Source organism: Wujia sp. (genome assembly GCF_056872695.1).
Map to the genome: position 1 here is coordinate 1 of NZ_DBMFCD010000008.1, position 57,671 is coordinate 57,671.

Annotated in this window: 51 protein-coding genes and 1 other RNA gene (1 of these 52 running past the window's edge); 9 read left to right on the forward strand and 43 right to left on the reverse strand. The window is 43.8% G+C overall.

Annotation, left to right across the window (positions count from 1 at the left end; translation table 11 throughout):
• Positions 1-330 precede the first annotated feature (330 nt).
• From radA to purM, 7 genes are all read right to left on the reverse strand, one after another.
• The gene (gene radA, locus ACZQK9_RS08560) at positions 331-1,689 is read right to left on the reverse strand and encodes a DNA repair protein RadA (protein ID WP_483270325.1); all 1,359 of its coding nucleotides are present in this window, start codon (positions 1,687-1,689) and stop codon (positions 331-333) included.
• 79 nt (positions 1,690-1,768) lie between these two features.
• The gene (locus tag ACZQK9_RS08565; protein WP_178016988.1) at positions 1,769-2,182 is read right to left on the reverse strand and encodes an endosialidase; all 414 of its coding nucleotides are present in this window, start codon (positions 2,180-2,182) and stop codon (positions 1,769-1,771) included.
• 131 nt (positions 2,183-2,313) lie between these two features.
• Positions 2,314-4,749, reverse strand: coding sequence for an ATP-dependent Clp protease ATP-binding subunit (locus tag ACZQK9_RS08570; RefSeq protein ID WP_483270326.1), 2,436 nt, complete (start codon positions 4,747-4,749; stop codon positions 2,314-2,316).
• Positions 4,746-5,147 (reverse strand): GntR family transcriptional regulator, encoded by a 402-nt coding sequence (locus ACZQK9_RS08575; protein ID WP_177970472.1) that lies wholly within the window; start codon positions 5,145-5,147, stop codon positions 4,746-4,748. Before ACZQK9_RS08575 ends, ACZQK9_RS08570 begins: the two co-directional genes overlap by 4 nt.
• An 18-nt stretch (positions 5,148-5,165) precedes the next feature.
• Positions 5,166-6,437, reverse strand: coding sequence for a phosphoribosylamine--glycine ligase (purD, locus tag ACZQK9_RS08580; protein ID WP_178016990.1), 1,272 nt, complete (start codon positions 6,435-6,437; stop codon positions 5,166-5,168).
• 27 nt (positions 6,438-6,464) lie between these two features.
• Entirely contained in the window at positions 6,465-7,058 is a 594-nt protein-coding gene (purN, locus tag ACZQK9_RS08585) for a phosphoribosylglycinamide formyltransferase (protein WP_483270327.1), read from the reverse strand.
• A complete protein-coding gene (gene purM, locus ACZQK9_RS08590; protein WP_178016992.1) occupies positions 7,052-8,077 on the reverse strand; it encodes a phosphoribosylformylglycinamidine cyclo-ligase in 1,026 nt (341 codons plus the stop codon). Before purM ends, purN begins: the two co-directional genes overlap by 7 nt.
• 226 nt (positions 8,078-8,303) lie before the next feature.
• Here purM and ACZQK9_RS08595 point away from each other — a divergent pair, with 226 nt between their 5' ends.
• Positions 8,304-10,619: a diguanylate cyclase gene (locus ACZQK9_RS08595; RefSeq protein ID WP_216507550.1), complete on the forward strand. Its 2,316-nt coding sequence runs from the start codon at positions 8,304-8,306 to the stop codon at positions 10,617-10,619.
• Here the strand turns inward: ACZQK9_RS08595 and metF are convergent.
• The 6 genes from metF to ACZQK9_RS08625 form a co-directional block, all read right to left on the reverse strand.
• A complete protein-coding gene (metF, locus tag ACZQK9_RS08600) occupies positions 10,616-11,470 on the reverse strand; it encodes a methylenetetrahydrofolate reductase [NAD(P)H] (protein ID WP_178016994.1) in 855 nt (284 codons plus the stop codon). The genes ACZQK9_RS08595 and metF overlap by 4 nt on opposite strands.
• An 18-nt stretch (positions 11,471-11,488) precedes the next feature.
• Positions 11,489-11,920 (reverse strand): acyl-CoA thioesterase, encoded by a 432-nt coding sequence (locus ACZQK9_RS08605; RefSeq protein ID WP_178016995.1) that lies wholly within the window; start codon positions 11,918-11,920, stop codon positions 11,489-11,491.
• A complete protein-coding gene (locus tag ACZQK9_RS08610) occupies positions 11,917-12,612 on the reverse strand; it encodes a hypothetical protein (protein WP_178016996.1) in 696 nt (231 codons plus the stop codon). The genes ACZQK9_RS08605 and ACZQK9_RS08610 overlap by 4 nt, the downstream gene beginning before the upstream one ends.
• A gap of 88 nt (positions 12,613-12,700) precedes the next feature.
• Complete coding sequence (locus tag ACZQK9_RS08615) at positions 12,701-13,537, reverse strand: sensor histidine kinase (protein ID WP_178016997.1); 837 nt, start codon at positions 13,535-13,537, stop codon at positions 12,701-12,703.
• Complete coding sequence (locus ACZQK9_RS08620) at positions 13,524-14,264, reverse strand: LytR/AlgR family response regulator transcription factor (protein WP_178016998.1); 741 nt, start codon at positions 14,262-14,264, stop codon at positions 13,524-13,526. The genes ACZQK9_RS08615 and ACZQK9_RS08620 overlap by 14 nt, the downstream gene beginning before the upstream one ends.
• Positions 14,265-14,290: 26 nt before the next feature.
• Entirely contained in the window at positions 14,291-14,836 is a 546-nt protein-coding gene (locus tag ACZQK9_RS08625; RefSeq protein ID WP_178016999.1) for a nitroreductase family protein, read from the reverse strand.
• Positions 14,837-14,906: 70 nt separating this feature from the next.
• On the opposite strand from ACZQK9_RS08625, the gene rnpB reads away from it, so the two are divergent.
• Positions 14,907-15,254: RNase P RNA component class A (rnpB, locus tag ACZQK9_RS08630), an RNA gene on the forward strand.
• Positions 15,255-15,271: 17 nt separating this feature from the next.
• On the opposite strand, the gene ACZQK9_RS08635 is transcribed toward rnpB, so the two are convergent.
• The 11 genes from ACZQK9_RS08635 to ACZQK9_RS08685 all read right to left on the reverse strand — a co-directional run bounded on the left by ACZQK9_RS08635 (position 15,272) and on the right by ACZQK9_RS08685 (position 28,955).
• Positions 15,272-16,957, reverse strand: a complete 1,686-nt coding sequence (locus ACZQK9_RS08635) for a uridine kinase family protein (protein ID WP_253292211.1) — start codon at positions 16,955-16,957, stop codon at positions 15,272-15,274.
• Positions 16,958-16,983: 26 nt separating this feature from the next.
• Positions 16,984-17,757 (reverse strand): Nif3-like dinuclear metal center hexameric protein, encoded by a 774-nt coding sequence (locus tag ACZQK9_RS08640; protein WP_178017001.1) that lies wholly within the window; start codon positions 17,755-17,757, stop codon positions 16,984-16,986.
• Positions 17,758-17,769: 12 nt separating this feature from the next.
• Complete coding sequence (locus ACZQK9_RS08645; protein WP_178017002.1) at positions 17,770-18,528, reverse strand: tRNA (adenine(22)-N(1))-methyltransferase; 759 nt, start codon at positions 18,526-18,528, stop codon at positions 17,770-17,772.
• 4 nt (positions 18,529-18,532) lie between these two features.
• Positions 18,533-19,723 carry an RNA polymerase sigma factor RpoD gene (rpoD, locus tag ACZQK9_RS08650; RefSeq protein WP_483270328.1) on the reverse strand — a complete coding sequence of 397 codons (1,191 nt, stop codon included), beginning with the start codon at positions 19,721-19,723 and terminating at the stop codon, positions 18,533-18,535.
• Positions 19,724-19,756: 33 nt separating this feature from the next.
• Positions 19,757-21,571, reverse strand: a complete 1,815-nt coding sequence (gene dnaG, locus ACZQK9_RS08655) for a DNA primase (RefSeq protein ID WP_178017004.1) — start codon at positions 21,569-21,571, stop codon at positions 19,757-19,759.
• A gap of 30 nt (positions 21,572-21,601) precedes the next feature.
• Complete coding sequence (locus ACZQK9_RS08660; protein WP_483270329.1) at positions 21,602-22,609, reverse strand: deoxyguanosinetriphosphate triphosphohydrolase; 1,008 nt, start codon at positions 22,607-22,609, stop codon at positions 21,602-21,604.
• Positions 22,610-22,758: 149 nt separating this feature from the next.
• Positions 22,759-23,886: a peptidylprolyl isomerase gene (locus ACZQK9_RS08665; protein ID WP_483270330.1), complete on the reverse strand. Its 1,128-nt coding sequence runs from the start codon at positions 23,884-23,886 to the stop codon at positions 22,759-22,761.
• 152 nt (positions 23,887-24,038) lie between these two features.
• Positions 24,039-24,920: a carbohydrate ABC transporter permease gene (locus ACZQK9_RS08670; RefSeq protein WP_483270331.1), complete on the reverse strand. Its 882-nt coding sequence runs from the start codon at positions 24,918-24,920 to the stop codon at positions 24,039-24,041.
• A 15-nt stretch (positions 24,921-24,935) separates the two neighbouring features.
• Positions 24,936-25,919, reverse strand: coding sequence for a carbohydrate ABC transporter permease (locus ACZQK9_RS08675; RefSeq protein WP_483270332.1), 984 nt, complete (start codon positions 25,917-25,919; stop codon positions 24,936-24,938).
• Between the two features lie 189 nt (positions 25,920-26,108).
• Positions 26,109-27,509 carry a hypothetical protein gene (locus ACZQK9_RS08680; protein ID WP_483270333.1) on the reverse strand — a complete coding sequence of 467 codons (1,401 nt, stop codon included), beginning with the start codon at positions 27,507-27,509 and terminating at the stop codon, positions 26,109-26,111.
• Positions 27,510-27,845: 336 nt separating this feature from the next.
• Positions 27,846-28,955, reverse strand: a complete 1,110-nt coding sequence (locus ACZQK9_RS08685) for an alpha/beta fold hydrolase (protein WP_483270334.1) — start codon at positions 28,953-28,955, stop codon at positions 27,846-27,848.
• 201 nt (positions 28,956-29,156) lie between these two features.
• Between ACZQK9_RS08685 and ACZQK9_RS08690 the strand changes: the two genes are divergently transcribed.
• Complete coding sequence (locus ACZQK9_RS08690; protein WP_178017010.1) at positions 29,157-30,062, forward strand: hypothetical protein; 906 nt, start codon at positions 29,157-29,159, stop codon at positions 30,060-30,062.
• Positions 30,063-30,239: 177 nt separating this feature from the next.
• On the opposite strand, the gene ACZQK9_RS08695 is transcribed toward ACZQK9_RS08690, so the two are convergent.
• The 5 genes from ACZQK9_RS08695 to ACZQK9_RS08715 form a co-directional block, all read right to left on the reverse strand.
• A complete protein-coding gene (locus tag ACZQK9_RS08695) occupies positions 30,240-31,871 on the reverse strand; it encodes an ABC-F family ATP-binding cassette domain-containing protein (protein WP_177982868.1) in 1,632 nt (543 codons plus the stop codon).
• A gap of 215 nt (positions 31,872-32,086) precedes the next feature.
• On the reverse strand, positions 32,087-32,272 hold the full coding sequence (locus ACZQK9_RS08700; protein WP_178017011.1) for a hypothetical protein: 186 nt from the start codon (positions 32,270-32,272) through the stop codon (positions 32,087-32,089).
• Between the two features lie 68 nt (positions 32,273-32,340).
• On the reverse strand, positions 32,341-32,919 hold the full coding sequence (locus tag ACZQK9_RS08705; RefSeq protein WP_483270335.1) for a zinc dependent phospholipase C family protein: 579 nt from the start codon (positions 32,917-32,919) through the stop codon (positions 32,341-32,343).
• A gap of 23 nt (positions 32,920-32,942) precedes the next feature.
• Entirely contained in the window at positions 32,943-33,881 is a 939-nt protein-coding gene (locus tag ACZQK9_RS08710; RefSeq protein WP_483270336.1) for a glycosyltransferase family 2 protein, read from the reverse strand.
• Between the two features lie 117 nt (positions 33,882-33,998).
• Positions 33,999-35,312, reverse strand: a complete 1,314-nt coding sequence (locus tag ACZQK9_RS08715; protein ID WP_483270337.1) for an O-acetylhomoserine aminocarboxypropyltransferase/cysteine synthase family protein — start codon at positions 35,310-35,312, stop codon at positions 33,999-34,001.
• Positions 35,313-35,535: 223 nt separating this feature from the next.
• Between ACZQK9_RS08715 and ACZQK9_RS08720 the strand changes: the two genes are divergently transcribed.
• Positions 35,536-36,834, forward strand: a complete 1,299-nt coding sequence (locus tag ACZQK9_RS08720) for an HlyC/CorC family transporter (RefSeq protein ID WP_483270338.1) — start codon at positions 35,536-35,538, stop codon at positions 36,832-36,834.
• A gap of 2 nt (positions 36,835-36,836) precedes the next feature.
• On the opposite strand, the gene ACZQK9_RS08725 is transcribed toward ACZQK9_RS08720, so the two are convergent.
• The 4 genes from ACZQK9_RS08725 to ACZQK9_RS08740 form a co-directional block, all read right to left on the reverse strand.
• Positions 36,837-37,481, reverse strand: coding sequence for a DUF1836 domain-containing protein (locus ACZQK9_RS08725; protein ID WP_178017016.1), 645 nt, complete (start codon positions 37,479-37,481; stop codon positions 36,837-36,839).
• A 74-nt stretch (positions 37,482-37,555) separates the two neighbouring features.
• Entirely contained in the window at positions 37,556-39,838 is a 2,283-nt protein-coding gene (locus tag ACZQK9_RS08730) for a hydratase (RefSeq protein ID WP_178017017.1), read from the reverse strand.
• Positions 39,839-39,864: 26 nt separating this feature from the next.
• Positions 39,865-41,340 carry a hypothetical protein gene (locus ACZQK9_RS08735; RefSeq protein ID WP_483270339.1) on the reverse strand — a complete coding sequence of 492 codons (1,476 nt, stop codon included), beginning with the start codon at positions 41,338-41,340 and terminating at the stop codon, positions 39,865-39,867.
• 11 nt (positions 41,341-41,351) lie between these two features.
• Positions 41,352-42,086 (reverse strand): hypothetical protein, encoded by a 735-nt coding sequence (locus ACZQK9_RS08740; RefSeq protein WP_483270340.1) that lies wholly within the window; start codon positions 42,084-42,086, stop codon positions 41,352-41,354.
• Positions 42,087-42,268: 182 nt separating this feature from the next.
• Between ACZQK9_RS08740 and ACZQK9_RS08745 the strand changes: the two genes are divergently transcribed.
• Genes ACZQK9_RS08745 through ACZQK9_RS08760 form a run of 4 tightly spaced genes read left to right on the forward strand, consistent with a single transcriptional unit; the run spans position 42,269 to position 45,280 of the window.
• Positions 42,269-42,841: a 2-oxoacid:acceptor oxidoreductase subunit gamma family protein gene (locus ACZQK9_RS08745; RefSeq protein WP_178017020.1), complete on the forward strand. Its 573-nt coding sequence runs from the start codon at positions 42,269-42,271 to the stop codon at positions 42,839-42,841.
• Positions 42,842-43,150 (forward strand): 4Fe-4S binding protein, encoded by a 309-nt coding sequence (locus tag ACZQK9_RS08750; protein ID WP_178017021.1) that lies wholly within the window; start codon positions 42,842-42,844, stop codon positions 43,148-43,150.
• Position 43,151: 1 nt separating this feature from the next.
• Positions 43,152-44,333, forward strand: coding sequence for a pyruvate ferredoxin oxidoreductase (porA, locus tag ACZQK9_RS08755; RefSeq protein ID WP_178017022.1), 1,182 nt, complete (start codon positions 43,152-43,154; stop codon positions 44,331-44,333).
• A gap of 14 nt (positions 44,334-44,347) precedes the next feature.
• Positions 44,348-45,280, forward strand: coding sequence for a thiamine pyrophosphate-dependent enzyme (locus tag ACZQK9_RS08760; RefSeq protein ID WP_021985674.1), 933 nt, complete (start codon positions 44,348-44,350; stop codon positions 45,278-45,280).
• A gap of 63 nt (positions 45,281-45,343) precedes the next feature.
• On the opposite strand, the gene holA is transcribed toward ACZQK9_RS08760, so the two are convergent.
• From holA to ACZQK9_RS08780, 4 genes are all read right to left on the reverse strand, one after another.
• The gene (gene holA, locus ACZQK9_RS08765) at positions 45,344-46,372 is read right to left on the reverse strand and encodes a DNA polymerase III subunit delta (protein WP_178017023.1); all 1,029 of its coding nucleotides are present in this window, start codon (positions 46,370-46,372) and stop codon (positions 45,344-45,346) included.
• A gap of 105 nt (positions 46,373-46,477) precedes the next feature.
• On the reverse strand, positions 46,478-48,904 hold the full coding sequence (locus ACZQK9_RS08770) for a DNA internalization-related competence protein ComEC/Rec2 (protein WP_483270341.1): 2,427 nt from the start codon (positions 48,902-48,904) through the stop codon (positions 46,478-46,480).
• An 18-nt stretch (positions 48,905-48,922) separates the two neighbouring features.
• Complete coding sequence (locus tag ACZQK9_RS08775; protein ID WP_483270342.1) at positions 48,923-49,804, reverse strand: GerMN domain-containing protein; 882 nt, start codon at positions 49,802-49,804, stop codon at positions 48,923-48,925.
• Positions 49,801-51,333 (reverse strand): sensor histidine kinase, encoded by a 1,533-nt coding sequence (locus ACZQK9_RS08780; protein ID WP_483270343.1) that lies wholly within the window; start codon positions 51,331-51,333, stop codon positions 49,801-49,803. Before ACZQK9_RS08780 ends, ACZQK9_RS08775 begins: the two co-directional genes overlap by 4 nt.
• A 130-nt stretch (positions 51,334-51,463) precedes the next feature.
• Between ACZQK9_RS08780 and add the strand changes: the two genes are divergently transcribed.
• A complete protein-coding gene (gene add / locus ACZQK9_RS08785; RefSeq protein WP_483270344.1) occupies positions 51,464-52,435 on the forward strand; it encodes an adenosine deaminase in 972 nt (323 codons plus the stop codon).
• A gap of 24 nt (positions 52,436-52,459) precedes the next feature.
• Here add and ACZQK9_RS08790 read toward each other — a convergent pair whose 3' ends face one another.
• From ACZQK9_RS08790 to argC, 6 genes are all read right to left on the reverse strand, one after another.
• A complete protein-coding gene (locus ACZQK9_RS08790) occupies positions 52,460-53,146 on the reverse strand; it encodes a response regulator transcription factor (RefSeq protein ID WP_178016916.1) in 687 nt (228 codons plus the stop codon).
• Positions 53,147-53,156: 10 nt separating this feature from the next.
• Positions 53,157-53,831, reverse strand: a complete 675-nt coding sequence (locus tag ACZQK9_RS08795) for a ComEA family DNA-binding protein (protein WP_483270345.1) — start codon at positions 53,829-53,831, stop codon at positions 53,157-53,159.
• A 115-nt stretch (positions 53,832-53,946) separates the two neighbouring features.
• Positions 53,947-54,387, reverse strand: a complete 441-nt coding sequence (locus tag ACZQK9_RS08800; RefSeq protein ID WP_483270346.1) for a DMT family transporter — start codon at positions 54,385-54,387, stop codon at positions 53,947-53,949.
• Positions 54,388-54,460: 73 nt separating this feature from the next.
• A complete protein-coding gene (argB, locus tag ACZQK9_RS08805; protein WP_253292208.1) occupies positions 54,461-55,351 on the reverse strand; it encodes an acetylglutamate kinase in 891 nt (296 codons plus the stop codon).
• A gap of 117 nt (positions 55,352-55,468) precedes the next feature.
• Positions 55,469-56,692: a bifunctional ornithine acetyltransferase/N-acetylglutamate synthase gene (argJ, locus tag ACZQK9_RS08810; protein ID WP_483270347.1), complete on the reverse strand. Its 1,224-nt coding sequence runs from the start codon at positions 56,690-56,692 to the stop codon at positions 55,469-55,471.
• A 242-nt stretch (positions 56,693-56,934) separates the two neighbouring features.
• Positions 56,935-57,671, reverse strand: the 3' portion of a protein-coding gene (gene argC / locus ACZQK9_RS08815; RefSeq protein ID WP_483270348.1) for an N-acetyl-gamma-glutamyl-phosphate reductase. It continues 307 nt past the right edge of the window; only the last 737 of its 1,044 coding nucleotides appear in the window; its start codon lies off the right edge, out of view — the gene reads right to left on this strand; the stop codon is at positions 56,935-56,937.

Below are 57,671 nucleotides of genomic sequence, written 5' to 3' on the forward strand. Positions count from 1 at the left end.
GTTTCCATTCTGATGAATGAAATAGGATTTGTATAAATCCTTGAAAATATCTTAAAGAAATTTTCAGGGTTAACATGTTATTAATTTGTCAAAGGTTCGTTGTTGCTGTCCTCAGCGACAGCTTCCTTATAATATCACTTTGTTTTGTCTTTGTCAAGAAGTTTTTTCAACTTTTTGATTTTCAAAACGTGATATCGAATGGTGTTTTTTGCCGTCGCATCAGCGACAGCTTGCTTATAATATCACTTCATTTTTAGAAAGTCAACAGCTAATTTGAAATTTTTTCAATTTTTTTCAAGTGGCTTCCAGGTGTCCTTTTCAAAGCATATATCACAGCAGCGAAAGTGCCTCCACCAGAGTCGATACACACAGGATTTTTACATTCAGCTTATCCATTGCCTTATCATAATTCGACTTTGGGATAATACACGTTGCAAATCCCATCTTGTCGGCTTCCTTCACTCGTTGCAGGACATTTGTAACACCACGGATCTCTCCTGCAAGTCCTATTTCCCCGATAATCATAGTATCACTCGGCACTACTTTATTATTCATGCTGGACGCAATCGCAAACGCAACACCTAGATCTACCGCTGTATCATTTACCTTCATGCCTCCGGCAATATTCACATACGCATCATACCCCCACAAGTTCATGCCTACACGTTTTTCCATGACCGCTAAAATCAGGTTTACACGGTTATAATCAATTCCTACCGACGTCCGCCGCGGCATATTAAAATTCGTCTGACAGACAAGTGCCTGCAATTCCACTAAGATCGGACGTGTTCCTTCTAAAGAAGATACGACAACCGATCCGGATACATTCTGGGGGCGTCCATTCAAAAGCGCCTGTGATGGATTGTCAACCTCTTCCAATCCTTTTTCCGTCATGGTAAATACGCCAATCTCGTTTGTGGAGCCAAATCGGTTTTTCACGCCACGCAGAATACGGAACCCATGATTCCTGTCCCCCTCAAAATACAGAACGGAATCTACCATGTGTTCCAGTGTGCGCGGTCCCGCCACATTTCCCTCTTTTGTTACATGTCCAACAATAAAGATGGCTATCCCATACTGCTTTGCCACCTGCATCAACCGTGCCGTCACTTCCCGTACCTGCGTTACCGTACCAGGTGCAGTACCAACTTCTTCTACTACCATCGTCTGTATAGAGTCAATAATCACCACGCTCGCATTACTTTTAGTAATTACACGTTCAATATTATCCATATCATTGTCACACAGAAGAAGCATGTCCTTCTCAAATACGCCGATTCTTTCCGCACGCATCTTGATCTGTGACAAAGATTCCTCTCCTGATACATAGAGCACATTTACATTCTGATGCACCAGATTCCGGCACATCTGTAAAAGGATAGTTGATTTTCCGATTCCGGGATCACCACCGACAAGTACCAGAGAGCCTTTGACAATACCACCACCGAGCACGCGGTCTAATTCCCGCATTCCGGTCTGCACGCGGCTTTTCTCCGCCGTTGTCACTTGCAAAATTCCCATAGGGCTGACCGCATCCTTCGGTTGCTTCACCGCTCCTTTGGCACCAACCTTCACCTTTTCTTCCACAAACGTATTCCATGCACGGCATCCAGGACACTGTCCCTGCCATTTTACGGATTCATATCCACATTCTTTACAAAAAAATATCTGTTTTTCCTTCGCTGCCATTGATTTCTCCTTATACAACAAAAGAGCTGCCATACCAGACATATCATGTCCGGTGCGACAGCTCTGTCATTTCGTTAAATTAGATTTTCTCTACAAGAATATCTACCAGTTTAGATGGTTCCAGCTCTACACTCAGATTCAGCTTGCCACCAAGGTTTGTCTTCATCTTTCCAACATATACCTTGTCAATATGAATCTTGTATTCTTTCTCAGCCTCTAACTCCAGCGTAATCTGAGAATCCTCTTCACCTTCTACCACAAAATTCACTGCCTTATCTGTCGCGCGGAAATCATGTACAACTGTACCAGGTACGGATTCGTATACAAACATCCCATTTCTTTCCAGCTTTGTAATCTCACGGAAAGTCTTGATCTTATAGCTATCGCCCTGATACTGGAAGCCGTCTTTCTTTGTTTTTGTTGCTAACGCAAAGTTACCAAAGCTTAAAGCTCCTGTCTCTTCTTCGCGGATCAGTTCATCAATCACTGCCATATTCTGTTCCTCCGTATTGTATTTTATAATTTCGTATCTCGAATCTTTTCGTTCTTGCTTAATTCTTTTTCATTATACAACAATTTTACATAAATTTCTACAAATTCTTACGTGAAATTTGTACATAATTATTATTTTTTTGTGAACACAACCTTCCCATCTGACACGGACATGCCCACCTTGTCGGATGCTTGAAGCTTTCCGGACAGAATCTCCTCCGCAAGAGCATCCTCGATATAATTCTGGATTGCACGTTTCAAGGGTCTGGCACCATATTTCTTGTCATAGCCTTTTTCAAAAATGAAGTTCTTCACTGTATCACCATAGGTAAGTGTAATATCCATCTGTTTTGCCAGGCGGTTCTTCAGTTCCTTCAGCATGAGCGCAGCAATGCCCTTGACATCCTCTTTCGAGAGCGCACGGAATACAATAATGTCATCAATACGGTTTAGGAATTCCGGTTTAAACATCCGTTTTACCTCTTCCATAACATTATTCTTCATATCTTTATGTTCTGATTCCGCATTCTCCACATTTGAAAATCCCAGTTTCTTCGGATCAACAATCCGCTGTGCTCCAGCGTTGCTTGTCATAATGATGATTGTATTTTTGAAATCCACCGTTCTACCCTGGGAATCCGTGATACGTCCATCATCAAGTACCTGTAGCAGCACATTAAATACGTCCGGATGTGCCTTCTCAATCTCGTCAAACAGGATTACTGAATATGGATTTTTGCGCACCTGTTCCGAAAGTTGTCCTCCCTCCTCAAAGCCGACATACCCCGGAGGCGAACCAATCATCTTCGATACACTGTGTTTCTCCATATATTCAGACATATCTACACGGATAATGGAATTTTCATTGCCAAACATTGCTTCCGCAAGTGCCTTGGAAAGCTCAGTCTTACCAACACCAGTTGGTCCAAGGAATAAAAATGATCCAATCGGACGCTTTGGGTCCTTCAAGCCGACTCTGCCGCGGCGGATTGCCTTTGCCACGGTTTCGACCGCCTCATTCTGTCCCACCACACGCTTATGCAGAATCTCTTCCAGCTTCAGCAACCGCTGCGACTCCGTCTGAGTAATCTTACTGACCGGAATTTTTGTCCATACAGAAACAACATCCGCGACATCCTCTTCTGTCACAAGCATCTGCTCCTGCTCCTTTTCGCGCATGTTATGTTTCGTCTTTTCAATTTTTTTATCTGTCTTATCCAGATCCTTCTTCAATGCCTGTGCTGCTTCGATATCACCCTCTGCAAGCGCAGCCTCCAGTGCTTCTTCCAGATTATGGCGCGCTTCCTCTGCCTTCTTTGCCGTCTTATTTCCTGCAAAGATACCAAGCTTCTTTCTCGAAGCTGCCTCATCGATCAAATCGATGGCTTTATCCGGCAGGAATCGGTCATTGATATAGCGGATTGCATAATCTGTTGCCACTTCCAACGCATCATCCGAGATGGTTACGCCATGATGTTCCTCGTACTTGCTCCGCAGGCCCTGTAAGATGGCAATCGTCTCCTCGCGCGTCGGTTCTTCCACATATACCGGCTGAAACCGTCGTTCTAACGCCGCATCTTTCTCGATATACTTCCGATATTCCGTCCGTGTTGTCGCACCAATCATCTGCACTTCGCCACGGGACAATGCCGGCTTCAGAATATTGGATGCATCCATAGCACCCTCTGCACCACCTGCGCCGATCAGGGTATGCAGCTCATCTACAAACAGAATCACATTACCTGCCGCGCGCACCTCGGCAATCACACGTTTGATACGTTCCTCGAACTCTCCACGATATTTTGAACCGGCCACCATACCTGACAGATCCAGACTCAAAATACGCTTGTCTGCCAGAATCTCCGGCACCGTACCAGATGCGATCATCTGTGCCAGTCCCTCCACGACTGCGGTCTTGCCAACACCCGGTTCTCCAACCAGACATGGATTGTTCTTCATACGGCGACACAGAATCTGCATCACACGTTCCACTTCTGCATTTCTGCCAACAACTGGATCTAACCGGTCTTCGCGCGCAGCCTCTGTCAGATCACGGCTGTATTGCTCCAGCGTCGGATATGAAGATTTCTTCTTGTTCTTTGGGTTGCTCAATGCACCAAGCTCCCGTTTTGCCTGTGCCATATCCATGCCAAGTGCCACTAATGTGTCCACAAAGGTTTTCTTTAAATTGACAGCCATCGAATTCAAAAGCTTGATTGCAAGTGTATCTTCCGATTTTAAAATTGCAAGCAAAATATGCTCCGTACCGATCTTCTCGTTACGCAGCCTGTCTGCTTCCTTTTCTGCCTGCTCCAACAGTGTATTCAGCTTGTCCGAATACACAAGTACATTTATCTTCTTCGTTCCACTGTTTTGTTCCAGATATTTCAAAACAAAGGATTCGTCTGCCCCATTTTCTGCGAGAATCTTCCACGCAGTCACCCACGGACAGCTCAGCATACCATAGAGCAGATGCTCCGTACCGATATAGCCAAACTTCATGCGATGGGCAGTCTCCTCCATGACAGCAAGCACTTCCTGTGCCTGCTTTGTATATTCCAGTCTCATGTTTCCTTATTACCTCCATGTGCAATGTCGCCAAATTCTTTATACATATCCGTTATAATCTGGTGCATTTCAGCAAGACTGATATCTTTGCATATTGCCTCCGCAACCAGCATCTGCATATCCAGATTGACCTTTTCAAGCTGCTCCTTGCGTGACTCTACCGTCACGCAGACAACAGCACCTTTTCTACGGTCAAGCTTCAGATATCCGTCATTTCGAAGTAATGCATATGCTTTGTTCACTGTGTGCATATTCACACCGATATCTTCCGCCAATTGCCGAACAGACGGCAATGACTCACCATTCTTGATTTTATCCTGTGCAATTCCCAGTATGATCTGATTCCGCAACTGCATATAAATTGCCTCGTTGCTGTTAAAATCAAGTTCAATGAACATAAAATTCCTTCTTCCTGATTACTGTTCATCGATGGCCTTACCAATATCATGTCGCATATATTTGTTTGCAAACTGAATCCATTCAGTTGCTTTGTATGCGTTCGCACGTGCCTCTACCAATGTCTTACCCTTCGCTGTCACACCTAATACACGGCCACCGTTTGTTACAATTCCTTTATCGGTCTGCTTCGTTCCTGCATGGAATACATAGTATCCGTCTTTATCCTTAAATGTATCCAGACCTTCAATCACAAATCCCTTATCATAATGCTCCGGATATCCATCTGATGCCAGAACGACACAGACTGCTGCCTGCTCGTCAAACTCCAACTCAACCTCATCAAGCCTGCCATCAATACAAGCCTCCATTACATCGATAATATCGTTCTTCATACGAGGAAGTACAACCTGAGCCTCCGGATCACCAAATCTCGCATTGTATTCCAACACACGTGGTCCATCCGGTGTCAGCATCAGACCACAGAATAAGATTCCTGTGAAATCTCTGCCCTCTGCCTTCATCGCATCCATCGTCTTCTGGTAGACATGCTCCTTGCAGAATTTGTCTACATCATCTGTATAGAACGGGCTTGGCGAAAATGTTCCCATACCACCAGTGTTAAGTCCCTGATCTCCATCCTTTGCACGCTTATGATCCTGTGCAGAAGCCATCGGCTTAATATGTGTTCCATCGCAGAAGCAAAGCACGGATACTTCACGTCCTGTCATGAACTCCTCAATGACGATCTTATCACCGGCTGAACCAAACTGCTTGTCGAGCATCAATGTCTTGACGCCTTCCTTCGCCTCTTCGAGAGTGTTACAAATCAATACTCCTTTACCAAGTGCAAGACCATCCGCCTTCAGTACGATTGGCATCTTCGCTGTTTCCAGATATGCAAGTGCCGCATCTGCATTGTCAAATGTCTCATAGGCTGCAGACGGAATTCCATATTTTTTCATCAGATCCTTGGAAAATGCTTTTGAACCTTCGATAATTGCGGCATTGGCTCTTGGGCCAAACACACGGATGCCTGCATCCATAAATGCGTCCGCAACACCAGCAACAAGCGGATCATCCGGTCCGACAATTGCAAGATCAATTTCTTTTTCCTTTGCGAATGCAACGAGTTTCTCTGCATCCATTACCGATATATCTACACAGGTTGCAAGCTGTGCAATACCTGCATTTCCAGGAGCTGCATAAAGCTCTGTCACACGTTTGCTCTGACTACACTTCCATGCAATGGCATGCTCTCTGCCACCGCCACCTACGATAAGTACTTTCATGATTTCCTCCTTTATTCGGTTCGATTCCTATGCTTCACCATTTGCAATCATATTGATGGCTGCCGGAAGTAATTTCCATTCTGCCTCTTCCATCACACGTCTCTGTAAAATCTCTGGAGTATCTCCCGCTTTTACTTCCACCGCCTTCTGCAGAAGAATCGGTCCTGTATCGGTTCCCTTATCCACATAATGCACCGTAGCACCGGTCAGCTTGACGCCACGGGCAAGCGCTGCCTCATGCACCTTCAGACCATAATACCCGGTTCCACAGAACGACGGAATCAGGGATGGGTGAATGTTGATAATCTTATTCTCATATTCCTCGATCATAGCTTCCGGAATCACAACAAGGAATCCCGCAAGTACGATCAGATCCGGCTGATAGGCACGGATCGCATCAAGCAAGCCTTCATTAAATGCAGCACGGGTCTCGTAATCCTTCGGGGATACAACCTTTGCATCAATACCTGCTTTCTCTGCACGTTCCAATGCGCGCACGCCATAATTGTTGCTGATCACACCGACCAGCTCTGTATTCGTGATCGTACTATCTGCCACAGCATCAATGATTGCCTGCAGATTCGTTCCACCACCGGACACGCACACGACAACTCTTAGCATAATTCGACTCCTTTTTCTCCTGCCTTTGTCTCACCGATCACCCATGCCTTATCTCCAGTCTTCTCCAAGGCAGCAAGTGTCTTATCTACATCGGCAGCATCTACGGCAAGTACCATACCGATACCCATATTATATGTGTTATACATCATCTTCTCTTCAATATCGCCAGTCTTTGCAAGAAGCTTGAAGATTGCCGGTATCTCATAGCTGTCCTTCTTTACACTTGCCACAATTCCTTCTGGCAGCATACGTGGAATATTCTCATAGAATCCTCCACCTGTGATATGGCTGCAGCCCTTGATCGTCACGCCGGCTTCCTTCACACTGCGAAGTGCCTTTACATAGATTCTTGTCGGTGCAAGAAGCGCCTCCCCAAGAGTTGTTCCAAGCTCATCATAATAGGTAGAAAGGCTTTCCTTCGTCATGTCAAATACTTTACGCACAAGGGAGAATCCGTTGCTGTGTACACCTGTCGATGCAATACCAATCAATGCATCTCCCGGCTTGATATTCTGTCCTGTAATCATATCCTTCTTATCGCAGACACCAACCGCAAATCCTGCAAGATCATACTCATCTTCCTGCATCAATCCCGGATGCTCTGCTGTCTCTCCACCGATCAATGCAGCATCTGACTGTACACAGCCTTCTGCGACACCACTCACGATCGTTGCGATCTTCTCCGGATAGTTCTTTCCACATGCAATATAGTCAAGGAAGAACAATGGCTCTCCACCTGCACAGGCAATATCATTGACACACATTGCAACTGCATCAATACCGATCGTGTCATGCTTATCCATCACCATCGCAAGCTTCACTTTCGTTCCACAGCCGTCTGTTCCGGATAATAAAACAGGTTCTTCCATATCCTTGATCGTGCTTAATGAAAATGCGCCGGAAAATCCTCCAATGTTGGTCAATACCTCTTTTCGCATTGTCTTCCTGATATGCTCTTTCATCAATTCCACAGACTTGTATCCTGCCTCGATATCAACGCCAGCTTTTTTGTAATCCATAATCTTATCCTCCTGTTTCGGGCGAACCCTGTCTTCTTTTCATACCAAATAATTATAGTCGATATAGAACAGTTTGTAAACCTTGAAAATGTGTATTTTTTATGTCGGATTTTATTGAATTTTGGTCGCATATATGCTACCTTTATATATGGGTGTTACTATTTTATTATCAGGTCTTTGTGCACGGGGTCTGTGCCGCGATAAAGACTTTCGGGGGTATATTATTATGGAAAAAAGCAGTAAACGGTTAAACATCGGTTTTTTCACCTGCCATCTGGATAACGACTACGCTTACGAGGTTTGTAAAGGTGTCGATTACGCAGCAAAGGAACTTGATGTCAATCTGATTGTCTTTCCGGGCATGTATATGAACGCATCATATAACGACCCGAAGAATGCACGGTTTGACTACCAGTATAATTCTATTTTTTATTATGCATCCAGGCATACGCTGGATGCCCTGATCGTTTCGATCGGCTCAATTGGAAGTTTTCTATCCGAAAGTGATATGATTGCATTTTTAAAGAATTTCGATATTCCAATCCTCACAATTGAGATAGAAGTTCCGGGTTATCCATATCTGTATACGGAAGGTCGTACCGGCATGCGGCAGGCAATTGAGCATCTGATTACCGAACATCATAAGACAAAAATCGGCTTTGTCAGCGGAAGAAGAGAAAATGCAGACGCAAAAGAACGTCTGGATACCTACTGTCAGGTTTTGATGGATCACAACATCCCGGTAGATGAAGACCGTATTGTATATGGAAATTTCTCAGAGTTTACGGAGGACATCGTCAATAATCTACTGGACGCAAACCCGGATCTGGAAGCAATCGTCTTCGCAAACGATTCAATGGCAATCGGCGGTTACAACGCTATTAAGGCAAGAGGATTGGAAATCGGCAAGGATATCCTTGTAACCGGTTATGATGATGCGCCAGCGGCTCTTGTGTTAGATCCGCCACTCACAACAGTACATAACCATATCATTGATATGGGATACCACGCCGTATACGAAGTATTGAATCTACTTGACCACGGCAGTACCAGTACAAGCATTTTAAGTTCCAGTCTGATTGTCCGTTCTTCCTGTGGCTGTGGCAATTATAAATTAAACAAAGCAAAAGAACTGGCATCGGTTTTTGCCGTCAATGACCTGAACAAGGCCAAAAGCTATGTTTTAAATTACCTCTTCGGCGATTACAAGGACAACTTCTACTACGAGGAACTGATCAAACGGTTCTCAGAACCTCTGGAGCTCATCTTAAAGCCGGTTGCAGATGGTTCCATGGCATTTGATGTTACCGCAATTACCGGAAGCCTGCTGGATTTGATCAATACAGATTTTGTGGATCTGTATTTCAGCAATGACAAGCTTACCCATGCAATCCGCGAGTTAAACCAGTTACTCTGTTCTCTCACGGACGGCAGTAACCGATGCAGGATTATGTGGTTATTTAACTTGATTTATTCTGATATGCTGGCCAAATCATCAAGTTCCTTATATAACACCATCCACGACCACAAAAAGACTGTCTGGTCGTCCATGTATATTACAAGAGACACTCTGACCTACAGTGACGACGAAGAATCCTGTTTCCGTCTCATTATGGATAAATTACAGGATGCACATTTCTTAAGCTCCTATATGTATATCTACGAGGAGCCGGTTATGTTGATGCCCGACGGATCTTGGAAGATTCCAAAGAACCTTTATTTACAGGCATGTAACAATAACGGAAAAACTGTATATTTAAGTGGCGACGACCGATTGATCTCTTCAGACAAGGTCTTCTTCAACCAGTACACATCATACGACCGTCGGCGTACGCTTGTGATTACTCCACTGTTTACAAACAATATCCAATACGGATTGTTCGTTGGTGAAATAGGCATTGAGCACTTCCAGAATATCTACCCGAACAGTCTACAGCTTGCAACTTCATTGAACTTTATTTCTCTGATGAAACAGCAGCTCCTAACCCAGAGCAAGCTTGCCAGTTCTGCATCTGAACTGAGTGAGAAAAACAAACTGTTAAATAAACTGTCAATTACAGACGGACTAACCGGCATCAACAACCGACGTGGATTCTTAGACAGTGTACAACGCCTTGTCAATTCCTCCTACAACGAAGGAAAACCAGCCATGCTGTTATTTGCCGATATGGATAATTTAAAGCAGGTCAATGACCGCTTCGGACATAAAAATGGTGATTATGCAATCAAAAGCATCGCACAGATCCTGCAGCAGAGCTTTGAAGCAGATGATGTCATCGGACGTATCGGCGGGGATGAATTTGTAGCATTCTGCTTCTTAGATGATCCACACACACCGGATGATTTATGTGACAAAATAAAAATGCTCTCCGAACATCTCAATGAAACGAACGAAAAGCCATATTATGTTGATATTAGTGTAGGTGTTTCTACCTTCATCTGCAATCCGACACTGAACATCGAGGATGTCCTGCATCAGGCAGATGAATCGCTGTATGAACACAAGAAAAACAAACGAAAAGATGTATTGAAGCCAGTTTAAAAACTGGCTTCATAAATCTGTTTTGTTACATCTGCTTTATTCATCGAATAAATATGTATGCCGGCAACGCCGTGTTTCTTGAGATCCAGAATCTGATTCACGGCATATTCAATGCCGGCTTTCTTCATATCCTCCGGATTCTCACCGTACTTCGCAATCATATTACTCATTTCTACCGGAACCGAAGAGCCAGACAGCGTCACACTCGTACCGAGCTGTTTTGCCGCCGTCACAGGCATGATGCCTGCGTGTACCGGGATATCAATGCCTGCCTTTTCCAGCTTATCCATAAAAGAATAAAAGGCTTTGTTATCAAAAAACATCTGCGTGATCAGACAGTTCAAACCAAGATCTACCTTCTGTTTCAAATGCATAATATCTTCTTCCTGATTTTTAGATTCCGGATGTACCTCCGGATAGCAGGCACCCGCAATAAAGAAATCTCCGTTTTTCTTGATCTCCGGAATCAGATCTGTTGCATATTTAAAGTAACGCTGATCGAACTCCTCCTGTAACATAGAGCGCGGTTTGTCACCACGCAGCGCAAGGATATTCTCCACACCCTTCTTCTTTAACTCAAACAGCAATGCACGAAGACTCGCTTCGTCCATACCTACCGCTGTCATATGTGCAAGTGCCTCTACATCGCAGATATTCTGAATATATGCCGCGATCGTTGCCGTTTTCTTGCTGTTACTGCCGCCGGCGCCATATGTTACACTGATAAAATCCGGTTTCAATGCCTTGATCTCATCCAGCGTCTTATAAATCTGATAAATATCGTCATCCCGCTTCGGCGGAAATACCTCGCACGAAAATACGACACCATTATGTTCCTTTTCCTGTATCATATTCTTCTCCTTTTTTTCTTAGTATGCTTCCGGATTTGCCATCAGCAGTAGCTTATCGTATAATTCCGGCGCTTCTTTTTTCAGACTAACCGGTTTGAAATCATTGTTCAAAAAACAATGTGCTGTCGTTGCCGTATGCTTGACCGTTTTCATTTCTGCATCATAAATTTTATAACTGATGTAAAACTTATACGCACTGACCTTATAAATGTCCGGAACTACCTTTACCACTTCTCCAAATTTCAGACTCTCTGTGAATTTCTCAGACAACTCCAGCACAGGAATCATATACCCCATGTGTTCCAGATCCGCATATGGCAGTCCATAGTATGCCATCATGTCAATCCGACAGTCTTCCAGAATCCGCGCATAGTTCGAATGATGTACAACCCCCATTCGGTCTGTCTCGTAATAATGAATGGTTCTCTCATAATATGGATATCTCGTCATGACTTTGGTTCCTTTTCTTCTTTTCCTGTCTCATCCTCGTATTCCAGTTTCACAGGCTTCTTTTTCTCTGCCGCAAGCTTCACCTTGTTCTTCTCATCATATAACTCATTTGAAAGAAGCTGTCCAAGTTCCAGAATCTGTGCATAGCGTTCTTCCTTGCTGAGTTCCTTAAGATTTCCCATCAGTTCTGCCTTATTCTCCGCTACGATTCGCGTCTTTTCCTCCAGAGTCTCTACCATCTTGGCATACTGTTGTTTTACCAGGTCATAGGAATCTGCCAACAGATCATTCACTTCTGTGAGCATCTCATCTGTATAAATCAGAGAGGCTGCATAAATATCTCCGGCAGTCCGCAATGCTTCCCGGTCCTCCGGTTCCAGATCACCCGGATGGAATGCAGGAAGTGTAGACATCCGCTTTGTCACGCGGATACGGCTGGCACTCTGCTCTGCCTGTGTCAGAATTTCCTCTGCTTCCTTCTTTGCGTCTGTTAAGATCTTTCCCTTCCGGTCGTTGACCTCCCGGTAAATCTTCAGTTCACCCTGTACAATATTTTCCAATTCCCGTAGCAACCGGATCGTATCTTCCTTGTTGATCAATACCTTTCCGGCTGCAAATGGAACATTTTGTCCGTTTTCCACACTATCAATCAGTTGTTCTATAATCTGGTCTGTTCTTCCTTTTTCTATCATTGCTTATGTCTACTTTCTTCTATATTTCATTTCGTCTTTTGCAAAACTCATTTTAATATACAAGCTTTCCCTTTATATTTCAACCCTTTTACACAGGAAATGAGATGCTGGAGTAAAACATACCATTTTCCTCATACATCTGTAAGCTTCCGTCCAGCTCCCTGGTAATCTGTCTGATACTCTTCAATCCGATTCCATGCTTATCTGCATTTTTCTTCGTTGTATGCAAGAATGGATTTTTCTCCAGTACTGCACCATCCACAGAATTGGCCACCTGAATATAATACATCCCCTTTCTTTCGTACATATCCAATTCAACCCTCGGTTCCTCTCCCCTTTCAGATGCTTCAAATGCATTATCCAGAAGATTTGACAATAAAATTGCAACTCTCATCGCGTTGACCGATGCTACTTCTCCGCTGATCCGCATGTCAAACTTAACCGCATGCTGATTTGCATAACTAAGCTTATCATTTAATACCGCATTGATTTCCCCGCTTGATTCATAATGAACCAAATCCATTTTTAGTTGCCGGTCCAATATATCCACCAATTGCAAACGTGCCTGTTCATATTCCCCATTTTCTAAATAGCCTAGCAATATCAACAAATACGATTTTAAATCATGATTCAATCTTCTTGTACGCTCATAAAGTTCACTTGTCCGCACATACATCGTTCCTTCATGGTCCAATTGTTTATTCAGAATCTGATTTCTTTCATTATATTTCTGCATTACAAAGAGTGCATACAAACAACTGGCAATCAGGATTCCCGCCAACAGCAAAACAACAAGAAAAACAATAACAAATGTCCGAATATGCTGTTCAACCTGTGGACTCCGAATCAATAAAATTAACAAGCACGCAAGTCCGATTGTCAAAGAGCATGCCAACACTAATACCAGCTTTTTAAGAAATTGCATGAAACGTCCTCCTGACATAATTCGCATGGAATTTCTTTACATGATCCGCATATTTTCGACTAATCGGAATCGTAGTATGATCGTCCAGCATTACCTGTTTTGATGTGACAGTATACATATCCCGGATATTTACCACGTATCCTATATGCGTCCGGACAAAACCATATTTTTCCAGACGTTCTATAAAATCTGATAGTTTTGCACGAATTGTCTGCAATTCTTTATTCCTGTAATGGATAATCACGTAATGTCCCTGACTCTCCAGATATGTAATATCGCAAATGCGGATCTCCGCCTCATCCTTTTCTATGGACAGTTCACCAAACAGGGACTGTTCCCTTGTCTCCTCAATAGCACCATACATTGCTTCGGATATTTCATCCCGTATCCGTTCTTTTCGTATGAAGCGAAAAGGTCTGTAATGAATTGCAGTAAATACCAGATCCGAACGATTTGTAACAAATATCACTTTGACACGTCGTTCTAAATTCTCTAGTTTCTTCGCAACTTCCAGCCCATCAATTCCCGGCATATCAATGTCTAAAAGCAGAAGATGCATATCTTTAATCGTATCCAGACATTTCACAACTTCGTTTCCGTTCTGAAATGTCTGGATCTGATAGGTGCATCCCTGTTTTCTCGCCGTCTCCGCCGTTGTCAGAACCGCCTGCTTCACCACTTCTACATCTTTCTCATTGTCATCACATATCGCTATCTTTAATATCATATCTAAAACTCATGCTATAACTACAATTAATCCATGTAACTGATCAAATCTGCTGTTTCTTTTCTCGGGGTTGCATCCGGTGTAAACTTTGGAAACCCTATTGGAATCAGGGCAGCAACTGTCTTTCCTTCTTCCAGGCCGATTACCTCTGCCACCTTTGCGTCATCGAACACTCCCATGATACAGCTTCCAACACCTTTTTCATATGCGGCCAGACTGAATGTCATTGCAGCGATACCTGCATCAAACATCTCCCATCCAGTTCCCTTGCTTGTAGAAAAACTTCCGTCTTTTTCATATCCGCATCTGCCGTTTACCTGCGTCAGCACCACAAGGTTCTTGCATTTGGAAAGTGTTTTTGCATTATGCTCAAATCCTAGCAGGCAGTTGTCACAGATTTTCTGAATGATTTCTTCATTCTGAATCAATATGTAACGAAGTGTCTGTGTATTTTTCCAGGTTGGTGCCATTTTTGCTGTATCAATGATTTCTTCAAACAATTCATGACTGATCAGTTCCTCCGTATACCGTCTCACACTTCTTCTTGTTTTTAATCCTTCTAATAATTCCATCGTTTCGTCCTCCTAAATATTTTATTTTTGCTTGAATCTATATTCAAGTTATGGTACTCTAATCACTGCGTAAGTCAGATAAGTGATTGCGGCTGCCACATCGGCAGGTGAGGAAAGTCCGGGCTCCATAGGGCAGGATGCCGGATAACGTCCGGTGGAGGTGACTCCCAGGCCAGTGCAACAGAAATAAACCGCCTCTGTCTTCGGGCAAGAGGTAAGGGTGGAAAGGCGAGGTAAGAGCTCACCGCTGTTCTGGTAACAGGGCAGGCTCTGTAAACCCCATCCGGAGCAAGACCAAACAGAAAACTATACAGCTGCCCGCTGTGTTTTCAGGTAGGTTGCTTGAACCTTACGGTAACGTAAGGTCTAGATAGATAATCACTCTCGACATAACCCGGCTTATCGTCTGGCTTACGCTTTTATTTCTTTTCAGGCTTACACATCGAAGCAGCCACCCCCGACAAACTCCCGCAATATGGAATTCATCGGAATATTTGTAACCTCCATCCCCAGAAAATAATCCAGGAACTTCAGCAAACGTTTTGCCTCATAATATTCATCTGATTCTTTCGGAACAGAAAACAAAAGTGGTTCTGCATACTGCTTAATCACGCTGAGTTCATAGATGAGCGCAGAATTAAACATCACATCTGCTTCTTCCTGATACGGGAATATATACTTTTCTTCCCCGCGTCGCACGGATGGCCACATTGCAATCGTCTCCCGCGCATCATTTCCTCTGGTTCGTGCATCCCGTACAATCCGGCGGATCAATCTTCCATCCGTAGTAGGAATCCGGTTATGATCGTCAATATTAATCTGTGTCAAAGCACTAATGTAGATTTTAAACTTACTTTCATCGGAAAGCCCCTCCGTCATCTGCGGATTTAATGCATGAATGCCCTCAGCAACCAACACATCTCCCGCATTCAGCTTCAGTTTTTTACCCTTATATTCCTTTCTTCCCTGTTTAAAATTAAAGGTCGGAAGCGGGATTTCTTCTCCTGCGAGCAATTTTTTCATATCTGAATGAAACAAGTCGAGATCCATCGCCTCGATACACTCAAAATCATAGTTTCCATTTTCGTCCTTTGGGGTATGTTCCCGATCCACAAAATAGTTATCAAGAGCCAGCGGATATGGGCGCAGACCATGTGCGCGAAGCTGCACACTTAATCGATGCGAAAACGTTGTTTTTCCAGAAGAACTCGGGCCTGCAATCAGCACTATCTTCTTCTCCCCTGCCCGGATCATATCTGCAATCTGTGCTATCTGTTTCTCCTGCAACGCCTCATGTACAAGCATGAGTTCCCGGATATCCCCCTTCGTAATGCATTCATTTAACTGTCCGACGTTACTGACATCCAACGTCTGACTCCATGCATCCGATGTTTTCAAGACAGAAAACAACTTTTCCCGTGGCTCAAACTCCGGTATGATCTCCGGTTCCTCCCGTGTTGGTGCCATCAGCATAAATCCTGTATCATATGGAACAAGATCATAACATGTAATATATCCTGTAGAAGGCACCATATATCCATAAAAATAGTCTTCATAATCTTCTATACTGTACAAATTTGCTTTTGATACACGTCTGTATCGGAATAATCGTTCCTTATCAAACCGCCCCTGTTTTGCAAACCGCTGTACTGCTTCTTCTGTGGAAACAGATTCCTTGATGATTGCAATATCCTTCCGAACTAACTCATTCATACGGTTCTTTACGCGAAACAGAATATCTTTTGTCACAGGAACTTCTTCCGATACCATCTGATCGCCATTTCTTGAATTTTTCAGAAGTCTGCAATAATACCCCTTTCCAATGGAATACATAACTTTTACACTGTAACCACTTCCCATAACATCCGAAAAAGCTTTTACCATAAGGAAAGTCAGACTTCGCTTATAAGTATCCATTCCGATTACCGAGGTTTTCTCCACCAGCTTCAATTCCACATCGCGGTCTAACAGTTTTCCAAGCTCACACAGCTTCCGGTTGCAAAACGCCAGCACATACTTCTGTTTATCTTCCTGCATATGCGCATGCACAAACTCGGTAATCGCAGAAAACTTATCAACCTCATACACCTTGCCATCCATTGTAACCTTGATTTTTTCCATATCACACCCGCTCCTTTCATGCATGACTATAAAATCGAAAAAGGTACCCCTACCTCCGCAATTCCAATCTCTACATCCATGCAATAATCTTTCAGATACTCATACATAATATGCATAAAAATATGTTCCAATCCATAATGGGATGCATCTATAATATTTAACCCCATTTCCAATGCATCAAGTCCCTCGTGATGTCCGATATCTCCCGTGATCAGACAATCTGCCTGTTTCTCTGCTGCGATTGCAATTACACTCTTGCCAGATCCTGGGCATATTGCAATTTTTTCAACCGTTTTATCAGTATTTCCATACAATATCACATTTTTTAAACCAAACTTTTCTTTCACGAGAACAATCAGGGATTGCATGTCTGCACTTCCCGGAAGATAACCTATCTCACCAATTCCTTCGCCATCTTTTGTTTCTTCCAAGACCTCCAGATTCTGTAATCCCAGCATCGCCGCTGCGGTCTTTGCCATTCCGCCAATCGTGTCAAAATTTGTGTGCATCGCATAACACGCAACGCCATGTTCAATCAGCTTCAATATCTTCCGTCCCAAAACAGTGTCATCATTGATACGATCTACTTTTCCAAAAATCATAGGATGATGCGACACAATCATATCAACTTTCTGCGCCACTGCGGCATCCACGATTTCTTCTGTTACATCCACAACCAGCATCAATTTATGAATCTGCTTATCTCTGTGTCCCACCAGCAAACCAACATGATCCCAGTCCATAGCATATTCCGGGGGTGCTTTTTTTTCTAATAATTGAATAATATCTCCGCAGTACATTCTTACTCCTCGTTATTTCTTATTGTGCAATTCCAAAATCTGACTCAAAATGACGCATTCCTCTTCGAGCTCCTGATATCGTTTCATCGATGAACCGGTACTGTTTTTATGCAGTCTGTTCTGCAATGCACGGAATTTTTTCAGCTCCTGACTCAGATAATTCCAAAATTCGACATTTTCTTTTTCTAACAAAACTGGGCCATATTTTAACTGCGCCACTGACAGACGATCCTGTGTAGTTTGTCCGTCTTTCTTTTTTGCTTTAATAATTGTGTAAAACTTGCCATCTTCCTGAAGAAAATCTTCATCTTCTATCTTATAACCCTGCTGTTCCAAATATGTACGCACAGTATATAATTCTGATTGTGGCTGTAAAATCAAGCCAATCCCCGCATTCAGATGCGTATTTCCCTTCTGAAGAATCGTTTTCATCAATTCTCCGCCCATTCCAGCAAGAATTGCCCAATCCGCTTCCATGCTCTTCAAAGCCTCAAAGCCATCTGAAAGTCTAGTTTCTACACTTTTTTCAAACCCATATTCCTTTACATGATCACATGCAATCGACAAAGGTCCCTTTCGAACATCCATAGCAATTACATGTTCGGCAATTCCATCTCGCACACACGCCATAGACACAAAGGCATGGTCGCAGCCAATATCAGCTACACAGGGAATCTTTGTTCCATTTTGCAAAGTTTCCCGCCTCAGCATGGACAGAATCGCCTGCATCCGCGCCGATAATGGAATCTTCTTTCTCTCTATTTGATCCATATTACTACTCATTTGCATCAAGATAATCCTTTAACTTTCTGCTTCTGCTTGGATGCTTCAATTTACGCAATGCTTTTGCCTCTATCTGACGAATACGTTCTCTTGTAACCTGGAACTCTTTTCCAACTTCCTCCAATGTTCTGGCACGTCCATCGTCCATGCCAAAACGAAGTCTCAATACTTTCTGCTCTCTTTCTGTCAATGTATCAAGCACCTCATTTAACTGATCACGAAGCAGGTTACTTGCTGCAGCTTCTGCCGGCACCGGAACATTCTGATCCTGAATAAAATCTCCCAGATGGCTGTCTTCCTCTTCACCAATTGGAGTCTCCAACGATACCGGTTCCTGAGAAATCTTCAGGATTTCCCGTACCCGCTCTACTGAAATATCCATAACCTCTGCGATTTCTTCTGGCAATGGTTCTCTTCCTAATTCCTGCAACAGCTGTCTGGATACTCGGATCAGTTTATTAATTGTCTCTACCATATGCACCGGAATACGAATCGTTCTTGCCTGATCCGCAATCGCTCTTGTGATTGCCTGACGAATCCACCAGGTTGCATACGTACTGAACTTGTATCCCTTTTCATAATCAAACTTCTCGACCGCTTTGATCAGACCCAGATTACCTTCCTGAATCAGATCCAAAAACAGCATACCACGTCCAACATATCGTTTTGCAATGCTGACAACCAGTCGCAGGTTTGCCTCCGCCAGCTTCTGTTTTGCTTTTTCATCACCGGCCTCCATCCGTTTTGCAAGTTCAATTTCTTCTTCCGCAGTCAGCAATGGCACTTTACCAATTTCTTTCAGGTACATACGGACTGGATCTTCAATACTGACTCCATCCGGCACAGACAGATCAATTTTCTCCACATCAATATCCGCGACCTCCGGATCCTCCAGAATCATATCGTCCAGAATCTCGTCATCATCTTCTGTCTCAGACAATACGGCTACATGATGCTCATCCAAATAGTCAAATATCTTAGTCATAATGTCTGTTGTAAGTGTAATATCCGGCTTTCCGACAAAATAATTAACAATCTCCGTATCGATCAGCGTATTGTCATTCTTTTTCGCCATCTCAACAAGGTTTTCCAGGTGTTCTTTCATCTGGTCTGTATGCAAAATATTTGCTTCTTCTGCCTTTGTTGTCTGCTTTGTTTCTTTATCAGTTACTTTCTTTGCCATTGTTTGGTTCCATCCTTCCATTGTGATTATATTCTATCCATTCTTCAACGAAATATGCAATTTCGTGAGTCTTCCCTTTTCTGCAATCACTTCCGGCAATTTTTCCGGATTTGCAGCAATATTTGCAAGTTCATAATCTATTCTTGCCATTTTGACTTTTCTGATCAAATCATTGATCACACGTTCGCGTTCCTCCTCTGTAATTTCAACATCCAGTTCTGTTTGCAAAATCTTTGCAACTAAACGCTGTTTTTCTATATCTTCAAACAGATTTACAATCGCTGCCGGATTCACAGTTCCCGTTTGCCGATATTGATCAAATAAACGTTTTGCCACTGTGTGGTAATCCTCATCAATAAAATCATCCTCCGACAAAATGCCTTCTAACTGTCGGAATAGCTCCGGTTGTCCAACCATCCACGTTAACAGCAATCGCTGCGGCTGTGTTTCCCGATCAGAGGCACCCTCCCTCGCTGTACGATTCATCTCCGGCATCTGAACTTCCGATACAGGCTGTACCTCTCCTCGTTCATCGCTCTGCGCTCCTGTCTGCAATCCAATTGTTCCGTATTTCGTCACCATGGACTTTAAATCAGCTGCATCTATATTGTATTTCTCTGCAACCGCATCTATATAACTATGACGTACAACCGGCTCATCTAATGCTGACAACCGTTTAGCAGCATCCTTTGTAAAACGGATTTTTTCCTCCGGATCGCGCAGATTATATCCCTTCGCAATTCCATCAATCTCAAACACAATTCCTGTAGTTGCATTTGCAATCCGTTCCTCAAACGCATCCTTTCCCAGATTATGTATAAACTCATCCGGATCCTTGTACGGCTTTAGGTCAATCACTCTTGTAGATATTCCAACCTCCCGCATAATGCCAATTGCTTTCATCGTTGCGTTTCTGCCTGCGCCATCACTGTCATACGCCAGATACACTTCATCCGTATATCGCTTTACAATCGTTGCATGTCCCATCGTGAGCGCCGTTCCCAACGATGCCGCCGCATTATCAAAACCTGCCTGATGCATTGCTATGACATCCATATATCCCTCACACAAAATGATTCCCCGTCGTTTGGACCTGCGTGCGATATTCATTGCAAACAATGTATGACTTTTATCAAAGACAGCCGTTTCTTTAGTGTTGATGTATTTCGGCGTTCCATCACCTAACACACGTCCTCCAAACCCAACAACCTTTCCGTTAATATCCATAATTGGTACCATCGCGCGGTTCCAGAACATATCCTGTCCGCCCCGACGTTCATCAATCCGTACCAACCCGGAATCCTTCATTTGCGCATCGGTATACCCCTGTTTCTTCAGATACTGATATAAATCATTCTCATAAATATTGGCATACCCAAGACCAAATCGTTGAATCGTATCATCCGAGAATCCCCGGTTATGATAATATTCCAATGCATGCGCGCCAGCCGGTGTCGCAGTGAGCAGATAATTAAAATAAATAGCTGCTGTGCGATTCATCTCTTTTAAAACCGTCTTATAATTTTCCCGTTGCCGTTGTTCCTTCGAATAATTTTGCTCTGGCAAATTGACGCCTGCACGTTCAGCAAGCATCTTCAATGCTTCTGGAAACGAGAAATTCTCATATTCCATCACAAATGTTATAACATTCCCCCCGACACCGCATCCAAAGCAATGATACATCTGTTTATCCCGATTTACATGAAAGGACGGCGTTTTCTCGTGATGAAACGGACAGCACGCCATATAAGAATTTCCACGACGTTTCAATGTCACATATCCACCGATCACATCCACTATATCGTTGCGACTCCGCACTTCTTCAATTATATCCTCTGAATAATACAACTTTCTTCCTCTATTCTATCGCCCAGATATTTATTCCTTACTCCACGATTTCGGAATAAATATCCTTTTCGCCATATCAATCGCATAATTATCTGTCATTCCTGCTATGTAATCACAGATCACCGTCTCTTTCGGTTCTCCCTGTTCGATAAATTTCTGATATTCATCCGGAAGCCGCTCTTCATGTTCCATAAATTCTTCATATAACATTCCAATCAGGCGTTCCGCTTTCACTTCCTCGCTTTTCGCAATCGGATTGGTGTACAGATCCCGAAACATAAACTTACGCAATTCCTGAAAGGCCTGCTGGTACTCTTCCGGCAAAACCACATCCTCAACATCACCGCTTGCCTTTACAACCGTATGAATCAACGTATTAATCCGGTCACGTGTACTATGTCCCAAAAGGTTTGTGCATTCAGCCGGCAGCATCTCCTCCGTCAATATCCCTGCTCGGATACCATCATCAATATCATGATTCACATATGCAATCTTGTCTGACATACGGACAATTTTTCCCTCCAGCGTCGCCGGTTCACAAGCACTTCGATGATTCAAAATTCCATCACGCACTTCCCATGTCAGATTCAGACCCGCTCCATTTTTCTCCAGTTTCTCCACCACACGAATGCTTTGCTCATTATGACAAAACGGTTTGGATGTATACTTGGAAAGTGCCCGTTCTCCAACATGTCCGAACGGCGTATGGCCAAGATCATGTCCCAAAGCAATCGCTTCCACCAGATCTTCATTCAGATACAAGGATCTGGCTATCGTTCGCCCAATCTGCGCAACTTCCAGCGTATGCGTCAGTCTGGTTCGGTAATGATCTCCACCCGGTGACAAAAAGACCTGCGTCTTATGTTTCATTCTTCGAAATGATTTAGAATGTAAAATGCGGTCCCTGTCACGCTGGAACTCAGTACGTAAATCACATTTTTCTTCCTGCCGCACCCGTCCCTTTGTTTGATCCGCAAAGCAGGCACATGTACGGTAAATTTGATGTTCTCTTTTTTCTAATTCTTCTCGAATTGTCAATTTCTTTTCCCTTCGTCTACGCAGAAAACTCACCTATATAATATATTCCACACTTTTCTCATTTTCCCTTTATTTTTTTACAAAAAAATACGAAACAATTCTATCTCGAACTGTCTCGTATTTATAACCTATATCTATATACGTATCAGCTAATTGGTTGTCGAAGATGTATCTGCCAACACACCACCATCTTGCAATGCCTGTGCCAGTCCTGATAAATCATAATCTGCCCATACTGTGCCTTCCATATCTTTCTCTGTATCAACTTCAATAGAGCTGAGCCACTGCTTTTCCAAATTATCAAACTGCGTATCTACAGTATCTTTTGCAACCGCATATGCATAATTTTTCATCAAATCCTCATCATGTGCTGACTTCATATGAATCACCGCATATCCAAGCTGTTCTTCCAATACGCCAGAACAATCGTCATTTTCCAGATTTTCTATCGCTTTATTTACACTATCTGTAAAACTTCCAACATATCCGGTTCTCTCAAAATAATAATCCGACACTCCATACTTTGCCGCAAGCGACGCTGCATCTCCGCCTGCCTCCAGTTCCTTCAATAACGCCTCTGCATTTTCTTTTGCCTTTTGCTTGGATGCATCATCTACATATTTATAGCTTCCATCTGTATTCGTTGCCGGAACATCCTCCGATGTTGTCTCAACTGTCGGGAATAGAATATAATCAAAAATTGTAAAATTATAGTCCTTTACCTTTTCTTCAATATCACTCTGCGCTGTCTTACCCATATCATTCTTGATATCATTTTCAAACTTTGATACATACGTCTGTTCAATAAAAACTTTACGAACAACATCCTCGGAAATACCATACTTCTCAAGCAATCCATCTGGCATGGATTTCAAAAAATTGTTAATCGTGTTATTCGTTGTCTCCATATCGCTATCATCCAGCGTTACATCATTGTGCTGTGTTACATCATACAGAATTTTGGTTGTCCGAATCAACGACAGCGTTTGTTCCTTATAAGTATCCTGATTTGTTTCAACCGTTGCAACCGTTGCGTTATTGGTTACAAGTGCCTGAATCGCATACACCAGAAGTTCATCCATATATATATCATAATCACCAATTACCATGACCTTTGTTGTAGATGCCTCTTCCTGTGTCATCGTACCAACATTGGACGATTCCTTCTTCGAACTGCTCAGTCCGTTACTACAACCAGTCAACGATGCTGCAGCCATGCTCAATGCAAGCACAGAAGCAGCCACCTGTTTCTTTAAATACTTCTTACCTTTAATCATTTTGGTCCTCCAACCCTTTCTTTATATGCATGTTCTATTTTACTTTTCTTTTTGTCTATCGTCAACTCTTTTCACAGTAAATACACAGAAAGCAATCATTTATCAGACATAAAAAAAGGACCGCTTGCGCGATCCTTTTAAAATCCTTGAAATTACTCCTTTACACCGCCAAGAGCTACACCGGCAATGATGTACTTTGATAATGTGAAGTATACAATGAAGATAGGCAATACTGTCAAGAACAGACCAAGGTAGATAACACCATAATCCTGTCTGAACTGCTCTGAACGAAGAGCCATGATGAACATAGGCAATGTCTTCTTTGCTGTATCTGTCAGCATCATAGAAGGTGTATACAAGTTATTCCATGATGTGATGAAAGCGAAGATCGCCTGTGTAGCCATAGCTGGCTTCATCAAAGGTAATGCAATCTTATTGAATGTAGAGAACTCTCCAGAACCATCAATTCTGGCTGCCTCAATAATCTCAAGCGAAAGACCTGTTGCCATGTACTGCTTCATGAAGTAATATGTAGCAGGTGATGCTGCAGCAGGAAGAATCAATGGCCAGTAAGAATCATACAGATGAATCTTCATCATGAACTGCATGAAACCGATGATAGAAACCTGTGCAGGAATCATCATGATAGCCATAATAAATGTATGAGCCGCATTCTTCAGCTTAAAGTTATATACTGTAAGACCATAAGCGGTCAGTGTAGAACAATATACTGTAAGGATTGTAGCCGGTACAGAGATAATAGCACTGTGAAGCATAGCGCCCCAAAGTGAAGTACCTACGCCTTCTGCCTTTGCCATCAATCCTGAGAAGTTCTTACCAAACTGTGCGAAAGAACCTGGAAGCAAATGTACACCAGTCTTGATTGTGTTAGAATCCAATGTTGAGTTCACGATCATCAAATAGAACGGGAACACACTGATGATACAGAGCAACACACAAATGATTGTTCTAAATATCTTCGTTGCACGAATACGTCCTGAGTAGCTTGCTTCAACTTCTGCGTTTTTAGCCATTATTCGTACACCCCCTTATCGAATTACAGCATGCTTCTGCTTCGGCTGTCTGTCTTTTGTTACAGCGAAGAAGACGATACTGATTACCATTGTTACAAGGAACAGGACAATAGATGAAGCGGCTGCTTTACCATAATCCTTAGATGTGAATCCAAGTGACTTGATCCACATTGTAATTGTCTCTGATGCATAGTTTGGCTTACCATTGAAGGACTGGTCAACGTTGAACAGAGATGGAATATCATACATCTGCAGACCACCGATAGCGGATGTTACCAGATTGTACTGGATAATCGGCTTCAACAGTGGCAATGTAATCTTGAAGAACTGCTGCTTGCTGTTTGCACCATCTACCATGGCAGCTTCGTAGAGTGATGGGCTGATACCTAAGATACCTGCAATCAGGACGATCATAGAGTTACCATACCACATCCAGAACTGCATGAATGCAATCAGTCCGATTGTACCACCAGGGCTCTCCATGAAGTCATACTTCTGTCCGATGATGTGTGCATTTCTAAGCATCATAGCGATAGGTCCGTTTGCATTAAACAAACTGTAGAACAATACGGCGATGGAAGATGCTGTAATGATGTTCGGCATGAACATCATGATCTTGAACGCGCCCTGTCCCTTTAATTTTACGACTGTATCTGTAAACCAAGAAGCCAAAAGCAATGCTAAGAGGATCTGTGGAATGAAGTTCAAAACCCAAATCTTCAATGTGTTGCCAATGGTCTTAACTGTCATAGTATCAAACCATGATACAACCTCAAGGTTCTTTCCGGAACCCTTTGTAGTTGCAAGTACCATCACGTAGTTCTTAAGTCCGTTAAAATTCGGTCCCTGGAACTTTCCGAGTTTAATCTGGTAATATTCTACAAAACTGAGGTAAAAAGTATAAATCAACGGATACAGCTGGAATACAAAAAATACTAAGAAGAATGGAAGTATGAAAAAGTATCCATACTTTCCATATTCAACTGTCTTTTTCTTCATGATTTCACTTCCCCAACCTTTTCATAATTTTTAAACATATTTTTCGCGTCCCCCGTTAGACATTTTACAGGTAATACTGATTGGAGTATTATCTGTAAAATGTCTAACAGCGGTATGTTTTTTTAAATTATGCACCGGGCGTACCCGGTGCATAACCATAAATTCATATCAAATATAGGTTCCAGTAAATTACTCTACTGTAAGGTTCTGGTAACCATCTCTGATAGACTGCTTGATTGCCTCTACAGCGTCATCAACAGTTGCAAGCTCATCTGAGTTGTATGCCTCTGAAGCATTGTCAAGGTAACCATTGAATGTTGAATCGTACTCTGTAGCGTACTGAAGGTTGATCTTAGCAGCATTCTCTTTCCAAACTGAAAGTGGGTTAGCGCCACCAAGAACTGGTGATGATCCCTTACCATCAGCGATCAACTGATCTACAACTGCCTGGTTGTTAACATAGTCAAGAGTCTCGTCTGAGAGCTTGTACATTGTATCTGAATCACAGCAAAGTGTGTAAAGAACAAGTGCTGCAAGTTCCTTGTTAGGACACTGATCTGTTACACCAAGGTATGTACCACCCCAGTGATATGTTGTAGGACCCTGGCACATATTTCTCTTTCCATATGTAGCAGAACCTTCCTCGTCATTGATTGACCAGTAAACGAACCATGTACATCCAAAGTAACCGAATACATCACCTGTGAAGTCTGTGTTCCAACCATCTGACCACTGAGCGTTGTTGTTTGTGTACTCGCCATCGTAAAGCTTCTTAGCGAACTCAAGATACTCTGTGATAACTGGGTCGATGTTAACTGTGTCATTCTCTACCCATGCAGATGTTCTGTTGTCGATAATTGGCTTCTTTGCGTCTGAAGGGCCAGAAAGCATCTTGTAACCAGCCTGCTTCATTGTCTCAGCTGTCTTAAGGAATGTATCCCAATCCTTTACATACTCCTGAACTTCAGCTGGATCAGATGTTCCGAGAACTTCATCAGCGATATCTGTTCTGTAGATGAAACATCCAGGTGTTGCCTGCCAGCACATACCCTTAAGCTTGCCATCGATTGTAGCATAGTCAATTGTATACTGGTAAGCGTTGCTGTACATATCAGCTGTGATTCCAAGATCCTCAACAGGAACGATTGAATCAGAGCTTAAGAAGTACAGAGCAACATCATCATCACAAGCGATGATTGAAGGTACCTTGTCACCGCCGTTAGCGATAGCATTCTCGATTGAGCTCTTGTACTCATCAGATGTTCCGCCAAGACCAAGGTTCTCATACTGAATGAGGTCAGCATACTGAGGATACTTATCCTTTACATACTGAAGTCTGTCACCAAGCTCTGTGTTCCATGAGTAAACATAGATTGGATCGCTGTCTTCTGCAGGCATTGGAAGAGCCACCTCTGCGTTTGATGCTGATGCGTCATCTGCTGTAGCGTCATCTGTTGCGGCTGCCTCTGTTGTTGTAGCCTCTGTTGTAGCCTCTGTTGTTGTTTCCTCTTTCTTGTCGCCACAAGCCACAAGAGAAAGTCCCATTGCAAGTGCCAATGACAATGCCATTGCTTTTTTAAATTTCTTCACAAAAAAACCCTCCTTTAATGTGTTTTTGTCATTTTAACCTCCATATCATATCTCCTTTCAAACATTCCACAGATAAATCCTTCTAAAATTCGTATTATCTATGTGCAATTTAAACGAAGCCTACGACATATCGGTCAAATAAGACTTGTTTGAACCTGTTATTATTCCAGTCTAAGACTGTCGGTTCCTTAGTTAATTGTGAAATATCATAACATACTCCGTCATGACTAAGGTAATTATAGGACATATTTACCAAGTATGCAAGTACTTTTTCACTTTTTCTTCACGATTTTGTGCATTATTACTATAATTTGGATTAAATATGTCAAAATCCGCCTAATCATCCAGGTATGCTTTGATTAATTTTGCTACGTTGTCCGGATCATAGGTGTATAATCTCGATGGGCCAGACATCTCTTCAATCTGTACATTCTTATACTGACTGTAATACGCTTTCTTGTCTGCGTTGTACTCTCCGACATAATCTATGTCATCCGCGTCACCTGCACTTGCATCGGTTTCTGTACCATACACTTCCTTCAGTGCACCCTCATACTCTTCCCGCACGGATGTATCATCCTCGATATACGGCGCCATCAGCGGATTGGCAAGTATCACAAGCATAGGTGTCTGCTCCGGCCATCCCATTTTCTTCACTACAGCAGCATTATGCACTGCCTGCAGGTCCTCCTCATACATATCGGAGGTATAAAAATTCTTCGAGATCAGCGCCTTACGCACAATCATTTGTTTTTCCGTATATACAGCGCCAAAATTGTCCGGATAGACACTCTTTACATAGCGCTGTCCGCCAATCATTGCGAATTTTACCATCAGATAATTGAAGAATCCGCAATACTGTTCCTCAGTTACACCCTCAAAATCGTCCGCTACCGAAATGTTGATTCCAATGATTGACTCAACCTCATCCGGATATTTATCTGCCCAATAGGTTGCCTCCAGCCCTGCAATGCCATTCGGCACCAGTACATATGGTCCTTTGACATTCACTTTTTCCAGTGCTGTCCGAAGCTCTGTGACAATGCTTTCAATGTCTTTATCCGTCTTCGTCGCATCGCTGTAACCAAATCCGCTCCGGTCAATATACACAAGGCGGTACTCCTGCAACTTGCCAAACAGCGGCTCTAACGCAACCGAGTCATCCGTGATACCATTGCTATGGATAAAGACCAGTGTTTTATCTGCATTTTCATCGCCATCTACAATCACATGTACAGAATGGCCACCGACATCCACCATCTGCCCCTGCGGATTCAGATATCCTCGTTCATCCGCCAACTTGTTTTTGTGGATCAAAAGCAGCACGCCGATCACAATCAGATTGATTGCAATCGCCGCTCCGAATATAATAATAAATATTTTGAAAAACTTATGAAGAAATTCTTTAAACTTCTTTTTTTCTTTTTGATTTGCTTCTTTTTTCACGTTACTATACCCTTTTCCTATATTTTATCGCATTTTGCATACCTATATATAATAATGTAGATTATTTGAAATGTAAATAGTTTTCATATGTGTGATATTTATTTCACAATTTTACACTTTCTCCCAAGTTGCTTCTATGTTAATATAGTAGAAAGTTTTATTTGAGGAGGAATCCCGTTTATACAGGGAGCGAACACAAACATGAGCGATCAGGAAAAATCTACAAACAATGAGCAAAAAGCCAGCACAGATACCACCAAAGAAATCAAAAAATCCCAGTCAAATGAATCCGTACCAGAAGATACAAAGGAAACAGAAAGCGAAAAGGACTCCAAAGATGCAAAACCAACTGTCAACACTGAGGACAACCTCGAATTACACAGTCTGAGTTTCCGCGACCGCCAGCGCGCCAAGCGCGCACGGCTCAAAGAACACATGGATGGCATGTCAAAAGGGCAGAAATTCGGATACATTCTCTCTTATTATAAGGGAAAGATCATCCTCGGTCTGATTCTGCTTGCGATCTGCATAGCAATTCCAGTCACAATTTACAAGAAAAGTCGTCCAGTTGCTCTGTCCTACTGCATCGTCAACGCGCCGGAGCCATCCGCAGTGGACACGTCCTTCGTCGATGAATATCTGGACTTTTACAATCTGAATGGTGCTTACCAGTTAGAGAGTGATGTGACAGTGCATTTGGACAAGGACACTTACCTGGAAGAATACTCGCAAAACTCCAGTGCATCGATCTATACAGAACTGCCAATGCTGTGTTTCAACGGTTATTATGATGTCATGATCATGGACGAAAAAGGGCTGGAATACTGTGCTATGCAGGAAATCATCTATCCTTTGCGAAACTATCTGCCAGCCGAAATCTATTCTGAGGTAGAATCCCGTATCTGCTCCGCAGACGATAACGACGGGGTAAATGTGCCTTTCGCGATTGACATCAGCGATACAGATTTTGCAAAGGGGTTAAAGCTCGGTTATGACAAAGTATATCTGGGGTTCCCAGGGAACACAGAACGGAATTACATCAACGCAAAACGGATGTTAAAATTCATTCTGCATCTGGATATTGATACGGAAACAACTTATCAATAAAATGAAGCATTGTATGGTTCCTGACTATCACTTATGTTGCATAAGCAACAAGAATGGACAAGCCTCTCCGGAAGCCTGTCCATTCTTGTTGCTTTATTCTTTATTCTTTACTCTTTACTCTTTTCGTATCTTCAGATCTTCACCTCTGACGCAAAGCCATATATTTTACCATTTTGATCAATCCTGGTCATCACTTGCCATATTCATGACCTGACGTTTTCTTGCAAGCTCATCGTTCGCAAGGTATTCGTCGTAGGTTGTCTGCTTGTCAATCAGACCTGTGTTCGTAAGCTCCATGATGCGGTTCGCAGTTGTCTGTACAAACTGGTGATCCTGACATGCAAAGAGGCAGACGCCAGGGAACTTGATCAGTCCGTTATTTAATGCTGTGATGCTTTCCATGTCCAGATGGTTTGTTGGCTCATCGAGGATCAACACATTGGAGCCCATGATCATAAGCTTTGATAACAGGCAGCGTACTTTCTCGCCACCGGAAAGCACCTTGACCTTCTTCACGCCATCTTCGCCCGCAAACAGCATTCTGCCAAGGAATCCACGTACATACGTTGCATCCTTATCATCCGAATACTGTGCCAGCCAGTCTGCGATTACAAGATCGTTATCAAACTCCTTCGTATTATCTTTCGGGAAATATCCCTGTGACGTTGTAACGCCCCACTTATAGCTTCCCTCATCCGGTTCTTCCTCTCCGGCAAGGATACGGAACAGCGTTGTCGTTGCAATCGTGTTCGGTCCAACAAACGCAATCTTATCATCATGTCCGACTGTAAAGGAAATGTTATCCAGCACTTTCACACCATCAATCGTCTTGGAAATGTTCGATACAGTAAGCACCTCATTTCCAATCTCTCTCTTCGGGCGGAAATCAATGTATGGATATTTACGGCTCGATGGGCGGATCTCATCAAGCTGAATCTTCTCCAATGCACGTTTTCTGGAAGTTGCCTGCTTGGACTTTGAAGCATTTGCCGAGAAGCGCTGGATAAACTCCTGCAGCTCTTTGATTTTCTCTTCCTTCTTCTTATTCGCTTCCTTCATCTGCTTGATCATAAGCTGGCTGCTCTCATACCAGAAATCATAATTGCCGGCATAAAGCTGGATCTTCGCATAATCAATATCTGCGATATGAGTACATACCTTATTCAGGAAATAACGGTCATGCGATACAACAATAACTGTATTCTCGAAGTTGATCAGGAACTCCTCCAACCATGCAATCGCATCGAGGTCCAGGTGGTTTGTCGGCTCATCCAGAAGCAAAACATCCGGATTACCGAACAGTGCCTGCGCGAGAAGTACCTTGACCTTCAGGTTGCCATCAAGTTCGCTCATCATCTTATAATGGATATCTGTATCTACACCAAGTCCGTTCAGAAGTGTTGCAGCATCGCTCTCCGCATTCCAGCCATCCATCTCTGCAAATTCTGCCTCGAGCTCTGATGCGCGGATACCATCTTCGTCTGAGAAGTCCTCTTTCGCATAAATTGCGTCCTTTTCCTTCATAATGTCATACAGGCGCTTATTCCCCATAATAACGGTATCTAATACCATATATTCATCATATTTAAAGTGATCCTGCTGAAGGACCGACAAACGCTCGCCGTCGTTCATGATAACTTCGCCATTCGTCGGTTCGAGTTCTCCCGAAAGAATCTTCAAGAACGTAGATTTACCGGCTCCGTTCGCACCGATCAGACCGTAACAGTTTCCTTCCGTAAACTTTATATTTACATCCTCAAACAAAGCCCGCTTTCCAAGCCGCAGGGTTACATTATTTGCACTAATCATATTTTGTTTCCTTTCTTTTCTCATCATACAAAGCCGCTTTATCTGCTTTGTCCAGATAAATCCACAATGAGTATATCAACCGCCCCCTTTTATGTCAAGCTTTATACCATACCCCGGCACGATCCTTCTGTCACAATCTCCGCCAGTCAGGTCAGCAGGTATAAGCGCATAACAAAAGGGACTTTCGAAAAAGTCCCTTCGATTCATATAAATTCTTATAAATCTTTGACGATCGGATCGTACAGATCCAGTCTGCAATGCTCATCCTCTGCAAAATGTCTGCAATTCAGGCAACTCTTCTCGTCGTCTGCCACATTGCAAAAACAAGATTTGCGCTCGCTCTTGTCATAAGCGCTGCAACGCTCGGCTACTTCTCTGTAAACTTCTGCTCCAGCTCGCATACAATATCCTCCTTCTCTGAACCGACTTTATTCCAGTTCTCGGATAGTATGCTCAAAAACGTCATGCTTTATGCCGTGCCAGTCGCGAGTTGCAACAACGAATGCATCACTGCCAGACTCACAATATACGAATATGCACAATCCAGATTTACATCACCCCGGTCATGCATATAACGCTCGTGTTTTTCCTTAATATAATCAAGCAGTTCCTGAAATGAGCAGATTGTCGGCAGCATCCTTTCATCATACTGCATCTCTCCGCTTTCATACCGATGACGGACAAAGCTTCGGATTCGGTGTTTCAAATCCTCCTCATATACACAGTGATCCTTCAAGCTTCCCGGATAATGTGAATTATGTGGATATGTAAAATAATCCGCAATGTAATGCAGGATCACACCCATCCGGATACTCGATAAAATCGAAACGCCCTTTTTCTTTGTTTTATAATGCTTCAAGAATCCAAGCATCTTCTTTTCACACACATCAAACGTATCATCGATACAGTGACGTTTTGTCAAAAAAGAAGGTGTGCAATCCGGAAGTATACTTCCAACATACAGGGAAAAATGATGTCCAAACCGCTGTTCTGCGGACAGTCCGTGTACAACACCTTTTGTCAGTGATATGTGTGACTTCTTACGCATGATATGCCTCCTTTACCTTCCGGTTATCTGCGACGTTCCCACGTCATGTTTTTTCCGATCTTCCTCGAAATGATATAGCGCGGGCGGCATTTTACCTCCTCATAGATCTTCGCAATATAATAGCCGATGATTCCTAGTCCCATCAGGATAAAACTCCCCATAATCAAAATCAGAAGAATCACCGTCGTAAATCCTTCAACCGCATTCCCGGAAAAATATTTCACAAGTGTCTGTATACCTAGTATAACCGCAAACAGGAACCCAAGTATACCGGTAATTCCTACCATTGTCATTGGAGCAGAGGAAAAGGAAACAATATTGGAGATTGCATAGCGAATCAACGATTTTGTTGACCATTTTGATTCTCCAACCTCACGTTCCCGTACATCAAACTCCACTGATGTCGTCCGGAATCCAATCCACGACGAAAGCGCTCTAAAAAACGCATTCCGTTCCGGCATCTCCAGCAATGCTTCTACCGCACGTCGGTCAAGCAGTTTAAAATCAGACGCATGAGACATATCAATCTTTACAGCCTTCGAGATCATCTTATAAAACAGTCCCGCGCTCATCTTGTGAAACACGCTTTCCTTTCCACGCGTGCGCTTGACACCTTCCACCACTTCATATCCCTGCTGCCACAACCGATACATCTCTACGATTGTTTCAGGCGGATGCTGCAAATCACAATCCATCACAACCACACATGAACCGCCTGCATTCTCAAGTCCCGCCATCATCGCAGATTCTTTTCCAAAGTTTCTGGAAAAATGAACGCCATTTACATGTTCATCTTCTTTCTCGGCATTCACTATTTCCTGCCAGGTTCCATCCTTGGAACCATCATCTACAAATACAATCTCGTACTCAATTTCTTCATTTTGTAAAATCCCGCCTATCGTTGTTGCTGCTTTTTTTATCATTTTTTCTTCATTATAGGCAGGTAACACTACTGATAACATCTTTTCACCGTTTTACACTTTCCTGTTTGTTATTACCAATATTATTTTATCACACTTACCATAAATAAAAAAGAGGCAGTCCTTGTTTCTGCCTCTTTTTTTATGCTATTTTTGCATTTATTCCGCAAGTGCCTTAAATGCCTCATCCAGATCCTCAATGATATCGTCAATATTTTCTGTACCGATAGAAAGTCGGATTGTGTTTGGTTTGATTCCCTGATCCAAAAGTTCTGCCTCGTTGCACTCAGAATGCGTGGTTGATGCCGGGTGGATGGCAAGTGACTTTACATCCGCTACGTTTGCAAGCAGAGAGAACAGTTCGAGATTGTCAATAAACTTCTGCGCCTCTGCAGCGCCACCCTTGATCTCAAATGTAAAGATTGATCCGCCGCCATTCGGGAAGTACTTCTTGTAAAGCGCCTGCTGCTCCGGATTCTCAGAGATAGATGGGTGATTCACCTTTTCTACCTGTGGCTGATTCTTCAGATACTGTACAACCTTGAGTGCATTTTCTACATGACGCTCGACACGGAGAGACAATGTCTCAAGTCCCTGCAGGAAGATGAAGGAATGTACCGGCGAGATCGTTGCACCTGTATCACGGAGCAGGATAGCACGGATGTAAGTTGCAAATGCAGCCGGTGCTGTATCCTTTGCGAAGCTGACTCCATGATAAGATACGTTTGGCTCTACCAGCCATGGGAACTTGTCCCCGGCCTTCAGCCAGTCAAATTTACCGCTATCAATGATCACACCGCCGAGTGTTGTTCCATGACCACCGATAAACTTCGTTGCGGAATGAACGACGATATCTGCCCCATACTCGACCGGTCTTACAAGGTATGGAGTTGCAAATGTGTTATCGACAACAAGCGGAATGTTGTGTGCATGTGCGATCTTTGCGATTCGTTCAATATCTACCACCTCTGAATTCGGATTTCCGAGTGTCTCGATCTGAACTGCCTTTGTGTTTGGCTTAATCGCTGCTTCAATTGCATCGTAGTCAAATGGATCTACGAAAGTTGCCTCGATACCATAATCCGGAAGTGTATGTGCAAGCAGGTTGTAAGTACCACCATAGATATTCTTAGCTGCTACGATATGGTCACCTGCATGTGCCAGTGCCTGGAATGCATAGGTAAGAGCGGCTGCTCCGGAACCAACTGCAAGTGCTGCAACACCACCTTCGAGTGCAGCGATACGCTTCTCAAATACGTCCTCTGTCGGGTTTGTCAGACGTCCGTAGATGTTACCGGCATCCTTCAATCCAAACCGGTCCGCTGCATGTTTACTGTTGTGGAACACATAAGAAGATGTCAGATAAATCGGAACGGCTCTTGCGTCCGTTACCGGATCCGGCTGCTCCTGTCCTACGTGCAGCTGTAATGTTTCAAACTTTAAATTTCTGTCCTCATAATGTTTCTTTCCCATAATCTTGTACCTCGTCTTTCTTTTATTTTCCGGCTTGTGCCTTGTTGTCATTTTTTGTTTTGCAATCCGTTTTCCTGATTGCAAGGTTATCTTATCATCCTAATTCCTATTTGTCTAATAGGAATTAAATTGAATCAGTTATAATTTTATATTATAGCAAAATCTATACTTGACACCCTTCATCCAAATATATAGAATATAAGGAAATTTATACATAAAAGGAGTGGTTTTTTTGGACAATAGTCCCGCGTTACAACTAATTATAATTCTGATTTTACTGGCTCTTTCCGCTTTTTTCTCTTCCTCAGAGACTGCACTGACAACGGTAAGCCATCTAAAGCTTCGTTCTCTCGCAGATGACGGAAATAAGAAAGCAAAGAAAGTATTAAAAGTAACCGAAAATTCAAGTAAACTATTAAGTGCGATCCTGGTCGGAAACAACATTGTCAACATCTCCGCCTCCGCACTTGCAACAACCTTTTGTACAAACATGTTCGGAAGTAAATACATTGGTGTATCGACTGGAATTCTGACATTGCTTGTCCTGATCTTCGGTGAGATCTCCCCGAAGACCCTTGCAACACAATATGCATTGCAGCTTTCCATGGTCGTTGTCTACCCGATTTCGTGGCTGATGACGCTGCTCACCCCTGTTATCTTCCTGTTAAATATATTGACCGGAGCCATTTTCAAGCTGTTCCGTGTCGACCCATCCGCGAAGAAAGCAAGCATTACCGAAGCAGAGCTTCGTACTATTGTAAATGTCTCTCACGAAGAAGGCGTCATTGAGCCCGAAGAAAAATTCATGATATCGAATGTAGTTGATTTTGGAGATGCCGTTTCCAAGGATATCATGATTCCAAGAGCTGATGTAATTGCAGCCGATGTAAATTCTACTTATGACGAATTAGTCGACATCTTTAAAAGTGAAACATACACAAGAATCCCGATTTATGAGGATTCCAAAGAAAATATCATCGGCATCCTTAATATCAAGGATTTATTTTTCTACCGGGAATTATTAGATATCCGTTATTTTGACTTGCGAAGTATTCTGCGAAAGCCATTGTTTGTATCTGAATACCAGAAAACAAGTCAGATTTTTGCCGAGATGAAGACTTCCGCAGACAGTATGGCGATTGTTCTGGACGAATATGGACAGGCATCCGGAATCATCACAATGGAGGATCTGGTTGAAGAAATCGTAGGGGATATCCGGGATGAATACGATGACAGCGAAAACGACCTGATCCGCGATCTTGGCAATCACACCTACGACATCGATGCATCCATCAAACTGGATGATCTAAACGATAAACTTCACACAGATTTCCAGTCAGAGGATTACGATTCACTTGCCGGATTCATCATTGAACTGTTGGACAAAATTCCAACCGCCGGAGAAGAAGCAAACTGTGAGGGAGCACATTTCAAGGTTACGGAAGTTCATCGGAATCGTATCGAACGTGTCACACTGACACTTGTTCCAAAAGAAACAGCAACAGAAAAAGACGAAACGTAGAATTACGTCTCGTCTTTTTTCTTCTTTTTCTTATCTTTTTCATTTGTCTGTTCCTGCTCCTTCGCCTGTTCCGCAGCCATCTCATCGATAATCCGCTCCATGATCTTCTTCTTGATGAAGATATCATATCCAAGCAATGACAGAAAATTCAGATTCTTAATATACTTATCTTCCACACCAGGGAAATCATGCTCCGACAATTCAAAAGTCTTTACCACACTGTTTTCCACCCGGAAATGCTGATGCTGCTCTAACTTATAAAGACTTGCATAGATTTCTTCTAAGTTGTGCGGTGCATCCGGGTTCTCAAAATAATGATCGATCAACGGTTTCAACATGATCTGAATATCACTGATCGATATCACATTTTTCAGGTAATAGATATAAATCAGCAAAATCAGATGCTCCTTTGTATACCGCTTCTTCTCCGGCGGCGGGAGCAGATTGTTCTTCGTGTAGTTGTTAATCATCGTCTTGGTCAGTGTCTTATCTTCCTCATACCGTTTGTTCTGTGAAAGATATTTATCCATGAATGTCGTCACCTGATCCATATAAAGCTCAATCGAAGGAAGATCCTCCGGTGCAATATACCCAAGTTGCGTCATTTCCCGTATTTGTTTTTTCAGGCTGTCCTTTTCAATATCCATATAATATACGCTCCTAATGCGTATATTATATAGTATTGAAAACCATGTGTAAAGGTTTAAATGAATATATCTGATTAGTGTGTCTTATAGTAGTTGATCAGGCAGCCAGCGAGAATAATATCTCTCTCATCATCTGTCAGGTCGCCAAGCTTCAAAGACAACTCTTTCATATCCTTGTTTACAACATATGCCTTGATGATCTCATCCTTGTTGCGGATTGCCTGTGCAACGCCCGGAACGAATACATAATCATCCACGTCAAAATCGTAATCTTCATCCATCACGAATGGAAGCATACCCCAGTTAATCAGGTTGGAACGATAACGCTTTGTCGCATACTCCTTGGCGATATTTGCCCAACCGCCAAGTACCTTCTGGCAGGAAGCTGCCTGCTCACGTGCAGAGCCGTCGCCTGGCTTCACTGCAAAGATCGTACTTCCGACACCAGTGTTCGAACCACACGCATCCGGGAACATTTCCTTTACCTTGTGCATGGCTGTCTTCATATTCGGATCTGCCTCGCCCATACATTCGCCAGCTTCACGCACACGTTCTACCTTCTGGATTGCCTTCGCTCTGCCTACATACTCTGGATCCTTACGGGACAATGTAAACTCTGCAAGTCCAAGCGGATTCGAACGATAAGAAGATGTCTCACCGGAAGGAATCAGTTCATCTGTCGTCGTTACCGGATCATGGATAACCGATGCGACCTTAAGCATCAGATTGTCTGTCAACGCTACCATCTCCGGCCAGTCCTTGATGTTTGGTCCGAACTTAATCTCCTGCTCCGGCTGCGGATGTCCCCATCCGTTATAAACACGGTTATCGTAAATCTTCTTGTCAAAGAAATATTTCTGTCCCTTGTACTCGACATCCAGATCGGTTGCAGCTGTTAAGAAGCCCTTGTTTGCTGCTGTCGCCGCAATGGAACGTGCATCCATCAGTGCAACGGAAGCAATCTGTCCATTCTGAATCTTTGAACCCTCGCGGTTCGGGAAGTTTCTTGTCGAGTGACGGATGGAGAATGCATTGTTTGCCGGCGTATCTCCAGCACCAAAGCACGGTCCACAGAATGCTGTCTTGACAATCGCACCTGTCTCAATCAGGTCTGAAAGTACGCCATTCTTAGCAAGCTCCATATAAATCGGAGTGGATGCCGGATATACAGAAAGCGTAAATTCATCAGCACCAATATATTTTCCACGGATCAGGTCAGCTGCCTGACAGATATTCTCGAATCCACCGCCGGCACAGCCTGCGATGATTCCCTGCTCTACATAGAGTTTTCCGTCAACAACCTTATCCTTCAGTGTAAAGTCGATCTTGCCATCTAAGGATACCTGCGCACGCTTTTCCACATCATCTAAAACGTCCATCAGATTTGCCTTTACATCCTCGATCGTATAGACATTGCTTGGATGGAATGGCATAGCGATCATAGGTTTCACCTTAGACAAGTCTACGTAAACAACACCATCATAATAAGCAACTGCACCCGGATTTAATTCCTTATAGCACTCCGGTCTGTAGTGCGTCTCATACCACTCTTCAATCTTCTCATCCGTCTTCCAGATGGAGGACAGACAGGTTGTCTCGGTTGTCATAACATCGACACCGATACGGAAGTCTGCAGAAAGTTTGTCCACACCAGGTCCTACGAACTCCATGACCTTGTTCTTTACATAACCACAACCGAAAGTCGCACCGATAATTGCAAGGGCAACATCCTGTGGGCCAACGCCCTTTTGTACTTCGCCATCCAGATAGATTGCTACCACGCCCGGCTTTGCAACATCGTATGTACGCTTCAACAGCTGCTTGGCGAGCTCGCCGCCACCTTCACCAATTGCCATTGTACCGAGGGCGCCATAACGTGTATGACTGTCAGAACCAAGAATCATGGCTCCACATTCTGCAAGCATCTCTCTTGCGAACTGATGGATAACTGCCTGATGAGGTGGTACATAGATTCCGCCATATTTTTTTGCACAGGAAAGACCAAATACATGATCATCCTCGTTGATTGTTCCGCCTACTGCGCACAAAGAGTTATGACAGTTTGTAAGTACATAAGGAATTGGGAACTCTGTCAATCCTGATGCTCTCGCCGTCTGGATAATACCAACAAATGTGATATCATGGCTTGTCATCTTATCGAATTTAATCTTCAGCTGTTCCATATTTCCTGAAGTATTATGTGCTTCAAGAATTCCATATGCCATCGTATTCTTCGAAGCATCCTCTTTCGATGTCTTTACTCCCTTTGATGCAAGTACTGCCTGTGCCTGTCCATCATCTGCAACCAGCTCGGAACCATTCAGCAAGTATGCACCTGTTTCATAAAGTTTTACCATAATTCGCCTCCATACTCTCGTTTAATTTATTTGTAAGCTAAGATATAGCTTTCACTGTCCTGTAATGTTACTGCATCAAAATCTTTTACACCCTTATTTAAGGCTGTTGCCAGGGTTTCACTCTGCTGGGAAAGGTACTCTGTCTCATCGACAACCTGTTCATTCACATAATAAGTACCATCCACATTCTGCACATATGGTCCATCGGTAATCACACCATCTGAATACCGTTTCAGACAATATTCATCGCCGGACGTTCTTGTCGACAGCCAAGGAAATGCAACAAAGCTGCTGTCACTGCAGAAGCTTCTCACCTTTGCATATCCAAGATAAGAAACTGCGCCATCCCGATATGTGAAAATAAAACAGCTCACATAGGTCTCATTGCGTTCCAAACTGTTGTAGAAAAATACTTCCGGTGTACCATCCTCATCCACGTCGTACAACAGCATACTGTCCGGTTTGATGTTCTTATAGGTGGAATCCAATATATTGATACCATCTTCGGTTTCGCCAAGTACTTTCTGGATTTCTGAATCCGCATTTTCTGCCAGCTTCACATACGCCTTCTGCCAATCCTTTGCCATCTGAAGCTTATACTTTTGAAGATTCATATCGTCAGAGTAATATTTTTCCAGCTTATCTAACAGATTCAGTGCATTCTGATTATCGCCAATCTCAATATATGTGTCAAGAAGACCATCATAATAATTCATGCCTGTTGTATATGCAAGCTTATATAAGGAATAAAATTTATCAATATACTGTGAATCGAGGGGTTCCAGCTGCACCGTTTCGCATATATTCAATGCTGTCAGGTAATCCCCCTGGTCATATGCCGACTGTGCCGAATCATACAATGCACGATAGGACTCGATCACCCTGACATTATTTGAAATGACCGCCGTATATTCCGAAATATCTGTAACTGCCAGACCATTGATGATTGAAATATAACTGTTCATCACATCTGCCGTGATCTCACCACTCACATATTGCTGATATTTCTCATTTAAAACTTCTATGACAACTTCTTTTTTCGTGTCTGCATCCAGGCGAAGATTAATCTTATTGATTGTCTCATTTGCCTGCACAACGCCCTGACCGTTATAATTCTGGTTCGCATTATAGATCTGCTCAATCGCATTGCGGTATTCAGTCCGATTTACAAGCACATTATATTTTGTACAAATATTCTTCGTCTCGTCAATACTATTAATAGCGTCATACGCCGCTACTGTATATATATAGTCTTTCTCACCAGTCTGGTATTCCAGGCAGATGTGCTTCGCATAATCCGGAAGCATCTCTTGTACCTGTTTTTGTTTTTCATTGTCTAACGCTTCATAGTTTTTTTGTACCTCACTCCACTGACCAACTTCAATTCCATCAAAAACCTTATATTCATTGTAGTACGGGTACAGGAATACAATTGCCGCACAGGCAACGATTGCAAGCACTATAAACGACACTATAATGAGTCTGTTCCATGTCTTTTTCATCCTTGCACCTCCTAATCCACCACAACCGGTTTTGCTTCCGCATCGTCTGCCGGCAGAGTTTCCGCACCATCCATATCCTGAGAGGATACATCACTTGGTGTTGCCTGCTCAAACGGTTGCTCCACCCATGTGTCAATCAGATCCGATGGAGTCGCTACTCCCTGCAATGCAGATACCTGCTGTTCGTATTTGGATGTATCTGTCTCCGTGGCAAATCCCTCTACATGCAGATTCTTTTCCTTTTCTCCCACCTGCGCATAGGAAGGAGCAATGACCAGCCGATAGACAAATAATGCAACCGCAGCGATTCCCACAATCAGCATCAGCAAAGACAGCACGCCAAAAAATTTATGTGCACCGCCTGCTTTCATCTGCTCATATGTATCATCATCTACATCGGCATACTTTGCCCGTTTCTTTTCCTGCTTTGCCTTGATCTTTTCGTCTTTAATCCGGTTTTTGCGTTCCCATTTGTTCTCCTCTGCGACATATGCACCAAATAGCGCAGAAGATTCGCTTTCTTCCTGTGGTACGGCATCTTCCGCCACAAGTCCATCCACGTCTATTTTATCTTTTTTCAGTTCCGCATTCTCAGATACAGTTGTCTCCATTTTCTTCTCTGTGTCTTCTGACACATGAGTCTCCATTTCCCCATCCGTGTCTTTGTCCGTCTGTGGATCAATTGGAATCAATTCGATTTCTTCCTGATTATCTATGTTATTTTTATCTTTCTTTTTTCTTCGCATAACAAAACTCCTTTGTTTTTGTTGTGTAAAAGCTTAACGTATTGATTATATCAATTTCGACCAAATTATTCAAGAAAGATTGTTATTTGCCAAGAAAAACCACCGACTCTCTTTACATTTTTTAACAGAATGGTATAATTATCGTGTTTTTTACTGTATTTATGAGAAATGGAGTGCAATATATGAAAAAGAACATCGAGATCAGATGGCACGGACGTGGAGGTCAAGGTGCCAAAACCGCAGCACTTTTGCTTGCGGACGTTGCTTTCAACACTGGTATGCACGTCCAGGGATTTCCGGAGTATGGTCCGGAACGAATGGGCGCGCCGATCACAGCCTATAACCGGATCGGCGAATCTGAAATCCGGGTACATTCCAACATTTACCACCCAGACTATGTGGTTGTTGTAGATGAGACACTGCTTCATTCCGTAGATGTCACAAACGGTCTGAAGGAAGATGGTGCTATCGTAATCAACACCCCGCATCCAAAGGAAGAGATTCTTCCTTTATTAAATGGATACAAGGGAAGCGTTTATACCATTGACGCACATAAGGTATCGATGGAAACACTTGGAAAGTATTTTCCTAACTCCCCGATGCTTGCTGCTATCGTGAAGGTTGCAGACATCATGGATAAAGATGTATTCTTATCCCAGATGCAGGCATCTTATGAACACAAATTCGCAAAGAAGCCGGAAGTAATCGACGGCAATATGCGTGCACTGAAAATGGCGTTCGAGGAGGTAAAATAAATGTCAAAAGCAACAGATATTTCTAAAATCAATGAACATAGTCCTTACTATGATATGACGCCGGGCAACCAGATCTATGGTGGCGGCGGTTCCCGCAAATTCTGTACAGGCGAATGGAGAACAAAGACTCCTGTTATTGACTGGGGAAAATGTACACAATGTCTGCTCTGCACACCGGTCTGTCCGGACAGCTGTATTCCGGTCAAGGATGGCAAAAGAGAAGACTTCGACTTAGACCACTGCAAGGGCTGCGGTATCTGTGAGCGTGTCTGCAGCTTTGGTGCAATCACAATGAAGGAGGGAATCTAATATGGCAATTCGTGAAAGAATGTCAGGTAATGAGGCTGTTGCACATGCTATCAAGCAAATCAATCCTGACGTAATGGCTGCATTCCCAATTACACCATCGACAGAGATTCCACAGATGGTATCGACCTTCATTGCAAACGGCGATATCGACACTGAGTTTATCCCGGTGGAATCCGAGCATAGCTCCATGAGTGCTACCATGGGTGCCTGCGCCGCCGGTGCAAGAGCAATCACAGCGACTTCTTCCTGTGGTCTCGCTTACATGTGGGAAGTGCTTTATGTTGCAGCTTCCGATCGTCTTCCTATCGTTATGGCAGTTGTAAACCGTGCATTAACCGGACCGATCAATATCAACTGCGACCACTCTGACAGTATGGGTGCCAGAGATGCCGGCTGGATCCAGATTTACGCCGAGAACAACCAGGAAGCTTACGACAATTATATCCAGGCATTCCGCATTGCCGAGCATCCGGATGTCAAACTTCCATTTATGGCTTGCCAGGATGGTTTCATCACCAGCCACGCAGTTGAGAATATCTCACTGATTGAGACAGAGAAAGTAAAAGAATTTGTAGGAAGCTATGAACCGGAAAACTTCCTGTTAAATGCAGATATGCCAATGGCTGTTGGTCCCTATGCAAACTCTCCATTCTACATGGAGACAAAGATGAACCAGCGTATCGCCATGAAGAACGCAAAGAAGGTTATCTTAGAGGTCGCAGAGGAATTCGAGAAGATCTCCGGAAGAAAATACGGACTTTTCGAGGAGTATCGCATGGATGACGCCGAGTATGTGATCGTCATCATGGGATCTGCTGCCGGAACAACAAAGGAAGCTGTTGATGAGCTTCGCGAGCAGGGAATTAAAGCAGGCATGATCAAGGTTCGTGTATTCCGTCCGTTCCCGGGTACCGAGTTAGCTGCCGCACTCAAAAATGCAAAGGGCATCGCGATCATGGATCGTGCAGAAAGCTTCTCCGGATGCGGTGGTCCGCTTGGTTCTGAACTGAAGGCTGCTTTATATGATGCAAAGAACGAATCTACAACCGTCAACTATTTCTACGGTCTTGCCGGAAGAGATTACACAGTAGAAACAGCCTGCGGTATCTATCAGGATCTGATGGATTATGTATCCGGCAAGCAGGAAGTAGAACAGTTCAAATATATCGGACTTAGAAAGTAACGGAGGAAATCGAGATGGCATTTAATTTCAAAGAAGTAATGAGCAAACCGGAACGTCTCGCTCCGGGACATAGAATGTGTGCAGGCTGTGGCGGAACAATCGCTGTTCGTACAGTTCTGCGTGCCCTTCATGAGGGTGACAAGGCAGTCATCGGAAACGCAACCGGCTGTCTGGAGGTATCCAGCTTCATGTATCCATATACCGCATGGGAGGACAGCTACATGCACAATGCATTTGAAAATGCAGGTGCTACCCTTTCCGGTATTGAAACCGCTTACCATGCATTAAAGAAAAAGGGAAAGATCTCCGCCAATTATAAGTTCATCACGTTCGGTGGTGACGGCGGAACTTACGATATCGGTCTCCAGTCTCTGTCCGGTGCGATGGAGCGTAACCACGATATGGTATATGTCTGCTATGATAACGGCGCTTACATGAACACCGGTATCCAGCGTTCTTCTGCGACACCGATGTTCGCAGATACAACGACAACACCGGTTGGTAAATGCTCCAACGGTAAGATGCAGAACCGGAAGGATCTCGCATCTATCATCGCAAACCATGATATTCCATATGTTGCACAATCTACCTTCATCGGAACCATGAAGGATCTGTACGAGAAGTCCGAGAAGGCGATCTACACACCAGGTGCCGCATTCTTAAATATCATGTCACCATGTCCGCGTGGCTGGCGATATGATACACCGGATATCATGAAGATCTGCAAGCTCGCAGTTGAGACATGCTACTGGCCACTGTTCGAGGTTGTGGAAGGCAAGTGGATCTTGAACTATGAGCCAAAGAAGAAGCTTCCAATCGAAGACTTCCTTCGTCCACAGGGCAGATTCAAGCATCTGTTCAAGCCGGAAAACGAGAACCTGCTTGTACAGTATCAGGAAGAGGTTGACCGCAGATGGGAAAACCTGCTGTATATGTGTTCAAAGTAAATATCTATGATAATACAAAAGCTCCACGCTTAACCTGTAAGCGTGGAGCTTTTGTATTATCTGTTATACTTCCTGCTTTTCTCCGCCATGTAGCAGAAGCTCTAATATCACCATCTCGGTTGCGAGTTTGTCCCGCATCCTGCCTGTCTTGATATTCGTATCAGCTTCCTGACATAACCGCACACAGGAAATCAGCTGCTCTTTCGTGAAGGATTTTGCCTGTGCAATATATTTTTTTACAAAGTACGGGCGGATGCCGAATGTCGAAGCAATCTGTCCTTCCGGCGTGCCGGTATCAAATGCAAAGCGAATTTTCAGAAGCTGCATAAAATTCCGTGTGATCAGCACAAGAATCTTCATCGGCGCCTCCTGCAAATACAGGAGATCATCGTATAATTCCATTGCTTTTTGCTGCTGCTTCTCAGAAATCGCATCAATCATATCAAATATCTTGTCCTCCACCTGATTCACGCAAAGCAGATCAATATCCTCTTTGGAAACGCTTTTCTTATCCACTACATAAGCACGAAGCTTATCCACTTCGTTTTTGAGCAGATTCATGCTGTTTCCAACCCGGTCGATCAGATAACGCAATGTCGTGCCGCTGATTGCAATCTGATCTTCCGCAAACATGCCATTCAGCCAGACAGCTAACATCTCACTGTCCGGTGCATCAAACATCGCTACCGTACCTAGCTGCGCCACCTGCTTTGCAAGCTTCTTGCGGTTATCAATATTCTTCTCAACGAAAACCAGCACCGTTGTATCCGGCAGCTCTTCCAAGGCCTTCTCCAGCTTCTCACAGCCATTCTTAAAAAAATTACTGTTCTCCACCAGCACGACTCTCCGCTCAGTGAAAAACGGCATTGTATCTGCAAACTCGATAATATCCTCCGGCTTTGAATTTTCCCCTTTATAGGTGATAAAATTCATCGTATCTCCCGGATCGATCATCGCTGCAATCAGCTTATCCCGGTATTGATAGATCAGATATGGTTCCGTACCTCCAAGCAGATACACACGGCTGAATTCTTTCTTATTGATTTGTTCATTTAAAATGGCCATGCCATTTGCTTTTTCTTTTTTTGCCATGGTGACTCCTTATTATCATGAAATACATTTTATCACATCCGATTCTATTCATCAATTTGATCTTAGATATATTCTTTTTACCATGTTCCACATAATTACTATCATTTATCTGCCCCGGAAAATAACCGCCCCCATCTCGTCTGTCCGAAGTATCTGTGTGCCTTCCTGTTCTAATCCCTCCAGCACTTCTGCATGTGGATGCCCATAACGGTTATTGTATCCACAGGAAATCACACCATAGTCAGCATGCGTATAAAACCCTTCCACATATGAATACTTCGAACCATGATGGGGAAGTTTGATACAATCAAACGATTGCTGTATATCCATATCTTCGATGGCATCTGCATCCATATCTCCGGTAAACAACATGTCAAACGTATTGGAATGATAAGTAAGTGCCAGACTCGCCGCATTTTTATCCTTTGCATGATATTCCGCAGTTGGATGCTGACAGGTAAGCGTAAACGTTCCATCTCCGATTACATCTTCCTCTTCCATCCATACAATCGGGATTCCCGCTGTTTGAAGCAGTGCTGCAAGCTCCACAAATGCCTCATCCTGAAACACATAGGCAGAAAAAACGACCGCCCGTACTTTAATCTGTGCCAGTTTTTCCTGTAACAAAATCTCCTTTAATCCGCTGATATGATCCTCGTCTGTATGTGTCACAAACCAATAATCAATGTCAGTCATGCCCTGTGAGCGCAATGCCGGAAGTAGAGTATACGTTCCGCATTTTGATTGTGAAGTGGATCCTCCATCTATAACCAGATTGCTTCCGTCCGGCGATCGTATCAGGATTCCGTCACCCTGTCCGACATCCAGAAAATACACGTTCTCTGTTCTCTGCTGTCGAAGCAGTATCATCTGCGCAGCTCCCTCCGCCAGAATCCCAGACACAATCACGCTCACTGTATATCTCACAACGGCTTTCTTCTGCCAGAATCTGCCCGTCTGTTTATAGATACGATCCCGAATCCAGTTTCTGCTGTTCGTCCGAAGTAATCCAAGAACCAAAGCGATTCCACCATACCATACAAGTATCTGCATCCCTCGTATCTCTCCCGTATGAATCGTATTCCACGGCAATTCAAGTGTTAAATTGCACAGCCATGTGTATCCACGCAGCAGCCATCCAACCGGAAGCATCACCAGTTTTCCAATCCCAACAGATCCTGTCGACGCAATCAGCCCGATCCAACCGCCAGCCACAACAGCAGTCATGCCTGGAACAACAATCAGGTTCAACAGCCATGCATATGCCGGAACTTCATAGTATGTCCCTGCCAGCACAGGAAACATCATCACATTTAACGCAACCGAATAAAAGAAGCTCTGCACAATATGGAAAGCAATACGGTGTTTCTTCTGATAGCGGCGGAACCAGGATTTCTTATGCAGCCGTCTCATTCCATAGTTTCCAAGCGACACCCCGGCAATCGCCATATAGCTTAACTGCATCCCGGCATCCAGAATCCGGACAGGGTTGCATAAAAGCATGATGAACAGTGCAATCCCCATTGCGGTCGGCATATCATAAGCTTTTCCATATATCTGTGCCACAAGCAGGATTACCATCATCCAGATTGCACGCATCGTTGCAAGACTCATCCCTGTCATCGTTCCATAGAGCCAGAGTCCCACAATCGTAATCATTCCAGCTGCCCGGACCTGCATGCGTAATTTACGCAGCAGCCGGAACAAACAGCCACCCAGCAAGGATATATGAAGTCCCGATATTGCCAAAATATGTGCAATCCCTCCCATCTGATACAATGTCTTGATTTCCGGTGCAATTTCAGACTTTTCCCCAAGCAAAATCCCGTTTACAAGCGCTGCTGTATCCTCAGGAAGAAGTTGTCCGATCTGCCGTCCGGCATATGTACGAAACTGATACAAACGCTGCTTCAACCTATAATACAGGTACATCGGAGTTCCAAGCACCTGACGTTTTTGTAAAGATACCACGGTTATCTTCGGTGTGTAATAATACGCTGTGATATTCCTGGCAAGATAGTAACTGCGCGCCGGAAATCCTCCCGGATTTCTCGGATTTTCAAATGTATAACAAGGACCGGAAACCTGCACAACATCTGAAATCTCATAGGGATCCGTTACCCCTCGAAGTAAAATACGTCCTGACACGCCCTCTCCTTCCAGCACCTGCAGCGTCCACGAATCCCCCATTTTGTCCATCAGAATCCCGGCACATGTCACTTCCGTTCCCTGTTTTTCTGCCCCCGTCGCATAGGTGGAAATCTCATATGCTTCCTCCTGCACAGACCACCTGCATGCAGGCATCCCGCCCCTCAAATCTTGTGGAACACGCAAAAAAGCGCAAACCATACCAAGGCTGACGCTCAGTCCCAATATGCATGCGCTTTTCCCATGCTTATATTTCTTCATGAAGATCCCAACGCAAATAAGCATAACTGTCGCTATGCTGATCCCGCCTGCCGTTCTCGTGTAAAGTGCAATCACCTCTCCAAGTGCATACGCCAAAGCTACACAAAAGAATGGTCGTTTCATGCTTCTCCTATATTCATTTTATTCGTCCTGTAAAATGCCTGTGTTAAATGGTAATGGTTTGTTTATATCCACCACATTCCGGTATTTGGTCTCTATTTTTCCATCTATCAGAATTTGCACTGTGTCCACGCCCGTCTGTGCAATGACAGAATCCACCAACGCATACAGTGTAATCTCCGGTGAAAGTGTACCTGCCGAATTTCCAAACTCTGCCGATAAATCCAGATAGCAGACAGAATCATGTACAGATACCTGATTTACCTTTGTATCTGCCGGCAGCACATTTTTTCGAACAAGCTCCCGCACGATTAATTCCTGATCCGATGTCTGCGGTTCCGTCTGCACCTTAATTCCACAGGATTCCAATCCGGTCCCCTGCGCATTTGGCACATACATCGCAATTATCTCCTGCGATAAACTATTTTCCTCTGCATCATAGTAGTATATGGTATCTCTCAGAAATAACTGATCTGCACAAACCTCGTCCACAGCATTTTTCACAGAGAGACTGATACTGGATATATCCTCAAGCTGGAACAATGTCTCTGTTGTCGCCGCCATCAGAAGTAAAATATCCTCGTTCTCATAGGTTCCCTCTTTCAGCTGCATTTCCAGCTGCAGACTGTTATCCTCGCCCATCATATACGTATACGCTTCTATTTTTGAAGAATCCAGAGCGGTGAGTGCAGTCATTACATCCTCTACACACGAAGCGATTGCATCCGGTGTTTTCAACTGGTAATCCTCCGCTGCACGGACAATAGTATTTCCATCAACTTCATAAAGATGAATCATGTTATCCCCAAGCGTCACCGTATCAATCGACGACCGCTTCTGCCCGCAGGCAGTCAGACAGAGCAGCACCGCCAGAAGCGCACAACCTATTTTCCAACGTTTCATTCTGCGCCACCATCCTTCCGTGCATCTTCTTCCATAGCATCTAATTCCAGTTTCATCGGAATCCGAATCGTAAAAGTCGTTCCTTCTCCAGACTCACTGTATAATTTAATGGATCCTTTATGCATCTGAATCACACTCTTGGTTATTGCCAGACCAAGTCCGGTACCTCCGGTATCGCGGCTATGCGCCTTATCTACCCTGTAAAAGCGTTCGAACACATGCTCCTTGCAATCATCCGGAATACCAACACCGGAATCTGCCACCTTGATATAGAAATTCCGGTGATCCGCATTCAGCGTTACCTTTACCCATCCATTATCCACATTGTATTTGACTGCATTCTCAATAATATTGGTCAATGCCAGACTCAATTTTACCTCGTCAACCCACGCAGTAATGTCCCGGTAGCTTTCGTACGTAATCTGAATTCCTCTGCTTTTCGCAATCGGAGTTACCCGTTTCAAAATAACCTCAAGCAGATCATTGATTTTAACTTCCTCAATGTTCATTGCTGCAGATTTTTTATCCATCTTAACAAGCGTCAGCAGATCCGTGATAATTTTGCTTTCCCGGTCTACTTCATCGACGATATCCGCCATAAATTCCTTGTACATCGCAAGATCTGCCGATTCATTCTGGATCAGGGAATCTGCCAGAACCTTCATTGATGTAATCGGTGTTTTCAATTCATGCGACACATTTGAAACAAATTCCTGTCGTGTAGAGTCAATGACCTTCAGCTTCGAAATAGTTGCATTATACCGTTCTGTAAGCTGTTTGAATTCCTTAAATCCACGTACCGGAATCTGCGTCTCCAATTGTCCGTCCCCCGCAATCTCCATCTGTTGATTGATACGCTTGATTCCACGCGAGCTTGCATTTCCTATCGCACAGGCTGCACAGATGCAGATTACCATAATCAGCGAAAACGACATCCAGTTCCTGCGCTCCACCCTGCGTTCGATGACCTTTAAGCTCTCCGTGGATGCCTGTATAACTAATACGCCCAAGACAGCTCCATCATCCTTTACCGCTGTAATATACTCCAGATATCCATTTTTTTTATTCAGGCAGTCACTGCGCTCACCTTTCATCACCGCAATAATATCCGGATTCACAATCTGCGCATTCTCGTGATTTCCATAGGTGTCCTTGATTACGCGATAATCCTTATTTACCACAAGCACTCTGCCATAAAAAGTCATTGCAACGCCCTCGATACGCAATTCCAGATTTTCCGGCTGTTTTAACGACATCTGATTCTCCACCAGATTATTTTTTATATACTCCGCTTGTGACATCACATTTTTTTCCAGCTGTTCCTGATACCGCTGTACATATAACCTGCTTGATAATACAGAATATACAAGCATGATTGCCGCACAAAGTACAATAACCAGAACGGTGACAAACCAGCGTAGACTAATTCCCATATGCTGATGCTGTCGTTTTTCTGCCCGTTCCCGCTGTTTTATCTTCTTTTTTTCAATTTTCTCGTTCTTCGACGATTCTTTTTCCGTGTTTTTCACGACTGCATGCTTCCATCCTTTTTTAGAATACCTCTACTATATCACACCGCATCTTTCGCTTCAACCCACTTGTAGATACCGCCGGAACTTGCTATGATACAGTTAAAACCTATGAAAGGAGTTCCTGCCTATGAATTACGATATTTCCACCATGCCAAAAATTGATCTGCACTGTCATTTAGACGGTTCTTTAAGCCGCACGTTCCTTATGGATACGCTCCATTTGAATACACTGGATGCACAGAAAATTCAGGCACCTAAGGATTGCCAGTCTCTTGCAGAGTATCTGACCTGCTTTGATCTCCCCGTGTCAGCACTTCAGGAAAAAGAACACATCCGGGATGCCATCGTCGATGTCGTACGACAGGCAGCAAAAGAAAATGTCCGCTATATGGAAATCCGGTTTGCACCCGCATTAAGCGTGAACAGTTATCTCGATCTCGAAAATGTTGTGCAAGCAGCCATCTATGGATGCCAGAAAGCATTTGACCGCTATGGCGTATTTACCAATCTGATTTTATGTGCCATGCGTCATCATTCCCCAAAACAAAATCATCTGGTTGTCCGATGCGCCAGAGAATTTCTCGGAAATGGTGTCTGCGCGTTAGACCTTGCCGGAGATGAAGCCAGACATCCAAACGAAGAGTTTGAAGCGTTATTTGAGGAAGCAAGACGGCTGGAGGTTCCTTTTACCATTCATTCCGGTGAATGTGGAAGTGCCAGAAATGTAGCGATTGCCCTGCAATATGGTGCCCAAAGAATCGGACATGGTATCGCTGCGATCAAGGATCCGGCACTGATGCAGGCCTGCCGTGACGCACATATCGGTTTTGAACTATGCCCTACCTCCAACTTCCAGACAAAAGCTGTTACAGATGCTTCGAGCTACCCGCTTCGTGCATTTCTCGATTTTGGGCTGCTCGCGACAATCAACACGGACAACCGTACCGTGAGTCACACAACTCTCACAAACGAATATGCTTTTGCACTTGAACAGCTTGCGATAAAAAAAGAAGATCTCCGGACACTGTATAAAAACAGTGTGGAAATCTCCTTTGCCGATGACTCTGTCAAGCACCAGTTACTGTACCTGCTGCCATAACAAGGTGGCAGGTTATGTACAGGGTTACTCGTGGAAATAATATCCCACGCCCCATTTTGTATGAATGTATTTTGGATCTGCCGGTGTTGCCTCGATCTTCTCACGGAGTCGACGCACATGCACATCCACAGTTCTGGCATCGCCCGGATAAGATGGTCCCCAGATTGTCTTCAACAGCTGCTCTCTGGAATAAACCTTGTTCGGGTTTGATACCAGCAGATATACAAGTTCGAACTCCTTGGCTGTCAGATTCACTTCCTTATCATCAATATAGACGCGACGGCTGTCTACATCTATCTTCAGCCCCTTTGTCTCGATCACTTTCTGGTTTTCCTGCTCCGTCACATTTCTGCCATTCCGGCGGAAGATCGCCTTGATACGTGCTTTTACCTCCAGAATATTAAATGGTTTCGTTATGTAATCATCCGCACCATATTCCAGACCAAGTATCTTATCCATGTCCTCGCCCTTTGCTGTCAGCATGATAATTGGCACATCTGAAAATTCCCGGATCATCTGACAGACTTCCAGTCCACTAAATCCCGGCAGCATGATATCCAGTAAAATCATATCGTAATGATTTGCCTTTGCAAGCTCCAGTGCAGTCTCACCATCATAAGCCACTTCAACCTTCATGTCATCCTGTTCCAGACTGAACTTGATGCCCTTTACGATTGATTTTTCATCATCTACCACCAAAATTTTCTTCATTCTATACACCTCATCCCACAATAATTAAGTCCTTGATTTGATTATATATGCCCTCTTTGATTCCACGGATCTGCATTAGTTCCTCCGTGTTCTGAAACTTCCCCTGGGCTTCCCGATATGCGATTATCGCATCCGCTTTACTCTCTCCGATTCCCGGCAACGTCATCAGCAGTTCTTTTCCTGCCGTATTGATATTAATCTTACCATTTCTCTCTGCATTTGTATCCGCTGGTGCATGCTCTGCGGATGCTGTTTCATCTTCCCGTTCCGAAAGCAGAATACCTGCCGTTTCCTCAAGTGTCGGAATGTAGATCTGCTCTCCTGCTATGATTGTCTGTGCCAGATTCACATACGTAACATCCGCATCATCCGAAAAGCCGCCCGCCATACGAACTGCAGTCTCCCGGATTGCAGAACCTGCCAAATAATAGACGCCCGGTTGTCGTACAGCCCCACATACATACACAGCCACCTCATCCGGCTGTTCTACCATTTCTGTCGTAGTGGCAGTTGTTACAGCTTCCTCCGTAGTCGAAACTTCTACCTGTTCCTCTTCTCCTGCAAAGCCATCCGTCATCTGCATTTCCGTCTGCGTCTCACTTGTCAGCAGCATTGCACGATTACCACAGCCACACAAACCGATCGGCAGCACACAACAAACAATTAAAAATTTTAAGTATTGCAAAATGAAATATCTCCCTTCTAAAAAAGTCTGGTATTCCATATTGCATATTCAAGACATATTCTCATTGTACAGAACTTCCCGCCGAATTACAATAGGCGGAATTCACGAAAAAAAATTACTTCTCCCACTGAAAAATGATAAATCCCACTACGGACACAACGATGCCAACCAGCTTTGTCCACTGAAAATCAGCTTTCTCTACACCAAACCATCCAAAAAGCTCAATCAGATACGCGATCAGCAGCTGCGAAATAACGATCAGCAGCACCGCCTTCGCCGGTCCTAAGCCTGCCATCGCTGTGATGACGGTCCATGTAATAAATGCACCGATTACACCGCCTAACAACATATATTTGTGATCAACCTGTGCCAGTGAAAATATCCCCGACTGATTCCGCTCAAAGATTGCCCATAGGGCAATCGCAACAACAAACCCGGAGAATGCCACCCACGCAGATGCAAGCCATGTCGATGTCTGCTTGGTCACGCCTGTATTAAATACACCCTGCACACTCATCAACGCACCGGAAATCAATGCAACTATAATTCCCCACATAAAAAACTACCTCCATAGACAAAATGTATATAGAGGTAGTTTGTGTTAATTCTTTTATTTTCATTCGGACAAATTAGAATAATGGCTCCTTCAAGATCGCGGTACCAATACCCTTTTCTGTAAAGAACTCCAGAAGCAGGCAATGTTCTACACGGCCATCGAGCATATGGACGCGTGCAACGCCATTCTTCATTGCCTCGATACAGTTCGTAAGCTTCGGAAGCATACCGCCACCGACTACACCGCTGTCGATGAATTCCTGCGCCTCGTTGATATCCATCTCGGAGATCAAGGTTGACTTGTCGGTTGGATCTACAAATACACCTTCGATATCAGTCAGGAATACGAGCTTCTCTGCGCTGATGGCTGTTGCGATTGCACATGCCGCATCATCCGCATTGATGTTATAGCCATGATAATCGTCAATTCCGATACCGATTGGTGCAATAACCGGGATGAAATCATTTGCAATTAATGTATCGATGATCGTAGGATCTGCAGATACGACCTCACCGACATACCCGATATCTTTGCCGCCGGAAAGCTTCTTCTGTACCTTCAGAAGTCCGGAATCCTTACCGCTGATACCGACTGCTTTGAGTCCAAGCTTCTGCATCATGGATACAAGGCTCTTGTTGACCTTGGAAAGTACCATTTCTGCGACATCTAATGTCTCCTCATCTGTCACACGCAGACCATTTACGAACTCGGATTCTTTGCCGATCTTCTTCAGCCATGCGCTGATCTCCTTGCCGCCGCCATGCACGATGATCGGCTCCATGCCAATCAGCTTCAACAAGGCAACATCTTTGATCACATTGTATTTGAGGTTTTCATCCACCATCGCACTTCCGCCGTATTTGACAACGACACGCTTGCCGTTGAATTTCTGTATGTATGGAAGCGCCTCGATCAGCGTCTGCGCTTTCGCAAGTATCATGTCCATTGAATCATTATTTACCATCTTGTTTTCCTCCGTTATTCCTGTTGTTTTCTTCTCCACAAATCGTGCAGAAACAGGAACTTATATCTACTATTATTCTTCCCGTTCATCCCTGATATTTCGCAGGTTCTGTCCTTGTTATGAGCGGTAATCTGCGTTGATCTTTACATAATCATATGTGAGGTCGCAGCCCCATGCCGTTGCCTGCGCATCGCCATCGCGCACATCGACCTTCGCAATCACAACGTCCGGCGATAAGATTCTGGCTGCCTTCTCCTCATCAAAGTCGGTTGCCACGCCATTTTCCACCAGCGTGATTTCTCCCTCTTCGGATGCCATCACGATATCGACCTTGAGCGGATCAAACTGTGCACCCGAATATCCCATTGCACACAGGATTCTTCCCCAGTTTGCGTCTTTTCCGAAGATTGCACATTTTGTCAGGTTTGACGTAATAATTGACTTCGCAAGCACCTTTGCCGTCTGCTTATCCTTCGCATGTGTTACCTGTACCTCGAACAATCGGCTCGCTCCTTCGCCATCACCGGCAATCTGCTTTGCAAGGTAAGTATTCACTGCAAGCAGCGCCTCCTTGAATGCCTCGTAATCATCGTTTTCCTCCGTAATCTCCGGATTGCCTGCCATACTATTTGCCATCACTAATACGGTATCGTTCGTTGATGTATCACCGTCCACCGATACCATGTTAAATGTATCCTCGATGGAACCCTTCAGTGCCTTGTCTAAAAGTTCCTTCGAGATTGCTGCATCTGTCATGATAAAACCAAGCATCGTTCCCATATTTGGATGGATCATACCGGAACCCTTACACATCGCACCAAAGGTAACTGTCTTTCCGCCGATTGTTGTCTCATAGGCAATCTGCTTCGGATGGGTGTCGGTTGTAAGAATCGCCTCTGCGGCATCCTGTGCGGACTGTACATCATTTTTCAGCATACCGGAAAGCTGCTTCACACCATCTGCAATCACGTCCATCGGCAATGTAAATCCGATGACACCGGTCGATGCAACCAGTACTGTATCAGATGAAATATTTAAAGCCTCGCCGGCCAGCTTCGCTGTCTCAGCCGCATTCTCATAGCCCGCCTGTCCGGTACATGCATTTGCAATACCGGTATTTATTACGACTGCCTGTGCCACACCGGCATCGGTAACCTTCTTGTCCCAGAGCACCGGAGCCGCCTTGACAAGGTTCTTCGTGAAGGTTCCTGCAGTTACCGCAGGAACCTTGGAGAAGATCATCGCCATATCCTTATTCGTCTTTCCTTTTTTGATTCCGGCTCTTGTGCCGGCGGTTGTATATCCCTTTGCGGCGGTTACGCCGCCCTCGATCTGCTTCATCTCGATTTCCTCCTTATTATTTGTATCGAGACGGATACAATTACGATTCTACGCAGACGCGCTTCCGCTCACTTCATCACGTAGTGGTACTAAATTCACGTCAAACAAGTTTGCCGTTCATTAAGTACCAACGTGCTTCAATGGTCTGCTTTAGAATTCGTAATTGCATCCGTCTCTATCTACATATTAATTACGAATCATGATTATATAAATCGTCGTTTGTTTAACCTTATCTTAGGTGACTACGGGAACATTGGTGGCATCAGAAGTCCTTCTTCTTCCGGTAAGCCCATGATCAGGTTCATGTTCTGGACTGCCTGTCCGGCAGCGCCCTTCACCAGGTTATCCATCGCTCCCATCACAACGACACGCTTCGTACGTGGATCGATCACAAAGTTCACATCCACATAATTGCTGCCTTCTACCCAGCGTGTCTCCGGGCAGACGCCCTTCTCAAGTACACGCACAAAGCGCTCCTTGCCATAATACTTATCATACACTGCCTTGATGTCATCATAAGAGACATCCTTCACAAGCTTTGCATATGCCGTTACCAGGATACCACGGTTCATTGGCACGAGATGTGGTGTGAAGTTAATGGTAAGCGGTGTGCCGTTATAAGCATAACCGAGCTGTTCCTCAATCTCCGGTGTATGCCGGTGGGTTGTCACACCGTATGCCTTGATGCTCTCATTGACTTCACAATAGAGGTTTGCGACCTTGGCACCACGCCCGGCTCCTGATGTACCGGATTTCGCATCCACGATGATCGTATCGACATCAACCAGACGCTCCTTTACGAGCGGATACAGAGAGAGAATCGAGCAGGTTGTGTAACAGCCCGGATTCGCAATCAAACGTGCTTTCTTGATATCCTCACGGTTGATCTCACACAGTCCATATACTGCCTCTTCGATAAACTGTGGACTCTTGTGCTCTAAATTGTACCATTTCTCATAGGTTGCAACATCCTTGATAC

Coding starts and splice junctions, on each gene's coding strand:
- ACZQK9_RS08770 (WP_483270341.1), bottom strand. CDS start 48,904: ATGAAACGACCATTCTTTTGTGTAGCTTTGGCGTATGCACTTGGAGAG.
- ACZQK9_RS08800 (WP_483270346.1), bottom strand. CDS start 54,387: ATGTGGGGAATTATAGTTGCATTGATTTCCGGTGCGTTGATGAGTGTG.
- ACZQK9_RS08715 (WP_483270337.1), bottom strand. CDS start 35,312: ATGGGAAAGAAACATTATGAGGACAGAAATTTAAAGTTTGAAACATTA.
- ACZQK9_RS08625 (WP_178016999.1), bottom strand. CDS start 14,836: ATGGAATTATTAGAAGGATTAAAAACAAGAAGAAGTGTGAGACGGTAT.
- purN (WP_483270327.1), bottom strand. CDS start 7,058: ATGCTAAGAGTTGTCGTGTGCGTGTCCGGTGGTGGAACGAATCTGCAG.
- ACZQK9_RS08675 (WP_483270332.1), bottom strand. CDS start 25,919: ATGAAGAAAAAGACAGTTGAATATGGAAAGTATGGATACTTTTTCATA.
- ACZQK9_RS08640 (WP_178017001.1), bottom strand. CDS start 17,757: ATGTACTGCGGAGATATTATTCAATTATTAGAAAAAAAAGCACCCCCG.
- porA (WP_178017022.1), top strand. CDS start 43,152: ATGGCAATTCGTGAAAGAATGTCAGGTAATGAGGCTGTTGCACATGCT.
- ACZQK9_RS08735 (WP_483270339.1), bottom strand. CDS start 41,340: ATGAAAAAGACATGGAACAGACTCATTATAGTGTCGTTTATAGTGCTT.
- add (WP_483270344.1), top strand. CDS start 51,464: ATGAATTACGATATTTCCACCATGCCAAAAATTGATCTGCACTGTCAT.
- ACZQK9_RS08620 (WP_178016998.1), bottom strand. CDS start 14,264: ATGATATTAAAGATAGCGATATGTGATGACAATGAGAAAGATGTAGAA.
- ACZQK9_RS08695 (WP_177982868.1), bottom strand. CDS start 31,871: ATGATTAGTGCAAATAATGTAACCCTGCGGCTTGGAAAGCGGGCTTTG.
- ACZQK9_RS08710 (WP_483270336.1), bottom strand. CDS start 33,881: ATGTTATCAGTAGTGTTACCTGCCTATAATGAAGAAAAAATGATAAAA.
- ACZQK9_RS08790 (WP_178016916.1), bottom strand. CDS start 53,146: ATGAAGAAAATTTTGGTGGTAGATGATGAAAAATCAATCGTAAAGGGC.
- ACZQK9_RS08570 (WP_483270326.1), bottom strand. CDS start 4,749: ATGAGACTGGAATATACAAAGCAGGCACAGGAAGTGCTTGCTGTCATG.
- ACZQK9_RS08645 (WP_178017002.1), bottom strand. CDS start 18,528: ATGGATCAAATAGAGAGAAAGAAGATTCCATTATCGGCGCGGATGCAG.
- ACZQK9_RS08665 (WP_483270330.1), bottom strand. CDS start 23,886: ATGATTAAAGGTAAGAAGTATTTAAAGAAACAGGTGGCTGCTTCTGTG.
- rpoD (WP_483270328.1), bottom strand. CDS start 19,723: ATGGCAAAGAAAGTAACTGATAAAGAAACAAAGCAGACAACAAAGGCA.
- ACZQK9_RS08705 (WP_483270335.1), bottom strand. CDS start 32,919: ATGCGTAAGAAGTCACACATATCACTGACAAAAGGTGTTGTACACGGA.
- ACZQK9_RS08730 (WP_178017017.1), bottom strand. CDS start 39,838: ATGGTAAAACTTTATGAAACAGGTGCATACTTGCTGAATGGTTCCGAG.
- ACZQK9_RS08775 (WP_483270342.1), bottom strand. CDS start 49,804: ATGAAACGTTGGAAAATAGGTTGTGCGCTTCTGGCGGTGCTGCTCTGT.
- ACZQK9_RS08690 (WP_178017010.1), top strand. CDS start 29,157: ATGAGCGATCAGGAAAAATCTACAAACAATGAGCAAAAAGCCAGCACA.
- metF (WP_178016994.1), bottom strand. CDS start 11,470: ATGATACAGGAAAAGGAACATAATGGTGTCGTATTTTCGTGCGAGGTA.
- ACZQK9_RS08740 (WP_483270340.1), bottom strand. CDS start 42,086: ATGCGAAGAAAAAAGAAAGATAAAAATAACATAGATAATCAGGAAGAA.
- purM (WP_178016992.1), bottom strand. CDS start 8,077: ATGGATTACAAAAAAGCTGGCGTTGATATCGAGGCAGGATACAAGTCT.
- ACZQK9_RS08725 (WP_178017016.1), bottom strand. CDS start 37,481: ATGGATATTGAAAAGGACAGCCTGAAAAAACAAATACGGGAAATGACG.
- ACZQK9_RS08670 (WP_483270331.1), bottom strand. CDS start 24,920: ATGGCTAAAAACGCAGAAGTTGAAGCAAGCTACTCAGGACGTATTCGT.
- ACZQK9_RS08635 (WP_253292211.1), bottom strand. CDS start 16,957: ATGGAAAAAATCAAGGTTACAATGGATGGCAAGGTGTATGAGGTTGAT.
- holA (WP_178017023.1), bottom strand. CDS start 46,372: ATGGCAAAAAAAGAAAAAGCAAATGGCATGGCCATTTTAAATGAACAA.
- argJ (WP_483270347.1), bottom strand. CDS start 56,692: ATGAAGCAGATCGAGGGCGGCGTAACCGCCGCAAAGGGATATACAACC.
- ACZQK9_RS08760 (WP_021985674.1), top strand. CDS start 44,348: ATGGCATTTAATTTCAAAGAAGTAATGAGCAAACCGGAACGTCTCGCT.
- ACZQK9_RS08615 (WP_178016997.1), bottom strand. CDS start 13,537: ATGCAATTTCTTAAAAAGCTGGTATTAGTGTTGGCATGCTCTTTGACA.
- ACZQK9_RS08610 (WP_178016996.1), bottom strand. CDS start 12,612: ATGATAGAAAAAGGAAGAACAGACCAGATTATAGAACAACTGATTGAT.
- radA (WP_483270325.1), bottom strand. CDS start 1,689: ATGGCAGCGAAGGAAAAACAGATATTTTTTTGTAAAGAATGTGGATAT.
- ACZQK9_RS08595 (WP_216507550.1), top strand. CDS start 8,304: ATGGAAAAAAGCAGTAAACGGTTAAACATCGGTTTTTTCACCTGCCAT.
- ACZQK9_RS08750 (WP_178017021.1), top strand. CDS start 42,842: ATGTCAAAAGCAACAGATATTTCTAAAATCAATGAACATAGTCCTTAC.
- purD (WP_178016990.1), bottom strand. CDS start 6,437: ATGAAAGTACTTATCGTAGGTGGCGGTGGCAGAGAGCATGCCATTGCA.
- ACZQK9_RS08565 (WP_178016988.1), bottom strand. CDS start 2,182: ATGGCAGTGATTGATGAACTGATCCGCGAAGAAGAGACAGGAGCTTTA.
- ACZQK9_RS08700 (WP_178017011.1), bottom strand. CDS start 32,272: ATGCGAGCTGGAGCAGAAGTTTACAGAGAAGTAGCCGAGCGTTGCAGC.
- ACZQK9_RS08745 (WP_178017020.1), top strand. CDS start 42,269: ATGAAAAAGAACATCGAGATCAGATGGCACGGACGTGGAGGTCAAGGT.
- ACZQK9_RS08575 (WP_177970472.1), bottom strand. CDS start 5,147: ATGTTCATTGAACTTGATTTTAACAGCAACGAGGCAATTTATATGCAG.
- ACZQK9_RS08605 (WP_178016995.1), bottom strand. CDS start 11,920: ATGACGAGATATCCATATTATGAGAGAACCATTCATTATTACGAGACA.
- argB (WP_253292208.1), bottom strand. CDS start 55,351: ATGGTAAATAATGATTCAATGGACATGATACTTGCGAAAGCGCAGACG.